Genomic DNA, 57,671 nt, shown 5'->3' on the forward strand with positions numbered 1-57,671 from the left:
GCAATGAAAGTAGATTGGCGGTAAGGTTTGGGCATCCCACGGTGGGTTTGACGAGGCCAGGCTATTCGGGCTCGTCCCCGCTTTGGGTTGCGATGGCTCATCAACGGTTTCATCCGTGGGCTGCCAACTAACCAGGTTAATATAATCCGCATCCACTTCAATACCCTGGGTAAGCCACTGCTCATACAGGTTTACTTTAGCGCGCGCTTCGCTCGAGTCGATGTCCACAAACCAGTTATTGTTAGTTTGTTTAGCAGTAATATCAACGTCTGTTAGCGTTTGCCCGGCAATAATCAGCTTATCAGTATTAACAAAGATACGCTCTGGCACGCTGAACAGCGCCGGTTGCCTGGGTTCAGTAATATGACGTTCGGTACTGGCTGGGGTATTGCTATCATCTGGCGCGCCCGTTCCATCAATAATTAACTGCACCGTTTGGTACCAGTCGGTCATCGATACCTGCGGCAGGTTTGCCGATACGCTAAATCCGACCCCAAGGCCGCTGAAATCACTGTCTCCCAAGGCCAGATGGGCCCGCGAAAATTGCATTTCTGAATGCGGCAAAATGCCGTCAAAAGCCACTTCCTGCCCAAGCACAGCACGGATAGTCGAGGCTTTCTGATTACCCTGGCTGGTAATAGCGAACCGCTCTATCTGGGTGGCAGACTTATTCAGCGGTGGCGGTAGCGATGAGGCAATGCCCGCCAACTGTGAGGTAATACTGGCACTGTAGCTAAATCCACTGGTAGGAAGTTGCAGCGCCACGTTGGCCTGCCACTCGCTATGGCCTTTAACATACTGGGTAAATTCAGGGTTAATCCGCGCTAACAGGGGGGCTATCGACCAGTTGCCCTGTAAACCAACATCTACTCTATATTCATCGTTGTGCTTACCGCCGGTGACATCAAGGTTAACTGGCTGGCCTAGCAGCTGGGCGGTAAAGTGGTCGGTATTAATATTTTCATTGATAAAACGTACCTCTCCGGCCGCCTCCTCCAGCGTCATTCCCAGGCTATTGATATAGACCTTATTACCCGTCAATAAGGCACTGCCAGAAGCCACTACGTCGGGACTATTTAAAGGAATATCCAGCTTCAACGAGGCTTGCAGGTCACCACTGATTTGGACCTGTTCATCCAGTACCATTCCCAGGGAATCGGCTAATGTGCTGTTTACCATTAAGTCGGTTAATTGCGCGGCGCTTCCCTGCCCATCGGCATGAATGATCAAATGCGCACTAGGCTCCAGCTGGGCAATGGTTGCGGTCAGGTTTTTAAAATTGACGCCATTTAATTTCGCCTGCGTTCCGGTAATCGTTAACCCCTTGTTTTCGAACAATAAGGCAAGGTCGGCCTGATCTAGCGCCGGCCAGCCCGAAGCGAATGAAAATTGGCTATCGGTGACCGACAGACCAGCCTGAAACACCCCTTGTTGGCGGGTAAACGGATAATCAGCAAGCTGGCCCTGCCACATTATTCGAGCGTGGCTAATCTGACCGTTCTGGCCTTCGGTGGATAATGCCCTGGTCAGATAGGCCGCGGTGTCTGCGCCCATTAAACTGCCCGGTAACAAAGAGGGAATAGTAGCCACAGGTAAGTCATCAATGGTGGTCATCAAAGACAGCTCTCGGTCAAACAGGTCGAACCGAAAACTTTGCTGCATACCAAACAAATTGGTTTGTAACTGAAGATTATCACTGGCAAGCATCATATGCGTACTGCCATCAGTTTGTTGCTGCGGGTACACAAAAAGCTTAGCGCGTAAGGTATCCAGGGCGAGGTTCTGCGAAAGCAGATTGTCGGCATGAATTTGCCCTTCCCTGGCCGCGATATTAATTACCCCGGCAGACTTTGACCAATTGATGCCGATATCCAGGGCATCAACGCCGGGTATATTACCGAATTGCTGCCAGCTCACATCCACCAGTTTAGCGCTTAACGCTACCCCTTTGGGTTTGATTTGTAATTGCAGTGTCGATAGCTCACCCTGGGGGTTAAGCTCCCGCACATCATCATCAGCGGTGTCGCTGGTGAATAGCGGTAACAACACCAAAAAGGGGTTTACCGGGGTAGGCTTCATTGTGTTAAGCACGATTTCACGACCCGGCTGCATCCGGCCAACTAAATCTGTGGTAAGGCTTTGGTCATTAGACTCAACCACCAGTTCATCAAGCCTGAATTGCCATTGCTGGCCTACGGGTAAGGCCTGTAAGGTACCGCTGCGGATGCTGGTACTAACGCTGACTTCGTCTTCTCCGCCCCATTCCAGATGGCTGTCATGTAGCTGGGTAAATAAAGCGCTGATAGTGCTGTTTTCCACCTCGGCCCAGAGTTCAAGGTTAGCCCGGCTTTCGTTTAAAGGCCGGCGGGTTTTAATCAGGCCGCTGACCCAGGGCGAGATATCCAGATCTTCCGCCTTGGCGTACAACACTCCATGCAGATTATCTTTGCCACCGTCTAAGTCAATAATGAAAGAGGCAGAGTTATTCGCCAGCTCGCGGACCTGAAACGCTCCCTGCCCCTGATGATGGCCGCGACTGTTTAACCAGCGTAGCGCACTGATATCAACTACCTGCGTTTGGCCTTCCTGGGTAATACTAAGGGTGCTGTCGGTTACCGAGAAGTTTTCCAGTTGCTCCAGAAACAAACTTTTCAGCGCGTCTAGTACGGGGAAATCGCTGTCAGCGCCCCCGGTAAGCCGGTCGGCATCCAGCGCTAACTGCAAACCTGATAATGTAAACTGGTTAGAGGAAAGCTGCCGGTGCGTTAGCGAGCGCCAAAAATCCAGTTCAATATCGATGGTTCTGATATCCAACCCCACAGGGGAGCTGGCGCTTTGTTTCAGGCTAACCTGCTTTAGGACCATGGCTGGTCCGGTTTTTTGCCAGTCTGCCTGCAAACTGCCAATAGTTAAAGCTACGCCATAACGCTCGCTAACATATTCTTCCAGCAGAGCTTTTTTTTGCTCAAGATGAGGCAGTGCATAGCGCATGGCGCTGAGCAGCACGGCAAACAGTACCAGCAGAACAGCCAGTACCAGCCAGAGTTTTTTTAATCCCCAGGCAAGAATAGTGGTTAGCTTTTTCACGCGAAGCCTATTACATCATGACGACGTCGTACTTATCCTGATTATACAAGGTCTCGGTTTGTACTTTGATTTGCTTGGAAACAAATACTTCCAGCTCTGCCAGCATATGTGATTCTTCACCCAGCAGCGCATCAGTAACGTTGGGTGAAGCATAAACAACAAACTTATCAGCGTCGTACGCGCGGTTTACCCGTACAATTTCGCGCATAATTTCAAAGCAAATGGTTTCGATAGTTTTAACCGTGCCTCGCCCCTTACATACCGGACAGTCGCCGCACAGTACGTGTTCCAGGCTTTCGCGGGTGCGCTTGCGGGTCATTTCAATTAACCCTAACGAGGTGAACCCATGAATATTAATTTTTGCCCGGTCTTTGGCGGTTGCTACTTCCAGACTATGTAAGACACGCCTTTTATGGTCCGGTTCAACCATATCGATAAAGTCGATGAGAATCATCCCGCCTAAATTACGTAACCGAAGCTGCCGGGCAATAGCTAAAGTGGCCTCGATATTCGTATTGAAAATAGTTTCTTCCAGGTTACGGTGGCCCACGAAAGCCCCGGTGTTAATATCTATCGTGGTCATCGCTTCTGTTTGGTCGATAATCAGATAGCCACCGGATTTCAGGTCTACCCTGCGCTCAAGGGCTCGCTGCACTTCGTTTTCCACATCGTACAAATCAAAGATAGGCCGTTCACCGCGGTAATAATCCAGCTTGTTATTTAACTCTGGTACATATTCTTTGGTGAACTCAATAAGCTCTTGGTAAGACAGCTTAGAATCAATACGAATACGGTCTAGTTCGGTACCCACAAAGTCACGCAAAACGCGACGGGCCAGGGGCAGATCTTCGTACAACACATTCGACTTTTTCTTTTTCATGCGTTGCTGAATTTTGTTCCACAACCGCCGTAAAAACGCAGCGTCCTGAGACAATTCAGTTTTGCTGACCCCTTCCGCTGCGGTGCGCAGAATAAAGCCACCTTCTTCATCGCAAAATTCCTGCACCAGCGTTTTCAAGCGTTCGCGCTCTGACTCATCTTCGATACGTTGGGACACGCCTACATGCGTAACACTTGGCATAAACACCAGATAGCGGGAGGGTATAGTGATATCCGTGGTGAGCCTGGCCCCTTTGGTACCGATGGGATCTTTCACTACCTGGACGACAATTTCCTGTCCTTCCCTAACCAATTCACGAATATCTTGTTTTTGCATCTGGCTGGCAGATACTTCTCCCACCAGTTCGTTATGCACCACAATATCAGAAGCGTGTAAAAAGGCCGCTTTCTCCAAGCCTATATCGACAAATGCGGCTTGCATGCCAGGTAGCACACGGCTTACCTTTCCTCGATACATATTGCCGACCAAACCTTTCTTGGTATGCCGCTCAACATGAATTTCCTGCAGAATGCCATTTTCTATCAGGGCGACGCGCGACTCTGATGGCGTTACATTGATTAGTAGTTCGGCACTCATTCCACCACCCCGAATTTGTGTAATAAACATTTGGTTTCGTATAAAGGTAGCCCAATAACAGCGCTGACACTGCCATTAACTGACCTCACAAACTGTCCGCCAATTCCTTGTATTGCATAGCTTCCCGCTTTATCGGCAGGCTCACCGGTAGCCCAGTAGCGCTCTATTTCGGCCCGCGTGACTGGGGCGAACTGTACCTCGGTGGTAATAATCTGGGTCTCGCTGTCTGCTGCATTCACTACACAGATAGCCGTAAGTACCTGATGCAGATTGTCAGATAACCGTAACAGGGTGGCGATACAATCTTCTTTATCGGCTGGTTTGCCCAGACTTTCACCTGCATAGGCAATCAGTGTGTCGCTGCCTAATACCACGGCGCTACGCTGTTCTGTTGGACCTAACCGGGCAAACGCAGCACGCGCTTTTTGTTCAGCTAAACGGGCGACCAGCGCGGCGGGGGGCTCGCCCGGTAAACCAGACTCATCAATATCCACCGGTAACTGTTGGTGGGCAAACCCCATCTGTTCAAGTAGCGCGGTACGACGCGCAGAGGCTGAAGCCAGAATCAGCGGTATGGTCATGATGTATCCTTGTGATTAATCAGGTAATACTGAGCTGCCGCCGTGCTTTTCTTAACAGCCAGAACATCCAGGGCCACAGTACCATTGAAGACACCACTGGCCAAAGGTAGGCAAACTGAAAGGGAATATCGGTCAGCAAATGCTGCAACCAGAATAACATCAGATGATACATAGAACTGAGCAAACCAATAATAATGGCCTGCTGCCATACCGAATAGTTGCGTAGCCGCTGATAATTAGCCGCCAGCACATACACCGCAGCGCTTAACGCAAAACTATGAATACCCAGGGCGGTCCCTAACAAAATATCCATCGCCAGCCCCGTCAAAAACGCCACGCCTACATTAACCCGATGCGGCAACGCCATGGTCCAGTAGGCCAATACAATTAATACCCAGTCAGGGCGGTACAGATCGGCCTGAATAGGCAGAGGCATAATTTGCAATACCAAAGATATCAAAATGGTAACAATCACCGCGTAATGGCGGGTTTTAATTAGCACAACCCATTACTCCTGCGGTGTTAAAGGTTTATTAGTGGTTTTATTAGCGGGCTGGCGCGGGGCATCGTCAGGCCATAACAGCAGCAAATATTTCAAGCGGTCCAACCGCGCCAGCGGACGCGCTTTCACTGTGGCGAAGGGCCGGCTTTCATCGCGTAGTACAGATTCGACACGCGCCACCGGGTAGCCTTCAGGGAATACATCACCCAAGCCAGAAGAAATCAGCATATCGCCTTTTTGAATATCCACACTGTGGGGAACGTGCTCTAAATACAATTCATCCAAAGCCCCGTTACCGCTGACAATATAGCGGATGTTATTGCGCACAGCGCGCACCGGTATTGCGTGGGTCACATCCGATATCAGCATAACCCGGCTATTGGTACTGCCTACTTCCATCACCTGCCCCACCACGCCCCGATCATCCAGAATAGACTGCGACAAATACACGCCGTCAATCGCCCCCTTGTTAATCACAATCTGCTGGCTAAACGGGTTGTTATCTACCGCCATCAATTCTGCCACCATTTTGTGTACTTTGGGTTCTACCGGTACATCGAGCAATTTACGCAACTGCGCATTTTCAGCCTGCAACACTTCAAATTGCTGTAGCCGTTCACTCATTTTCAGGTTTTGGTCTGTCAGCCTATTGTTTTCAGCCACCAGCGACTGATGTGAGGTGAACCGCTGAGCGCTGAAATTCAGCATCACACTGGGCAAATTGGCCAGGTATTGCAATGGGCTCATTATAGAGTTCAGGTACACACGAGTGGACTGAAAGGCATCTAATTTGTGGTCGGTAAAGATCAACAAAACCGACAGGGCTAACGCTAGCGCAAGTCGGTTGTTAAGAGACGGGCCACGAGAAAATATGGTATCCATTGAATTAAACAGGTCTCTGCCAGGTTAGCTGCCTGTTCATTATTCGTAGGTAAACAAGTCACCGCCGTGCAGGTCAATCATATCGAAGGCCTTACCACCGCCGCGAGCTACGCAGGTTAGAGGATCATCAGCTATAACGACCGGTATACCGGTTTCTTCCATTAACAGGCGATCTAAATCTTTTAATAATGCACCACCGCCAGTTAGTACCATGCCACGCTCAGAAATATCCGAGGCTAGTTCAGGTGGAGATTGTTCCAACGCTACCATCACAGCAGATACAATACCGGTTAATGGTTCCTGTAAGGCTTCAAGAATTTCATTTGAGTTCAGCGTAAAGCCCCGGGGTACACCTTCAGCAAGGTTACGGCCACGTACTTCGATTTCTCTGACTTCTTCGCCTGGATAAGCAGCACCAATTTCGTGCTTAATACGCTCTGCGGTAGCTTCACCAATCAATGAGCCGAAGTTACGGCGCACATAATTGATAATGGCTTCATCAAATTTATCACCACCAATACGTACCGACGAGGAATACACCACGCCGTTAAGTGAGATAATGGCGACCTCTGTGGTACCGCCACCGATATCTACCACCATGGAGCCGGTGGCCTCTGATACCGGTAAGCCAGCGCCAATAGCTGCGGCCATCGGCTCATCGATAAGGTACACCTCGCGGGCGCCGGCGCCTAGCGCAGACTCCCGAATAGCCCGGCGTTCTACCTGCGTAGAGCCACACGGCACGCACACCAGAACCCGGGGGCTGGGGCGTAGAAAGTTATTGTCGTGAACCTGTTTGATAAAGTGCTGCAGCATTTTTTCGGTGACAAAGAAGTCTGCAATCACGCCATCCTTCATAGGCCGTATGGCGCGGATATTACCCGGCGTACGGCCCAACATACGTTTGGCTTCGGCACCAACGGCTGCGACGCTTTTAGGGCCACCTGCACGTTCCTGACGAATTGCCACAACTGAAGGTTCATTAAGTACGATGCCCTGATCTTTCACATAGATCAGCGTGTTAGCTGTTCCGAGGTCGATGGACAGATCGTTGGAAAACATGCCTCGAAGCTTTTTAAACATGAAATGCTAATTCCTGTAACTGAATGCTGGGCACCTGATTCGGGTGAGGATTTTTAGCGCCAGCTAAGACGAAGATAACTATTCGCACACTTTAACAACGGGGGCAGGTTTGGGCAAGTGAACAGCACTGCTAAGCATGGCATTTGCCCGTGTTTTTTGCACAGTCAGACGTGAGTGAAAACTTACTCGCCCCAGTATGTACAAAAAACCAGCAACCCGTTATAAGATGCGTCATTCTGTAAATATCACTGTGCCACTGTTAATGGCGTAATCAAAATGGCTGCCACGGCTAACCCCAAACCGGCAAATAGGGCCGGTTTGGCTATCATGGTCAGCTATGGGTATATATTCTGCTGATACTTTGAACCCATCTAACTGCAAAGGTTCATTTACCAGTGATTGCCACAGTCGAGTGCACTGATCATCACCGGTCTCCACTTTCGGCAACCCATTGGTTGCCATTTTTACCGGTTTTCGGCCTGTTTCTTTGCTATGCGTATCATAATGTAACAGCATAATAGCGACCGGCCGCCCTTCTACCTGCCACTGATAACCGGCCCGGGTAGCATTTTCCTGCATTCGGTGAGAGAGTAATTTAAGCTGTTCACGCCGAATATCCGGCTCGGTGGTATTCAGGTAAAAAATCAGAGTAAGCAGAGTGCCTGCAAAAACCAGCACAATGGCACAGTTCAGCCACACCCTGGCACTTCCTGTTTGCTTTAACATCATTGTTATTATTCTCATTATCGCTACCGGTATTGTCCGGTTTGGCATACCCATTGGCGGGTAGTATTAAGTTACTTTTGCTGTTCACTGAACCTTGGCGGGAATACCCACCTTTACCACTTATTCAATATCCAGTTCACTATATTAGTGCCGATTTATTTTATAAAAGCAAATAATCCTTAACGATGCAGCCGAATTATGCCCCAGTAACGGTGGTCTTTTTCACTTATTGTCCATCCCTGCTGCTGTAAGTAGCGGGCAACGAACCGATTTGTCATGGCATGGGCGAACACACATACCTTTTCATGTTCAGCGGCTTTGCTGGTAAGCTCCTCTGTAGCCTGCCTGATACGGGCGCGAGCCTGACTAAATGACTCAAATGGACCTGTCTGTCCAAGCATCCATAACGCCCGGTTCAAATAAATCCAGTTCCAGGCGGCCAACTTAACCGGTAAACGGTAGCGCGGTATCTGCATTTCATTGAGCAGCGCACTTTCCTGCCTTACCGGATAGGATGTATAGCGCTGCGCTGACAGTTTGGCGCGGCGCAACTTGCTGCTCATAATATAGTAATCTTTCAGGTCCCGCTGACACCGGGGATGGCTTTGCGGATGCAATACGGCGCGGTTATAATCCCGCACCCAGCGGGAAAACCCGGCACTGGAAAGTCGACGATTGTGTTCTGAGGCGGGCCGACCATGCCGGATAAGCATAATTTCCATATTATCGGATACCGTTTTTAGTCCGTTTAAAAAAGTGATGTAAATGTATAACACTTCGCCAGCAATGCAAATACCGCCTTGTCAGCGTCGCCATGGCGATGTGGCTTACTATATTGAGTGGGCGAAGTCTTTTGATAGCCCTGGTGTAAGGCCAAGTCAGGTGTTCAATCAAGCAGCAACATCTACTCGCCCCAGTGCATTAAAGTCGCTATTCAGGCTGCCCCATCCATTATTTGTAGAGCCTGCTTTTTTTTGCCAAACCCCGGCCCGGGTGAGTTGGGGTGAAGGATGTTTCATTAACCACAACAATGTGTTGCTAGGAGACGCCCCTATAACAATAGGAAACGGGGTGTTTAGCGGCCCTAACTGCATTATATCCAGCGCCCAAATAGCGGGTTTTTGCCATCCTCCCGGGGCGGTATTTATCGAGGATAATGTGTGGTTGGGGGCGAATGTGCTGGTATTACCGGGCGTGACAATTGGCGCTGGCGCCATAGTCGGTGCTGGCAGTGTGGTGAGCACCGATATCGCGCCCCACACAACCTTTTACAATGCCCCGGTAAATACCTGAGGCTTGGGAGCCTGCGCTATTCCCAATACCCTCGCCTGACGGTTTTGTTAAGGGTGGGTAAAGGCTTGCTCTGGAAGCAACTTAATTAAGGTTCTGGCACCTTCCACTGAGGGGTGGTTATCGTCAAAATACAGTGACTTACCTTTCTCAATAGCGTTGCACTGACCGTTTTTACACAATGCCTCAGTCGGTTTGACAAAAACCACGTTAGGCGGATATCGGGTATCCTGTAAATGCGTCAATATGGCTTGGTTACGTTGCTTGTAATAATTCATAGTGGTGCCTTTCATCGGCGCATCAGGCGCTTCAAAGGCGAAATGCTGGGCGATAAGGGCGGTGGCCGGCCGACTGATTTCAGGTACCGGATACATCACGTAAACCGTTTTCTTGGCGTTGGCAAGTTTGTTAATCACGGTATCCAGCGCGGCAAATATACGGGCAGCGCGGGCCTCGTTTTCGACCGCAGGCGCATGGGGATAGTCTGGAGCATGATCGCCCGCCACCGCCCACGAATAACGATGATTAATCAATACCGTGGTAATTCGCTCATCATCAATAATGTCCTGTAGTGCTTCACTATACCAACGGGTGCAGCGGCTACTGCCATTTTGCTCTAGTAAGGAGGGTACGCAACCTGAAAAGCTATAATGCTTTAATCCTTGTTGGTGGGTTCGCAAGCGTTCGGCAAGAGCGTAAGCCAGCTCTACCGCATGGCTGTCGCCCAGAATTGCCCAGGTAACATCGTCTTCAAAGTATTCACAAGCCTCATTCGGCGGCTGATATTCGTTGAAATGACACTGGTCACGATAGGGACTGAATCGGGCCGACTCGATTAACGCCTGCATGTGCGCATCAAACCGCTGCGGATAACCTTGATAACTGACCGCGCTCCCCCCCATTACCATCACCAGCGCCGCCAGCCACAGCGGTTTAGCTTGCCAGCTTTGCTGAAGTGAATGAATTCGTCGCCATTTTATATTTTCGATATAGCGGTAACTCAAAAAACCCAGCAACACACACAACGCCATGCCGGGAATCCACCACCAATTTATGTCATAACGATAGCCAAAAACCACGACTGGCCAATGCCATAAGTAAATTGAATACGACCAGCGGCCTAATGGCTGAAAAACCGGGTTATTGGTTAATACACTGCCTTGCGTGGAGGCAATCAACACCAGATAGGTTCCGGCGACCGGTATCATAGCCATGTAGCCTGGCCAGGGTACACTTTCGTCAATCAGTACATAAGCGATAACAATCAGCGCGATACCAACAAGGTTGAAAAGACGGCTGCGCTGTTTAGCCGCTGGCAAGGGATATAAATACGCCAGACCGCCAAATAACAACTCCCAGGTGCGGGCTCCCAGCAAATAATAAGAGGCGCTGGGCCAGATAACAGATGTCAAAGCACTATATATAAAAGCTACGATAGTGAGCGCTAACACACCGCGTTTAATACCCGCGCTGCCGCCGAGCTTCGCCAAGGCGATAAGCACCAGTGGATAGAGCAGGTAAAACTGCCACTCGACCGCTAATGACCAGGTATGCAACAACCACTTCTCATGAGAAGCCGCATCGAAATATCCAGCTTCCTGCCAATACACGGTATTGGATAAAAAGCTGACGCTTCCTGCCACATGTTTTCCCAGGGCGGCGTATTCTTCCGGCAATAGCATGAGCCAGCCTAATACCAGCATCACCAGACACAGCAACGCTAGCGCGGGCACGATGCGATTGGCCCTGGCGATATAAAACTTCACCAGGTTGAACTCGCCGGTATCTATCCCCCGCACCACAATGCTGGTCATCAAGAACCCGGAAATAACAAAGAATACATCAACGCCGGCAAAGCCACCGGGTAGCCAATCAGCATTGAAATGAAACAGTACTACCGCGATGACCGCAATAGCACGCAAACCATTTATGTCGTAACGAAAATTCAAGACAAGGCGCGCCGTTGAGGATGGCAGTACAAATTGAGATATTTATACTGCGCTATGTTTTTATAGGTTACATCAGATACAGCGTAAACCTGAATGCGGTTCATCTGTAGGCTGTGGCAACCGCGTGTCACTTAGTTACCGGCCACTGGCGAGGTGGTATCAGGCAATTGTATATTGCGCCCTACTTTAAGGCCCAGCAAGGCCTGGCAAACACTGAATATGACACATACGATAAGCGCCAGTTGCCACTGCCCTACCCAGTCATACATAGCACCCAGTAAAAAAGGCCCGGAAGCGGCTACACAATATCCGGTGGTTTGAGCCGCACTGGATAACGAGGCAGCCTGGCCACCATTGCGGGTACGCAAACCGATAAACGACAATGCCAGAATAAAGTTTGCGCCTACTGCAAAGCCTAACAACGCAGCCCATACATAAGCCAGTTGAGGCAGCAGCATAATGCCGGCAAAGCCTAACAGGTTAACCGCAGTCATAAAGACAGACAATCCACGCTGGTCGTTCAATCGGGCCATGGCCGGCACAATAACCAGCCCGGGCAAGGCACTGGCAAATTGAAAAATACCATGGATAGTGCCAGCTTGAGCGTCGCTAAAGCCTGCTTCACCCACAATGGCCGGCAACCAGCTAACCACCGAATAATACAAAAATGCATTGCAACCGAAGAAGCCGCATATCTGCCAGGTCAGCCGGTGACTGAATATTGCTTTTGCTGAATGTTGTTCATGGGCTACCGGGGCCTGCTTCGCCTTACCTTTTAATTGGTTAAGCCACAACAACGCCGATAAAACCGGCAGCGCGACCATGGTGAGTAAGGCGAACTGCCACTGCGCGCCACCGTCGGCGAGCGGAATAATAATAGCCGACCATGCCGCGGCCATAATTCCCATAGCCAGCACGTACGAAGAGGTTAACAGGGCAATATGGTGCGGAAACCGCAGCTTCACCACCGACGGTAACATGACGTTGCCCGCGGCAATGCCCGCACCTATCAATAATGTCCCGGCAAATAGCCCGGTGAGCCCGCCTATTGAGCGTACCAGAATACCCACCGCAATCAGCACCAAAGATAAAAACAGGGTGCGCTCAATTCCAAACCGACGCGACACCGCCGGAACCAGGGGCGATACCAGCATGAACACCAGCAAAGGTAAGGTGATAAGTAAGCCAGCGGTAGATGAGTTAATACCCAGCGACTGTTGAATTGCGACCATCAATGGGGCCACACCGGTAAACGGCGCACGTAAATTGGTGGCCACCAGCATGACACCGGCAAACAACATAATCGGGAAGCCACCCGCTATCGTGGCAGAGCGCATATTCATAAGGTTTTAACGACACCAAAATTAATCAGGCGCGTATTGTACTTATCTCAACCGCGGGTGCATCTTTTTGTCGATAAGATTAACGCTAAAGACGGTGTGTACATTGAAAACACTAGGTTTTAATAGGTATAAAAAACCCCGACAGGGCCGGGGTTTTTGAGATTTTTCAGCTATATGTAGCGGTGGGTCAGTTTCGCGCCTGGCCTACTGCGGCCAGCCAATTAGTGTACGCACTCAGGTAAATCTTTTGCATTTGGTACCAGGCGAATATCAGATACTGTAAGTTGAGTATCTGCACCGGCCTTAAGTTCTAACACCGTAAAGACTTCGGCAAAGTTCATTCCCTTTTTGGAAAAGCATTGAGTGGGAATTGTCACCGTTTGCCACTGCGTCGAAGACTGCGCATAGTCTGCAAGTGGGATAGTCGCGCCACAATTGTCACCACAGGCCATTAGCAGACTTACCTGGCTTTCAGTCTGGGCGTATTTTACATCCATTATCAGTGCCGCATGATCGTTGTCGAAGTCGCGTAAATCTTCCGGAAAGTTGGCCCCAAAGCTAACGTTTGCAGTGTCGTGCCAATCAATCGCCAGCGCGTCTTCCTGTACGTTGCGATCGGTGGTGCGAATAGCAACTGCCTTGGCGTTTAATGTATTGCTGTTCATGGTTTGTTGGCCATCCTTATGCTCAACGACTATCTGCCAGGGTTTTTGGATACTACGGACAAAGACCGGATGCGTGGTAAGCACGTCGCCAGCGCTGGCCTGTTCAGATAGGGCCTCATCCATTGGGTCTTCTTCACCATAGCTTAACCCAAACCCATAAGGGAATAACGGCGTCTGGCCGTCGCCTTTGTTAACAGTTTGGGTGGGACTGGCCGGCCACGAAAACGAGAGCTTGCCGTGCATAGGATATTGCACCTCGCCATTGGCTTTAGTGAATAGCACATCGGCCACCCCCTGGCCTTCTGAGCCAGGCAGCCAAGCCACTACAAACGCATCACTGGCGTTAATCTCGGGGTTTACCCATAATGGGCGGCCGGTAATAAACACCGCGACCACTGGGATACCCTGCTCGCGTAACGAGCGTAATAAGGCCACATCCTGCTTGTCACCGCGCTGGTATTCCAGGTTAGAAATATCGCCGTTACCTTCGGCGTAAGGGTTTTCTCCAAACACCACAATGGCGACATCGGGGCGCTCACTAAATGTGCCGTCTACCGCCAGTTCGGTGCTTCCGCCATTGGCACTGACCACCCGCTCAATACCCTGATAAATAGAGGTACCGCCCGGGAAGTCGCTGTTTTGGTTGCCCGTGCCCTGCCAGGTGATACTCCAGCCACCTGCTTGCTTACCAATATTGTCGGCACCATCACCGGCCACTAACACGCGTTGATTGGGCGATAAAGGCAACAGGTTGTTTTGATTCTTTAACATTACCAGCGACTTGCGCACGGCCTCTCGCGCGATTTCACGGTGTTCTGGTGCCCCGATAAGATCGGCATTAGCAGACAAAGAACGGTTTGCCGGTGACGGTAAGTCGAATAAACCTACCCGTACTTTTACCCGAAGCACCCGGCGTACGGCATCGTTTAATCGCTCGGTACTGATTTCACCACTCTTTACCTGGGCAATGGTGTTTTCCAGCAAGGGTTTCCATGCTCCTGTGGGCACCATGTACACATCTAAGCCGGCGTTGAGCGCCTGCGGACAGCTTTCATTTGTACAACCTTCAATCTGGCCATGACCGTTCCAGTCCCCGACAACAAAGCCATCAAACCCCATTTTTTCTTTTAGAACATGGGTTAGCAGATATTTATTGCCATGAATTTTGTCGCCCTGCCAGCTGTTAAATGAAGCCATAACAGATTGCGAGCCCGCGTTAAGCCCCTGCACATAGCCTTGGCCATGAATCTTAAACAAGCTTTCTTCGTCAGCCAGGTTATTACCCTGATCGTCACCATTGTTGGTTCCACCATCGCCAATAAAGTGTTTTACAGTAGAAATAACATGCTCATCATCAATGTTACCGTCGCTGATATCCCCTTGTAATCCGCTTACGATAGCACGGGCATAGGTACCCACAATTTCCGGGTCCTCCGAATATGACTCGTAGGTACGCCCCCAGCGGTCATCGCGCGCGGTGGCAACCGTGGGGGCAAAAATCCAGTCAATCCCGGTGGCGCGAACCTCTTTGGCCGTTGCCGTTGCGATACGCTTAATCAACTCGGCATCGTTCATAGCCCCCAGTCCAATATTGTGCGGGAACAATGTGGCGCCAATCACATTATTATGGCCGTGAACAGCGTCGGTACCCCACATAGTAGGAATAGTCGTTCCATCAAGTGAATCATCAACCGAAGCTTCGTACATGCTTTGGGCTAAATCCACCCAGTCCTGCATAGAGGCCTGTTTGTCACCACCCGGAAATGAGCCGCCCCCATTAAGATAAGAACCAAAGCCATAGCGGCGCATATCTTCTACAGTGATATCGCGAATTTCCGGCTGCATGAGCTGTGCAACTTTCTGTTCAAGGGTCATGTCTTGCAACAATACATCTACGCGCTTTTCAACCTCTGCACGGTTGGCGGTATCAAAACTGATTTGTGGCCAGTAGTCAGGCACCGTAACATTATTGGTCTGTTGGCTGACCTGCGAGGCTGAGGTCTCGGCGGGTTGCTGACACCCAGCCAGGGCCAGTGCCAGAGTGGCGAAGCCAACAGCACGTGATAGCGGTTTTCTCATGAGGGGTTCTCCTTGCTGACAACCGGGTTGGAGCCTACCAAACCGTAGTAGGCAATATACAAATAACACAAAACAGGTAATAAAAATGAGACTTGCAGGCCAAAGCTGTCGGCCAGCGCGCCTTGCACCAGCGGTACAATAGCCCCACCAACAATTGCCAGACACAACATGCCAGACCCTTGAGCAGTTTGTTTTCCCAGCCCTTTGAGCGCCAGACTAAAAATAGTTGGAAACATAATGGAATTACATAGCCCCACAGCCAGAATAGACCACATAGCCAGGCCACCGGAGCTGCTGACAGATAGGATGATGAGGCTACAGGAGGCAACGCTATTTACGGCCAGCAATTTGCCAGGCGAAACTTTTTGCATAATTAATGCCCCGATAAAGCGGCCAATCATCGCCCCGCCCCAATAGTAAGCAATATAGGAGGAGGCCTGACTTTCGCTCATTCCCATGACGCTAGTCAGCCCCAGATAATTAACCAGAAAACTGCCAATAGCGACCTCGGCCCCCACATAAGCAAACAGGCCCAGTACCCCTAACGCCAGGTGGCGATGCTTTAGCACAGAGCTATCTGTAGAAGTGGCTAACTCAGTGTCATCTTCGCGCGGAGATGGCATGGCAATTTTTACCATTACTGCGGCTAAAAGCACCAATACAGCAGCCAATGTAAGATATGGCGCTACCACCAGGTCAGCTTGTCCCTGTGCATCGAGCTGCTCATTTGACGAAAATAGCAACATTCCCCCGATGATGGGGGCCACTGTAGTTCCAAGGGAATTAAACGCCTGCGTCATGGTGAGTCGACTGGATGCCGTATCTGGATCGCCCATTACCGTGACCAATGGGTTTGCCGCCACTTGTAAAACGGTAATGCCACTGGCCAATACAAACAAAGAGGTAAGAAACATCCAGTATTGCGCCAGATAAGCTGCAGGAATAAACATTACGCAACCCACCGCCGCGGTCATTAACCCGGCCGCGATACCCTTCTGATAGCCTATTTTTCCTACCAGCTTGCCAGCTGGTAAAGACACCAGAAAGTATGCGCCAAAGAAGCAAAACTGGACCAGCATAGCCTGGGTATAGCTAAGCGAAAATATCGACTTCAAATGAGGTATAAGGATATCGTTCATCGCGGTGATGAACCCCCACATGAAAAACAATGATGTCAGCGCCCATAGCGCAAAACGTGTTGTTGAGTGGGCTCCTGAAGGGGCTGACTGGGCGTGATTACTCATACAAAATTGGGGTCCGGAGTTAGAAAACAGACAGTTAACCGCGCGGATAAACAAAAGCTAAAACAGTTTCCGCAGCGCTACCTGTGTTAATAGTATGTTGGGCAGTATAGAGCGCCCCAAGCAAAATGCAAGCGCTTACATTTTACTTTCTTAACTGCTTAAAATTTGCTTGCTACATTTTTATAACCGGTATCTCTCCGTAAACTGCGCGCGCAAAGTTATTACATCCAGGTGATGACCCGGCGCTATACAGTTTACTTAAGATACTGATTTTGAGTATTTTTATAGCGTAGTAATAGATTTTTTTGGCGCCATAACTAACGCTTTTTACGGCCAATACCATCGCCATAGTGTAAATAAAGCGTGCCGACAGCGTTAATACTCTCGCCTTTAACAACTTAAAAACACTTGCATTACAAATAACATCTTCGTAAAGTATTATGAAAGCGCTTACAGCTTATTGTTAATATTTTATTGATAAACTTGTAAGCGCTTTCTTTTACCTGCATCTATGATTAACCGGTTAAAGGTGCTGTTTGTGTTGACCAGATTGTTGTCAGCAGAGCCAGCTAAGCGCCAGGGTCGCCAAATTCTGTAAGCGCTTACAGATTAAAGATGTTGTTTATAAGGCTGGGGAAACCAATGAAAACACACACATTCTCAAAAACACGTATTGCATCCTGCCTGTCGCTTGTAATGGGCGTTGCCTCTTACCCTGCACTAGCACAAGATGCTGAAGAAAAAGACATAACCGCCGGTAATTTCGAAGTTATTGAAGTAAGCGGTATTCGCGAAAGCTTAACTAAATCCATGCTTACCAAAAAAGCCGCTTCAGGTGTGGTGGACGCCATCTCCGCTGAAGATATCGGTAAGTTTCCCGATACTAACCTGGCAGAGTCACTGCAACGGATTACCGGGGTAGCCATTGACCGTAGTAATGGCGAAGGTAGCCGAATTACAGTGCGTGGTTTTGGTCCCGACTACAACCTGGTTACATTAAACGGCCGTCAGATGCCTGCTGCCAATGTAGAAGCCACCAGCGCGTCCTCTTCACGCTCATATGACTTTGCTAACCTGGCCTCAGAAGGCGTTTCGGCAGTAGAAGTCTACAAAACCAGCCTGGCCAATCAGCCTACCGGCGGTATCGGCTCTACCGTTAACCTGGTCACCGCCAAGCCTTTAAGCAACCCCGGGATTAAAGCCAGTGTGGGTGTCAAAGGCGTAATCGATAAGTCTACCGAAACAGGTGACAGCGTCACTCCCGAACTATCAGGCATTTACAGTCAGACCTTTGCTGATGATACCTTTGGTATCCAGCTAATCGGTTCTTATCAGGAACGCGATAGCGGCTCGGCCAGCGCCGAAACCGGTAGTGGCTGGTACACCATCAAAGGGGATGGCGGTGATTGGGGATCACTACCTCGGGACGGCAGTTTTACTGGCCTGCCTGGCGAAAACGATTTGTACGCAGTGCCTCGTAACCTGGCCTACAACTTTGATGAGGTACGACGTACCCGTACTAACGGTCAGCTAACCTTGCAGTACCGCCCCGTAGACGACATTACCGCTACGCTGGATTACACCTATTCTGAGCTGGAAACCCAAACCTTACGCCAGCAATTGTCAACCTGGTTCAACGGTAATCCTGCCTATGGGGAATATACCGAAGGTACTAATACCACTGGCTCTATTATCGGTCCGGTTATTTACGCTGACACCACCGGCGCGGTCGAGCCTGGCTCTGGCTTACAGGAAGGTGATATCGGCCTGGGCACTAGCGATTACACCGTAGAAAACGAAAATAAATCGCTGGGCTTGAACGTAGAATGGATAGCTAACGACAACCTGACGCTGGAAGTCGATTATCACCACTCTACTGCCGAAGCAGGACCGGCAAATGACTGGGGCAGCAACAATGTAATCAGTGCTGTGCAGTTTGATCGCGTACTCACCGAAGTTGACTATTCGCAAGACTTTCCGGTCATGACCATTGGCTATTCTGATGGCGTAGACGGTTTAGATGCAGCACGCATGAGTACCTCTGGCACCTCATTTCGTAACAGTTACATGAAATCTGAAATTGATCAGTTACAGTTTCGTGGTAACTATTATTTAGATGAAGGCATCATTACCAGCATCGACTTTGGGTTGTCTGGGATCGAGGTTAAAAACCGTTCAGCTTATTCAGTAGCCCAACGTGACACATGGGGAGGATACGGCTCACCAGAAGATTATCCTGATGATCTATTCCTGGCCGAGGATTTACCTGGCCGCTTTGATGATACCCTGGGCAGCAATGGCGGCGATCTTGAACCGTTCTACTATGCCTCTGACATGGGCGCGCTGATTAGCGCTATTTCCGATGTGGCGGTGGCGAATGGAGAAGAAATTAGCCCGTGCGGCACCATGTTGTGCATGGACCCCACGTTTGAAACAGACCGTCGGGTAACTGAAAAGCAATGGGCTGCGTATGCGCAAGCCAACATGCAGTTTGATATCGGCGATATGCCTGCATGGTTGACGGTAGGGTTCCGTTACGAAGATACCACGGTAGAATCCTCTGCCAAGGTACCAGAGATTGATTACTTACGCTGGGATGGCATTAACGAATTTGGCCTTGAGACCGGTAGTTCTCAGTTTACCTCACTGGAAGGGGGTTATGATCACTTCCTGCCGTCGGTAGACTTTAAGCTTGAGCTGATGGAAGACTGGTTTGTTCGGGCCTCTTACAGCAAAACGATTACTCGTCCTGGTTATGGCGATATACAAGGTGGTTTAACGGTTAATACGCTGGCCCGCTTTAATGGCGGTACCGGTAACGCAGGTAACCCAAATTTACAGCCATTTGAATCAACCAATATAGATGTGTCTACCGAGTATTACTATGGCGAAGGCAGCTACGTATCAATAGGTTATTTTGACAAGAAAGTAGATAATTTTATTGGTACCTCTACTTACACCGATACCCTGTTTGATATCGCCACACCTGTTGGCGGGCCACGTTATAACGAAGCCGTTGCGGCCGTGGGTGACGACCTGGCGGCTATCAGACAGTACTTTTTAGACCAGGGTTACGTAAATGCTGCGGGCGAAATAGTCGGTATAGACGGGGAAGATCCATTATTACCGATCACTATCAACCAGCCCGTTAACTCAGATGACAGCCGTTCTGTAGACGGGATGGAGTTTGCCGTACAACATCTGTTCGGTGACAGCGGGTTTGGTATTGTGGTTAACTACACCATGGTAGATGGCGATGTGGAATATGACAACTACAGCACCGATACCCAGTTTGTGTTGCTTGGCCTAAGTGACACTGCCAACGTGGTATTGTTTTACGAAATGGATGGCTGGGAAGTTCGCGCGGCGTGGAACTGGCGTGACGAGTTCTTGTCTGCCACCGTGGACGGTAATGGTAATCAGAATCCAACTTACGTAGAAGCTTACGACCAACTTGATGTGAATGTACGTTATCAGGTTAACGAGCAGCTTGAAGTGTTTGTGGAAGGCATTAACATTACGGGCGAATATCAGCGCGCTCATGCTCGCCACCAGAATATGGTAGTGAACATCGCTGATCAGGAACCGCGTTACAATGTAGGCCTGCGCTACGCATTCTAACCCTGTATAACCATGTTAAGATGGCGCTGAAGCAACTGCTTTAGCGCCATTCAAACTATTCTGCATACACCCGCCCAAGGGTGTATGCAGAATAGTTTGATCAGCACCCAGTAAGACGCTCCATAAGATCACTCAGAGGCCTTCCGTTGCAGCAAACAAATACACCACTACATTCGGTTGTTATTATGGGCGGCGGCGCGGCAGGATGGTTAACGGCCGGGATTATGGCTGCGGCCAGCACCGCCAGACGACCGTTACACATTACGGTTGTTGAATCGCCCGACGTTGGTATTTTAGGAGTGGGGGAAGGTACCTGGCCGACGATGCGCGATACGCTGCGTAAAATGGGCATTGATGAAGCCACGTTGTTACGTGAATGCGATGCTTCGTTTAAACAGGGCACCTGTTTTCGTCAATGGTATAACGGCCAATCAGATGATGTGTATTTTCACCCCTTTGATTTACCGGCCGGCATGTTTGAAACCGACATCCTGGGTTGGTGGGCTAATGGCCAGCAGCATGTACCTTATGCCCAGTTGTTTAGTGCAACGCCACAGCTGTGTAAGGCCAACAAAGCCCCAAAACAGGCACAAACTCCCCCCTATGCTGCGGTAGCCAATTATGGTTATCATCTTGATGCCAACAAATTTGCCGCTCTGCTAAAACGCCACTGTATGCATCACCTTGGGGTTAAACACGTAGAGTTGCATGTATCTAAAGTTGAGGCAGATGATCACGGCTATCTTACCGCGTTAGGCGACGGCCAGGTGCAGGTTACCGGTGATTTTTTTGTGGACTGTTCCGGTTTTGCCGCGTCGCTGATTGGGCAGCACTTTGGTGTGAAATTACAAGACCAGAGCGCTATTTTACACAATAACAGTGCCCTGGCTGTGCAGGCAACCTATCGGCAAGATACTCCCCCTATTGCCTGCACCACCCACTCTACGGCCCACCCGAATGGCTGGATTTGGGATATCGCCCTACCCCATCGCAAAGGGGTGGGATGTGTTTACAGCAGCGCGTTTTGTGATGAGGACTATGCACGCAAAACGTTACTGGACTACCTGAATCGTGATACCGCAATAGAGCCGGTTTCCGAACATCAAGTACGTAAATTATCGTTTACCCCCGGCTACCGCGAGACCCCGTGGGTTAAAAACTGTGTCGCTATTGGCGCGGCAGCGGGGTTTTTAGAACCTTTGGAAGCCTCCGCCCTGGTGATGACAGAGCTAGCCGCTAACCATGTAGCGGCGCAGCTACCGTATACCCGAGAGCACTGCGCGCCAGCCGCGCGGCAATTTAACACGGCGATGCAAAACAAATGGTCGCGTATCATCGATTTTTTAAAATTGCACTATGTGCTTAGCACACGGGACGATAGCCTATATTGGCGAAGTATGAAAAACCCTTCCGGGGCCTCGGTGCAACTAAACGACTGGTTAGCGATGTGGCATCACCGGTCGCCCAATATCCATGATTTTCAGTTTCAGGATGAGCTATTCCCACTTGCCAGTTATTTATACATACTAAGCGGTATGGGCTATGCGCCAGTGGGAGCTTCCCCCCACCAGATTGGGACCAAAGCAGAACAGTTTGTCCGGCAAAATTATCAGCGCAGCAGGCAGCTACTGGCCGCCCTGCCGGATAACCGCATTCTGATTGAACAAATTAGACAAGGCTGACAACGTTCAGCATGAAGGAGTAAACATGGCGAAGCATGTGCTACTAAATAATCTTGACCATCAACACCTGCATGTAGAACCTTCTGCAGCAACTTACGACTATCAGCGTGCCATGTGCGTGCCGCTTTACCCGGCAGAGGCACGCTTAGCTCAGGCGCAATACCCGTTGCTGTTTGCCAAAGACGCCCAGGGGGCTTTTCAGCTAGTGGCACTAACCGGGTTGCAGGAAGGCGAAAACGTGTTTGTCAGTCAAGGCACATGGCAGGCCAATTATACCCCACTGGTAGCAGCAAAAGGGCCGTTTGTTATTGGCCGTAGCCAACCTGATAGTGAGCAACTGTCAATCCATATTGATCTGGACCACCCCAGTGTTAGCGAGCAGTCAGGCGAGCCAATATTTCTGCCCCACGGCGGCAATACCGACTACATCGACCATATTGCCAACCTGTTAAGCACGTTACACGAAAGCCTGCCCCAGCATGCTGCCCTGATTAGCGCGTGTGAACAGCTCAATCTGATTGAATCATTTGTGCTCGATATTGAATTGCCGTCTAGCGGCACGCACCGTCTATCCGGATTTTATACCGTCAATGAGCCGGCTTTACAGGCGCTAAGTGCCCAGCAGCTAAAAGATTTACAGCAGCAGGGCCATCTTGAAACCTTGTATATGGTGTTAGCCTCGCAGTCACAAATAAATACACTCGTGCAACGCCGTCAGGCCGCCCCCGGGCATTGATATGACTCAGCACGTCACCCCTGCCACTGTAAATGACCCTGCCTACCTGCTAGACAGTCTGCGCGGGTGGAACAGCCCCAGAGTGTTAGCCGGGCTGGTCAATCACTGGCCTGTAGTACAGGCGGCAAATGCTGGCAACGCTGCCCTGGTCACTTATCTAAAACAGTTCGACCGGCAAATGCAGGTTGATTGTATGCATGTGCCATATGCCGAGCAGGGCCGCCTGTTCTACAACGCTGAGATGACCGGATTTAACTTTTCGCGGCAGCGTCAGCAATTTAGTCATGCGTTGGATATGCTCCTGGAACGGGAACATCAATGCCAAGCCGACTCGCTGTATGTCGGCTCAACCAGTATTGCCAGTTGCCTGCCAGGTTTCTTAGAGCACAATAACCTGCCGTTAGACGAAGCGAATGCACTGGCTACCTTGTGGATTGGCAATAAAAGCCGAATTGCAGCCCATTATGATGTGCCGGATAATATTATCTGTGTAACCGCGGGGCGCCGTCGGGTCACGCTGTTCGCGCCCGATCAGGTAGCCAATCTTTATGTGGGGCCATTGCACCTGACTCCGGCAGGCCAGGCGATTAGCATGGTCGATTTTGCCAAACCAGATTTCACCCGTTTTCCCCGCTTTCGTACTGCGCTGGATAATGCGCTTACAGTAGAGCTTAACCCCGGCGATGCGTTATATATTCCATCCATGTGGTGGCATCATATTGAGGGCACTGAACCGCTCAATATGCTGGTTAATTTTTGGTGGCGTGATGTGCCAGCCTATCTGGGCCGTAGCGAGAATACCCTGTACCATGCGCTGTTAACGCTGGCTCAACTGCCAGCGAATGAGCGGCGGGCCTGGCAGGCCATGTTTAATCATTATGTTTTTGAACTCAAGCCTGGACAATACGATCATATCGCTCCTCACGCCAGAGGCCCGCTAGGCGAACTGGATGAAGCCACCCTACGCCAATTTAAGGCGTGGTTGGTAAACCATTTAAAGCAGTAAAGGCAGAAGGCTCCTATGCAACAATCTCATATTCCTCATATTGTTATCGCCGGTGGCGGCACTGCTGGCTGGATGGCTGCTGCAGCGCTCACCCGGGTGCTTGGAAAACAGGTCAAGGTAACCTTGGTGGAAAGTTCCCAGATTGGCACGGTGGGAGTGGGTGAAGCCACTATCCCCACCCTGGTGTTCTTTCATAAACTGCTGAAAGTGAGCGAGCAGGAGTTTATGGCTGCCACGCATGCTACCTTCAAACTGGGCATCAATTTCGAACACTGGAAAAATACCGACCATAGCTATTTGCATGCGTTTGGGGTTACCGGCAAAGACTGCTGGGCAGCCGGTTTTCAGCATTTCTGGCTACGCGGGCTGGCAGAGGGGTTAAGCACTGATTTTGGGGACTACTGCTTGGAACGTCAGGCAGCCGCAGCAGGCCGCTTTGCCCATTTACCTAATAATGGGCTGAACTATGCCTATCATATAGATGCAGCTCGCTACGCGCAGTTTTTACGTGAGTTGGCCGAACGAGAAGGCCTGACCCGGATAGATGCCAAAATACAGCAGGTAAACTTACGTGACCATGACGGCCATATCAGTAGTCTGACCCTGGATAATGGGCAAACGGTGGAGGGCGATTTTTTTATTGACTGTACAGGGTTTCAGGGCTTGTTAATTGAACAGGCAATGCACACCGGCTATGAAGATTGGTCGCACTGGCTGCCTTGCGACAGCGCTGTGGCCGTACAAACTGAGGCGAGCGGCGCCCCCTTGCCGTATACCCGTTGTATAGCTCATGAAGCTGGTTGGCAATGGCGTATACCGTTACAGCACAGGGTGGGCAATGGAATGGTCTTTTGCAGCCATTATGCCAGTGACAGCCAGATTAAAGAAAAGCTATTGAACAACATTGAAGGCGCGCCACTAAACGAACCAAAAATCATCCATTTTCGCACCGGCCGACGCCGCAAACAGTGGAACCGCAACTGCCTGGCGTTAGGCCTGGCCAGTGGCTTTTTAGAACCCCTGGAGTCCACCAGTATTCATCTTATTCAACAAGGCATTGTGCGCTTTTTGCGAATGTTTCCCACCAATGGCGAGGTGATTGAGCAGGATATTGCAGAATTTAACCGCCAGGCAGACTTTGATATTGAGCACATCCGGGATTTTATTATTCTGCATTATCATGTTACTGAGCGTAACGATACCGCGTTTTGGCGTCACTGCGCACAGATGGATGTACCGGAAAGCCTGCGTCACCGCATTGATCTGTTTCGTCGCACCGGCCGGGTTTTTCGCGAAGGTAATGAGCTGTTTGATGATTCCTGGCAGCAGGTAATGATAGGCCAGGGCTTGATGCCGCAACGCTACCACCCGCTGGTAGACACTATGAGCAAAGCCGAGCTGGAAACCTTGTTAACCCAGACCAAACAACACATTAAACGCACAGTTGATAAGTTGCCGGCACACCAGCAATATCTAAAACAATATTGTGGCTAGCCGTATCAGCATATTTTTAAGCGCTATTCATTACTGAATAATTCTATTACAGTACAGGTTTATAGCCCCCGGCGGCCTTTTATTGCGCCCCGAGTGGCGCCAAGATCATAAGCAAACCGGTCTATAAGGAAGTATCTGTGGCGTAATCACTACCCACAGCGCATAAACAATGGTAACAATAAAACAGGTAAGTGAACGTGCTGGCGTATCGTCAGCAACCGTGTCCCGGGTCATTAACAACACTGACACCGTGAAAGAAAAAACCCGCAAACTGGTGTTGAACGCCATGGCAGAGCTGGGTTATCGGCACAATACTATCGCCGCTTCGCTGGCCTCCAATAAAACCAACACCATCGGGCTGGTAGTGCCGGAACTGCACGGTTCATTTTTTGGTGCCATGATGAGCGGCTCTGAACAAGTACTGCGTAAAGCCAACAAGCATATGTTTGTAGTAGCCGGACACAGTGATGATGCGATGGAGCGTCAGGAGATAGACGCGCTTTTAAGCCGCCGTTGCGACGCGCTAATTTTGCATGTTGAGGCAATCAGTAACGAATACTTAATCAAACTCGCCAGCCAGAATGTGCCCCTTGTCGTAGTGAACCGCTACATTGAAGAAATCAGTGAGCAATGCACCAGCTTGGACAATGTTCGCGGTGGTTATATGGCTACCCGGCATCTCCTGGATTTAGGCCATACCCATATTGCCTACGCTGCAGGCGCCCTGTTTAAAGCTGATGGTGTGCACCGTTTGCAAGGCCATAAACAGGCACTACACGATGCGGGCATTGAAGCCGATGACCAGTTAATCGAAGAAGGCGATTTTCAGGCCCACTCCGGAGAGGCCTGTATCGATCGCCTGTTAGACCGCCAGCAGCAGTTTACCGCTATAGCCTGCGGTAACGATGAAATGGCGACAGGAGCAATTAATGCCCTACGCCGACGCGGTTTGCGGGTACCCGAGGATGTTTCAGTTATTGGTTATGATAATATTGATTATGCCAGTTACCTGACGCCCAAACTTACCACAATAGATTATCCGGTACGGGAAATTGGGGAAATGGCCGCGCGCTGGATTTTAAATCAGGCTTACGGGGATGCGCGCCAGTCGCTGACCCACATTCTGACACCTGAACTTATCGTACGTGGCACCACGCGGGCAATCTGACATTATGACTGCGCCGGACCTCAAGTGAGCGCGCAGTTTTATTGTATGGCCAGGCACTTCCCTTAAAATGTTCGTGTTAAAACGCTCCCTTTTGGTACTTAATGCGTAGGTAACTGGGTTTACTACTTTGCGGGTGGTTACGCCCGCTACAATACGCAGATGAAACAAAGGCTCATTGCTGCCTTTTACCGTCGTTAAATCAATAACAACAACCTACTCAGATTTCAGGCATCTTAACTTAATATATACGGGGTCCGTATGCAGGAAGAAAAACCGCAAGGAAAACTCAACCCGCCGGTGTTTTACACCGCCACTGCCATTATTGCAGTACTGGTTCTTTTTACATCGATACTGCCGAAGCAAGCTGAGAGCGCATTTAATGTCCTTCAGGAAGTCATTGTAACCAACGGCAGCTGGTTCTACGTACTAACCGTGGCCATTATTCTTATTACAGTGGTTTACCTGGGCCTGTCGCGCTTAGGTGAAATAAAACTGGGACCAGATCACTCTACGCCGGATTATAGTTACATTACCTGGTTTGCCATGTTGTTTTCAGCCGGTATGGGGATTGGCTTAATGTTTTTCGGGGTGGCTGAACCTGTGATGCACTTCATGAGCCCGCCGGTGGGTGAAGGTGAAACGATCGGTGCGGCCCGCGAAGCTATGAAGTTAACCTTCTTCCACTGGGGTTTGCATGCCTGGGCGATATACGCCATTGTGGCGCTCATTTTAGCCTTCTTTAGCTATCGGCACGGGCTTCCCCTCACCTTACGCTCTGCCCTCTACCCGTTAATTGGTGAAAAAATTTATGGTCCTATAGGCCATGCGGTGGATATCTTTGCGGTGATTGGTACGGTCTTCGGGGTAGCAACCTCGCTAGGCTATGGGGTTATGCAGGTTAATTCAGGATTGAATTATCTGTTTGATGTGCCGGTCGGTATCATGACCCAGGTAATCTTGATTGTGTTTGTTACCTTACTGGCAATTGTCTCTGTTACTACCGGGCTGGACAAAGGAATCCGCCGTTTGTCAGAGCTGAATATGGGCCTGGCGGTTTTACTGCTGATTGTTATTTTAGTCCTGGGCCCAACGGTGTACCTGCTTCAGGCGTTTGTTCAAAACACTGGCGCGTATGTATCTGACCTGGTTAGAAATACCTTCAACCTGTTTGCTTATGAAAAGACCGACTGGTTAGGCGGCTGGACAATTCTGTACTGGGGTTGGTGGATGTCGTGGGCACCGTTTGTAGGGTTGTTTATAGCCCGTGTATCACGGGGCCGAACCATTCGCGAATTCGCTATGGGCGTGCTATTTATTCCCAGCGGTTTTACCCTGATGTGGATGACCGTGTTTGGTAATTCTGCTATCGATCTTATTATGAACCAAGGCCAGACCGTGCTTGCGCAGACGGTCTCCGAAGATGTGGCTATATCGCTGTTTGCCTTTTTAGAAAACTTCCCGTTTGCTGGCGTACTGTCGTTTATTGCTACGATTATGGTTATTGTGTTCTTTGTCACCTCGTCTGACTCCGGCTCGATGGTTGTAGATATGCTGTGTTCAAACGGTAATGATAATACCCCCTTGTGGCAGCGTATCTTCTGGGCCGCGGCGGAGGGCGTAGTAGCGGCAGTGTTGTTGATAGCCGGTGGCCTGGGCGCTCTGCAAACTATGACAATTGTCAGTGCCCTGCCATTTGCGGTGGTGTTGTTGATTGCCACCTACGGGCTGCTTAAAGCGTTGCGGGTGGATATCGTTAAGCGCGAAAGCTTACAGTTAAACGTTAGCCCGGTGGTTATTGGGCAAAATTCGGGAGCCACCTGGGAGCATCGCCTGGCCAGTATTCTGGATTATCCCAATAAAAAGAATGTGAACAACTTCATCAACTCTGTGGTTAAAACAGCAATGGAGCGCGTGGTAAAACAGCTTAAACAACACGATGTGGAGGCTAGAATTGACGAAGTGAAGTCAGGCCGGGTGGTTTTTACCATTGAGTTTGAAGATGCGTTTGATTTCCATTACGAGGTTCGTCGCTATTCTTATGATCGCCCCAACCATGTATTGGAAGATGATGACGAGGCAGATGAATTGTATTATCGCGCCGAGGTCCACCTACGCGAAGGTGGGCAGGATTACGATATTATGGGTTGGCCGGAAGAAGCAGTGATCAATGACATCGTAGAGCATTATCAAAAGCATTTACACTTCCTGCATTCTCTGCGGTAAAACCGATTTAACGAAAGCGCTAAAGTAAATGCCCGGTGGTTATAGCCACCGGGCATTTTTTATGTCCGGTTCAGGCTGGCAGTCATGCGGGCGGTAAGTTCAGCAAACAAGGTTAGCTCCTGCTCAGTAAAATCCTCCCGCAAACGAGTATAAATCTGTTCATCCAACGCCATAATTTGGGCGTAAATCCGAGCCCCTTCAGCGGTTAACTGTAATAAATGGCTGCGCTTATCTTGCGGATTGTCTTGCTTAACAATAAGCGACTCTTTGAGTAGCGCATTCAACAACCGGGTTACCTGCGCCTTATCTTTGTGCAGCCGAAAACTAATTGCCTGGGCGGTGGTGTCCGATCCCCCTTCACCAATGACTTTGACTACCTGCATGTGTAACGGCGATAGCGTGCTATTGACGTTGTCTAACACGCTATACATGTGTTTGCGCAGTGCATGTACAAGTTCAAATAGCGTATTCACCGGCTTATTGTTCATTTTCCTTCCTTAATAGTAGACATTGTCTACTAAAAACTTTATAGTTGACTTTATCAACCTAATAGTGAGCAATGATAGCTTAATGCAAACCATCATGCACCCTTCTACGCGTACCCCGTTAATTTATAAAATAGGGGTCGTAAGTACATTAATATCGCTTATGGCTGGCGCATTGACCGGATTAATGACATACGTAACCGTAGGTTACACCGATGCATTTGGCCGCCACTGGCTGGCGTCATTTGGTTTAGCAATAGGTGTTATGGTGCCTTTGGGGGTGTTTACTATGGCCGCCCTTAGCCGGTTATTGGCTAAAGTCATGCATCGTCATACCCCCACCCGACAAAATATAGTTAGCGGTGCGTTGATGGCATTGATTATGGAGTCTTTACTCGCCGCCAGCACTGCCTGGCGTACCACCGGACTGGCTAATATTTCCGAGTACGGACAGGCGTGGTTTACCGGCTTTATTTCTGCACTCCCTGTGGGCTTATGTTTAAGCATTACAATGGCGCTCTGGGCCAAACCGCGTTTACAGCGGTTTATGGCCAGTTAGCCAGCACGCAGAATGAAGTGAGCCCATGCAGGTTCATTGCCCGGCACTCTTTTAATACTTCCTAACAAAAAGCCCCGTGTATACGGGGCTTTTTTATATCGTCTTGTTAGCCGTAAAGCATATCTTCACCGGCTAAAAGCCATGCTTATAAGGTTTAGAACGGTATATCGTCATCAAAGTCAAAATCAGGCTCTGCCATAGGAGGCTTAGGCTGACCACCGCCTTGATTACCTTGCGCCGGGCCATTTTGCGGACGGCTTTGGCCACCGCCCTGATTGTTGTAACCCTGGTTTTGCTGAGGCTGCTGCTGATAGCCGCCTTGATTACCCTGGTTGCCTTGCGGACGCTGTTGATAACCGCCACCGCCGGTGTTACCACCTTCAGATTTGCCACCGAGCATTTGCATCTGGTCCACAATAATCTCTGTGGTATAACGGTCCTGCCCCTGCTGGTCCTGCCATTTACGTGTTTGAAGTTTACCTTCTACATAAATTTGCGAGCCTTTCTTCAGGTATTCTCCGGCTACTTCTGCCAGCCGACGGTACATAGTTAACCGATGCCATTCAGTGCGCTCCTGCACCTGTCCCTGCTGATCTTTCCAGCTTTCACTGGTGGCCAGGCTAAGGTTTGCTACCGCATTACCGTTAGGCATGTATCTAACTTCAGGATCAGTTCCAAGGTTTCCTACCAGGATTACCTTGTTCACGCCTCTACTTGCCATCGATATCTCCTGTTATGGTCTTTTATACTGCATCGGTCAGGTGTATAACCAGTACCGGCGCACCCTCTGATTAAGGGCATCAGTTGCAGTTCAGATTATTTGAAACGCCTCATTATAACGAAAAAAACATCCCGATAGGTGAAAATTCTCACGCAGATTGTCAGCTTACTGATTTTCAAGCTTAATAAAAACGTTGATTAAATACCGCTGGGCATAAGATCAGAATTTGTCAGCGCTCTTTCCCGACAGCCTGCTTGCCGTAGCTGACAGCAGGCTGTCGCAGGGCTCTATCAATACTGATATTGTACGCTCAGGCGCGCATTTAACGGTTCCCCTGTGGCAATGTTGTTGGCATTGTGGGCAGAGGGGTAATAGTCTTCATCAAAGATATTATCAATGTTTAGCTGAAACTTGAGCTTATCGCTGTGGTGATAATATAGCGCCGTATCCACCCGCCAGAAATCCGGTAGCTCAACGGCGTTATTTAATGTAGCGAACTGTTCAGACTGGTACATTACCCCCACCCCCAGCCGCCATTGGGCGTTAAAAGTATACTGATTCCATACAGAAAACATATGTTCAGGTAGTTGCGCCAAAGAGCGATTGGCTAACAGTCCTTCGCTTACCCGGCCTAACTCATGACCGTCAAGGTTGCTATAGCCGGCGTTGATATTCCACGCCGGGGTTAACTGGCCTACCAGTTGCAGCTCTACGCCCGAGGTTTTGGTACCGGTTAGTAGCGTACGCTCCGGATTATTAGGATCTTGTGTGGTGCCGTTTTCCCGCTCTACCTCAAATAATGCCGCGTTAACGGTGAGCGTTTCTGACAGGTTCCACTTTATACCCAGCTCACGGTTTTCAAATTCTTCGGCATCCAGTGCCTGTGATGTTAGGGAAAGCGTTAAAAACTGGTCACCTGAGCGTGGCAGAAAAGATTTGCTGTAACTTGCGTACATAGATACCGATTCCAGGGGCTTATAAATTAGCCCAACTCTTGGCGATACCTTTGTATCGGTACTGGTTAGCTGGCCGTTATTGCCGTCCTCTGCGCCATTTTCAACTTCTATCTGGTCGGCAACATCAATATCAAAGTTGTCGTACCGTAACCCGGCAACCAGTATCCAGTGCTCACTCAGCGATATCTCATCCTGCAAAAATACCGAAGCAAAATTAACGTTGGAAGCTCGGTCGCGGACCGGCTCAGTCAATGACATATCAGGCACTATCAGCGGGTTACTAAAAGCAAACGTAATCTGGTCATCTTCGGTCTGCGCAAAGAACGCATCACGACGGTCGTTATGGGTATCCTGGTCGCCGTATTCCACCCCAGCTAATAGCGTATGAGGCAGGCCAAATCCCTCAATCTGCCCTACCAGATTAATCTGCAGTAAAGTGTTTTGGCGCGTGGTGGTGTCTTTATACCCATCTAATGTCACTGTACCGGCGGCCGCGTCGAAGTTGACCGGATAGAGATTTTGGTAAAGTTTGTCGTAATCAGCGTACTGCAACGTAGCGTTAGCAGACCAATCGTTACTTAGCCGGTGCGCTACCCGCACCTTTGCAATGTGCGCCTGTAAGGTTGTATTGTTAAAACCAGGCTTGCCGAAAAAAGTTTCCTGCATGTTATCCAAGGGCGCGCCATCAGAAGAGGGAATCCCCCGATCGACCACTCTATCATCGTCAACATATTCATAGGATAGCCGCATCAAGGTATCGTCGTTCACTTGCCAGCTGTAAGTAGGGTTTAGCGCAAACCGCTCCCCATCCTTAAAGTCGCGATGGTTGTCGATAGCATCAAAAACACCGTTAAATCTAAAAGCCTGGTCTTTGTCTATCACCTGGTTGGTATCCACACTTACTGACCCGGCCCCAAAGGTATCGATACCTGCGTTAAACGCCGTGAAGCTGGCATCGGTATCGGCCACTTTAGTAACCCGGTTAATCACGCCACCGCCGCCTCCACGACCAAATAATAACGCGTTTGCCCCCCGTAACACTTCCACCCGTTGCAGATTATACAATGGCCGGAAATACTGCACGTCATCGCGTAGCCCATCCACAAAGAAGTCGGCGGTGGTGTTTTGACCGCGGATGGTGACCTGGTCTCGGTGGTCTTCGCCCAGGCCGATACTTACGCCCGGCGTATATTGCATTACATCGGCCACGCTAAACAGTGCCTGCTCACTGATTTGCTGCGCACTGATAATGGATACCGACTGTGGCACATTAATTAACAACGTGGGGGTTTTCACGGCATCTGCAACGTGTTGTCCGAAGAAGGCGCCCCGCACCGTGATGTGTTCCAAATCAGCCTCGGCGACATTGTCAGTCGCCTGCGCACAAATAGTATGGGTGGCCAGTAGGGCCAGACTTACCGCGTTAAATAAAGGTTTTTTGCTCACAGTGAAGTATCTCTCTAATATTTACATGAGAATGATAAGAATTATTATTCACCGAAGAATAACCACTTTAAAGGTTAATTAAAAGCAGTATTAATTTTTTGTAAATACTGATAGTCACAGTGTTTGCCTGCGAAATAAGCAGGTTACCTGGGCGCTGGAGGAGCCTTCGCATTAGCGCCGTTATAGCAAGCGCCAGTGTTGTAGAGCGCTTTTCTATGAACCTGAGTGACAGAGACAAAAAAGCGCCGCAGAGGCGACGCTTTTTATTAGCTGAGTAACCAGTATGCGGTTACCTTTGACGCGGTGGATTTACCACCACGTGGTATAGAACGCAATCAGAATCGCAACAACCGCCAGGGAAGACAAATTGAAGCTGGTTTTAGTGGCAAACCCCACTTCGCCCACATTAATTGCGCGTGGGTTATCTTCTTTGCTTTGCATCAGCGATACCGCAATGGCTAAGCCAGCACACAGTAAAAATACAATGCCGACGCGGTCAATAAACGGAATTTCTGGCAGGAACAACCAGAAGACAAGGCTGAATACGAATGACCCTAATGCCGCTACCAGGCCGCCATCAGCCGTCGTTCTCTTCCAGAACATACCCAGCATGAACAAGGCAACAATACCAGGGGTAAAGAAACCGGTGAATTCCTGAATATACTGAAAAGCCTGGTCAAAGTTACCCAATAGTGGCTTAGCTACCACCATGGCGATAATCAATGAAACAAAGCTGACAATACGTCCGACCATCACATAGTGTTGCTGGCTTTCGTCAGGTTTACGGTCACGGTAAATATCCATAGTGAAAATTGTCGAAACACTGTTGGTCATCGAGGCCAGAGAAGACACAATAGCCGCTACCAGAGCCGCAAATATCAAGCCTTTAAGGCCCACCGGCATCAACGTCATCATAGACGGGTAAGCTTGGTCAGCTTTGTCCAGGTCAGGCGACAAGATAACTGCAGCAATACCCGGTAAAACCACAATCAGCGGCATCATCAGTTTAAGGAAAGCTGCGAACACAATGCCTTTTTGCGCTTCAGCAATATTCTTTGCTGCCAAGGTGCGCTGGATGATGTACTGATTGAACCCCCAATACGACAGGTTCATTATCCACATACCGCCAATCAGTACTGAAATACCCGGTAAGTCAGCATAATGCGGACTATCTTCTGACAATATCATATCGAATTTTTCGGGCAATCGGTTAGTCAAATCAACAAAACCCTGCCAGGCGCCATTACCATCACTGATCAAATTCAGCGTAGTGTAAGACAGAAACAGACCGCCAATAACCAGTAACACCACCTGAATGATGTCGGTCATTGCGACTGCTTTAAGCCCCCCATATAAGGAGTACGCCAGCGAGAAAGCGCCCAGGAATATCATCCCCCAAACCAGGTCGACCCCGGCAATCGTATTGATGGCCAAAGCCCCGAGCCACAATACCGCGGTAAGGTTAACGAAGATGTACACGGCTAGCCAGAAAATTGCCATGACCTTACGAACACGGTGGTCATAGCGCTGTTCTAAGAACTGCGGCATGGTGTAAATTTTATGCTTAAGAAAAATCGGCAAAAAGAATTTACCGACAATAATCAGGGTCAGGGCCGCCATCCATTCGTAAGAGGCGATAGCTAAACCAATCTGATAGCCCGAACCCGACATACCGATAATTTGTTCAGCTGAGATGTTCGCTGCAATTAATGATGCCCCGATTGCCCACCAGGGCAAGCTTGAGCCCGCCAGAAAGTAGTCGTTTGTGTCTTTCTTTTGCCCGGGTTTTTCTCGCGAAACCCACCCGGCAATACCTATTAATGCGACAACGTATATAACGAATACCGCAAGATCCAACGTCTCGATGTTCATAGTGTACCCAACAAATTTTTATTTTATTTTTTCAGCGCCACCACGAGCGATCAGGCAAAAGCCCCCTGCTCTGCTGAGCACACGTAAATAGATTGTGTCAGCCCGGTCTTGTCATGATAAAAGTTATTCACTGTGTCCGACACCTTTTCCACCAGATTTTTTGGTACTAGCGCAACCACGCAACCACCAAAGCCTCCACCGGTCATTCGGACACCACCTTTACTACCGACGACTTGGGAGACAATTTCCACCAGAAAATCTATTTCGGGGACGGTAATTTCGAAGTCATCGCGCATAGAGGCGTGCGATTGTGCCATGTCCTGGCTAACCTGTTCAATATCCCCACGCTGAAGAGCATGGAACATTGAAACGGTACGTTGGTTTTCTGTGATGATGTGCCGGGCGCGCCGAAATACCGCATCATCCATGGTGGCTTGCTGAGCCGCCAACATTGGTAGATCAGCCTGGCGCAAACTTGGCACCTGCAATATAGCCGCTGCCGCTTCACACTGTTGCCGACGGGTATTGTATTCACTATCCACCAGGCCGCGTTTTACATTCGAGTTAATAATCACAATCGCTAGATCGTCGGGCAATGCAGTGTGTTCAAAGGTTAACGCTTCACAGTCCAGTAGCATGGCCTGGCCTTTACCGCCCAGTGCCGAAACCAGCTGGTCCATGATACCGCAGGAACAACCGACAAAATCATTTTCTGCCTTTTGCCCCAGTAGCGCAGCCTGCACCCCCTCAAGGGACAAACCAAACAATTGTTTGAAGGTCTTCAGCAACGCAATTTCAAACGAGGCGGATGAACTAAGCCCGGCGCCTTGCGGCACATTACCGGTTATCATCAAATTTACACCGCTAATTTGCGGATAATCCTGTTGGAGCATTTTAATGACGCCACGAACATAATTGGCCCAGCTTTGCTGATGGTCAAACTCAATATTGTCCAGCGCAAAGGTATTTTCCTGTTCAGCAAGATCTACCGCCACCGCATGCACCTGCCTGTCATCACGGGCAGAGGCTGCTATCCAGGTGCCAAAATTAATTGCCGCGGGGAAAACAAAACCGCCGTTGTAGTCGGTATGCTCCCCAATTAAGTTGACACGCCCGGGGGCATGGCAAAGCTGGCTTGGCTGATGGCCAAAATGGGCGGTAAATGTGTCGTGCAGTGAAGTCTGATCAAGCATGGTCTGCAGAATCCTTGTAATGAATTGTAGGGAGGGCTTGCAGGCGTTCAGCGGCCTGTTCAGGCGTCAGGTCGCGCTGGGCTTCGGCCATCATTTCATAGCCCACCATGAATTTTTTAACCGACGAAGACCGCAGCAGTGGTGGAAAAAAGTGCGCGTGGAGTCCCCATTCAGGGTGTACCTGACCATCGCTCGGGGCACTGTGCCAGCCCATAGAGTACGGGAAGGATGTAGCAAACAGGTTATCGTAACAGATGGTAATCTGGCCGATGATGTCGGCCAGAGCCTCCTGCGCCGTAGCATCAAGTTGGGCCAGTGACTGCACCTCAAAACGGGGTAACAAAATAATTTCAAACGGCCAGGCTGCCCAGTAGGGTACAATGGCTGCCCATAATTGGTTACTGCGCACCACCCGTTCACCTGCAGCCATCTCCCGCTCGACATAATCAAGTAACAAAGCGCGCTGATGTTGCTGATAATAGCGGCTGAAGTTATCGTATTTTTTCTGGGCCTGGGTAGGCAAATGCGCTTGTGCCCATACCTGCCCGTGGGGATGCGGATTTGAGCAACCCATCATGGCACCTTTGTTTTCAAATACCTGTACCCAGCGATAGGTACGCGACAATTCGCGGGTCTGCGCTATCCAGGTTTTAACTACCTGCAAACGCTGTTGATGGGTTAGCTCCGGCAATGATTTGCTGTGGTCGGGAGAAAAGCAAATCACCCGACTGCGGCCCTGTTCCGACTCCATCGTAAACAAAGGATCAGCACTTTTCGCCGCGGGGGTATCTTCGCGCAGCGCAGCAAAGTCATTTTCAAATACAAAGGTTCCGGTGTAGACAGGGTTTTGCTCGCCATTTATCCGAGTGTTACCCGGGCAAAGATAGCAACTAGGGTCATAGTCAGGGCGTACCTCATCTGAAGGCGCTTCTGACTGTCCTTGCCACGGACGCTTCGCCCGGTGAGGCGATACCAGTACCCATTCTCCAAGCAGGGGATTGTACCGCCGATGCGGGTGATCAGCAGGGTCAAATGTAGTGTTCTCAGACGATGATTTCATTTAACGGGTTACTCCCCTTTTTGATTTTGGAACCACAAACGCATAATACTCGCATAGGGTAAACGCTTTACCTGATAAATCAATTTAATCCCTGCATGTTGGCAAAATTTAATGCAGGGAGGCGGTGTTTATACCGTGGAAAATCGCCATATCATCTGGCATTCGTAGGTGTCACCTGGTTGCAGTATAGCGCTGGGAAATGCAGGTTGATTAGGTGCATCGGGAAAGTTTTGCGGCTCCAGTGCAAAAGCCTCACGATCCTGGTAATCGATCCCGGCTTTGCCGGGCCCGGTGCCGGTTAAAAAGTTACCTGAATAAAATTGCACACCGGGGCTGTCTGTAAATAACTCCATGACTCTGCCACTCATTGGCTCTACTACGCGGGCAAACGGCGAGCTAAGGGTCATACAATGTTGCGGCACCACATAATTATGATCATACCCACTGCCTATAGTTAGCTGCTCATCCGGCTGGTTAATATCTTGTCCAATGGCTTTCGTCTGGCGAAAATCAAAGGGGGTGCCGAAGACCGATTGCATACTTCCTTTAGGAATTAACTGCGGGTTCACCGGTAAAATAGCATCGGCCTGCAAAGTGAGCTGATGATCCAGCACACTGCCCTGGCCGGCCAGGTTGAAATAACTATGGCTAGTCAGGCTGATGGGGGTCGCTTTATCAGTGATGGCACAGAAGGTTAACGCCAGTTCATTGTGGTTATTTAGCGTATAGGTGGCCGTTATCTGTACGTTACCCGGGAATCCGCCTTCCCCGTCACTACACAGCACGCTTAACGTTATTCCGCATTTATCCGACTGACAAAACGGTTCCGTCTGCCATAATTTTTTGTTGATTCCAGCGGCGGCACTATGCAACGTATTGTCACCTTCGTTCGTCATTAATGGGTAAAACACCTCATCCAGGGTAAATCCCTGATTGCCAATCCGGTTGGCATACGGCCCCACCAGCGCTCCGATATAAGCGCCATCGTCAATATACTGCTGAAGGTTATCAAAGCCGATGACCACATCTGCTGGTACACCGTTTTTATCCGGAACCACCAGCGAGGTTACAATACCGCCAAAATTAGTAATACTTACCGACATACCCCGGCTGTTTCGTAATGTGAATAAGCTAACCGCTTCACTGCCGGCATAGCCAAAGGCATCGGTATCTACAGCGCAGTGCTGAGTGTCCGGGGCGCCGGAAGTATTACGGCTATTAGGTTGCCTCATAAATAAATTTCCCTGATCTGAATAATATGTGCTGGCGACCCCTGCTGCACAGCACCAAACATCATGTTAACATTATAGCAACAAGGGTATACGTTTTCCCTTGTTTTAAAAGCGTATCCCTGATTTTCTTTTTATGAAATCCGGCAATCAAGGAAAATTTTTCCTTTAGCTTTTCCGATATTGCGTTAGCCATGCTAATCTGCGTGCGCAAGTGCCGCATTGCCTGACAATTGACCAATAAGGACAACAGTAACTTACATGGCTACCATAAAAGATATTGCCAATGCCGCCGGCGTTTCACTGGCAACCGTTTCCCGCGTAATCAACAATGGTCCCAAAGTTGGCGACAAAACCCGGGAAAGGGTTAAAAAAATTATGGTAGAAATGGGTTACCGCCCCAATGCCAATGCCCGCGCCCTGGTAACTCAGAAAAGCGCGTCGCTGGGCGTCGTGCTGGCCGAACTGTTAGATCCCTTCTTTGCTACTCTGGCCCACGGTATCGAAACAGTGACCCGGCGCCATAATGTACAAATATTGATGAGCGCAGGCTCTATTGAAAAGAAAACCGAGCTTAAAGCGATTGAAACACTACTGGAACACCGGGTTGAGGCAATGGTGGTTCATAGTAAGGCATTAGATGACGACACCCTGATAGAATTTGCCCGTCAGGTGCCCGGATTTGTGCTTATCAACCGCTACATTCCTGAAATCAGTAATCGCTGTGTGTGGTTGGATAATGTCGCTGGCGGCCGATTAATGGCGGAACATATGATTCGCAGTGGCCACAAAAATATTGCGGTAATTAGTAGCCGTTATCAAATTGTGGACCCCATCCAGCGGATCGATGGGATTCGGCAGGCTTTTGAAGAAGCGGGCCTGAGCTTACCTGAAAGCAGTATAGAATATGCGACCCCTGATCAGGAAGGTGGCGAAAAGGCGATTCAAAACCTGCTGGCGAAAAGTATCCCGTTCACCGGTGTGCTGGCGTACAACGATGCAATGGCATCCGGCGCTATGTCGATGTTGCAGGATCACCATATAGATATTCCCGGTAAAGTGTCAATTATTGGTTATGATGATGTGCTGCTTGCCAAATACTGTCGCCCCAAATTAACTACCCTGCGCTACCCGGTAGAAATGATGGCGGCAAAAGCGGCTGAACTGGCCCTGCAGTATGCTAGCGGTCAGCCTCCTGAGGATGGTGTCACCTTTAAATACACGCCCACCATCGTCAAACGTGAATCGGTATTAACTATTTAGTATTAAGATATTGGCAAAGGGTTTTGTTGGCTACCCGCTATAGGTACACTGATAGCTCAATGGCGCTTGCAAAGGGAACCACGTGAACGAGCCTAATTATGATAATTACACCGTCGATGAGCTACGCTCTGCTCTGGCTAGCATAGACAGACAAGCTTACCCCGAACGGGCGGAAGAACTTGAACAACGGCTTTTTGTGGCCGACAAGCTTGAGTTAGATGAAATCAATGATATCCCCCATTTCACGTTAGCCCGCCGCCGCGAACGCTTTGCCGCAGTGCTGATCGATTCACTGATTGGTTTGTTTTCATCCATTCCTTTATGGCTGTACTTCGGTTTGGAGCGGCTTAAAGCGCCCGATGCCACCGTTATCCTTAGTGCTATTGTATATAACCTCGTAGTTTATTTTGTTATTCATGGCTATTACATGGCCACCCAGGCGCAAACTGTAGGTAAACACTTTTTGCATATCAGGGTGGAAGATTTGCACGGCAACCAGGCATCTTTCAGCCGCTACTATTTTCGCCGCTATATGCCGATGGTAATAGCCTATTCCATTCCTGTGGCCGGGCCATTGATTGCGTTCATCGACCCTTTATTCATTTTTGGTAAGGCCCGCCGCTGCCTGCATGACTATGTGGCGCAAACGCAAGTAGGGTATGCCCCCCAAACGACAGAATCTGCGCCCCGATAACGAAATACACCCGCCGAGCTCGGCGCGCCTAAATGAATAAGTCCCGAATTTTTATCGTATTATCGCAAATTCATATTGTTAGCCTGCAATGCAGGCCACAATAGCAACTATAAAAACAAGTAACAGGAAGCTTCATGTCCCGCTTTATCGTAGGTAAACATTTTACCGGTATACTTTTACTGATTGCTACATTAGGTGCCACCCAGGCGGTGGCAGCTGACTCACAAGCCACCCTAGAGTCGTTGAAAAATAAGGCGCTGAATGATGATTTGTCGTATCAGATTGTCGAGTCGTTAACCACTGAAGTCGGGGCCCGCCTGGTAGGCACGCCAGCTGAGAAACGCTCAGTTGAATGGGCCGTAAACAAAATGAAAAGCCTTGGCTTTGATAAGGTATGGGTAGAAGAAAGCGAGGCACAGCTTTGGCAGCGCGGCGATCTTAGTGCCAGTATTGCTAGCCCGTTCGCCCACCCGGTGGCGGCCCTGGCCTTGGGTAATAGTGTTGGCACACAAGGTAAAACCCTAACCGCCGAGGTGGTGGAATTTGCTGATTTAGCGGCGTTGCAAGCGGCTCCGGAAGGCTCACTGGAAGGAAAAATTGCTTTTGTAGCCTACAAAATGGCACGCCATAAAGATGGGCACGGCTATGGCGAAGCGGTAGGGGCCAGGGTTGTTGGGGCTTCTGAAGCAGCCAAAAAAGGCGCGGTAGCCTTTATTATGCGTTCAGTAGGAACAGATACAAACCGCTTCGCCCATACCGGTGTTTCACGCTATGCCGATGGGGTGAAAAAGATTCCGGCGGTAGCGATTTCCAACCCTGATGCTGATTTGTTGCAAAATACACTAAAGCGTGGCAAGCCGGTCTCATTTTCGCTGACCATGAGTGCCAGCGGCCCCACCGGCAAAACCACCACTATCGCCAACGTTATTGGTGAAGTTACCGGTGCCAGCAAAGCCGCTGAACTGGTAACACTAGGTGCCCATTTGGATAGCTGGGATGTGGGAACCGGGGCGATAGATGACGGGATTGGTGTAGGTATCACTCTGGCAGCGGGGCATTATATCAGTCAGCTGCAACCTCGCCCTGCCCGTACGTTACGGGTTATCTTATTTGCGGCCGAAGAAATCGGCTTGTATGGCGCAAAAGATTATGTGCAAAAACATCAAGATGAAATGTCTCAGCATGTTATTGGTGCTGAGTGGGATTTTGGCAACGGCGCTATTTATGAACTGGAACCGGGCATTAATGAAGCAGCATTACCGGCCATGCGCGAATTTGCCGAGTCATTAGCGCCGTTAGGGGTCTCGATGGCAAACTCTAATACGGCCAAAGGGCAGTCCGACATGAGTGCCTTAGGTGAGGCTGGACAGCCGGCAGTGAACTTCAACCCAGATGGCAGTGACTATTTTGATTATCACCATACCCGCAATGACACGTTGGATAAGGTAGATAAGCAAGCCCTTAAAACCAATACGGCAATTTATACCATGTTTGGTTTCTTTGCGACCTCCACGAGTACCGACTTCCGGCCCCGTCCCGCCAGCTAACCAACGCGCAACATTCTGCCGCAAGCCACTGGTGGCGGAATGTTGCTAATACCCCGGATACTGTTCAAACGAGTTGATGAAATCGCGGTAGCGGGGAATCACTTTATCATTTTCCATGTTTTCGGCATGTCGTGCGCCCGGTACAACCAGAATCTCTTTATTGAAACTGGGCGACACATCGTACAGCTCACGGCCAAAAGCCGCGGGGGTTAGTTCGTCTTCGCGCCCGGCTAAAATAAGCAGAGGGCCCTGATAGTTGCGGATATAGTCTGCGTTATCCACCATGGCCAAGTCTGCCGATACACTAAGATAGGTAAAATACCGGGTCCATTCCGGTACCATATTTTGCGCTACATCAGTAATACGATTAACGGCCCCATCTAATACCAGTCCATCCACTTCGCGCACCGTTGCGACATAGCTTGCCACAATACTGCCCATTGATAAGCCATGTACCACCGTTGGTAAGGTTGAAGGGAATACGCTTTTGCCATAATCGTATACCTGCAAAGCATCGGCTTTGATATTGGCCATGCGCATACTGCTGGTTTTCTGGCTTGCGCCCATACCTTGATAATCAACCCATAGTACATTGGCAGGAATCTTTCCGAACCGGTGCATCAGCCCCGATGATTTAGAAATGGTCATACCATTACCGCCGAAGAACACAATATTGACTACCGGCTCGGGGTACGACACAGCAATCCCTTTTAGGGCTACGCCCTGGGCATTGGTGAGCTCAACTGTAGTAATAGAGACTTCGGCTTCATCTTCGTTGACCCGCTGGTGTAGCTGTGTGGTGTCGATGGGTGTGATGGTAGTGTCTTGATGAACAAAACTAGAAGTACTTACATCAATGGCACAACCACTGATAAACAGTGCTGATAATAGCGCGCAGAATCCCCGGCGGAACATCGTTTTAACCTTGCTTGATTTTGTTATCGTAAGGCCGCGGCAAACGGGCCTGGCATAGTGCCAAAAAGCATTACACCCTACCCGTTGATGGCCAGTGCCGGGCCAGTATAGCCCACAAAATCATTGCTGCCTACGCATCTGCCCGGGTTAACCGGTTGGCAGCTGAATCTTCCCGGCGCGCACCAGAATACAGTCCATGCCTGCGCGCTGCGCAGCCTGTAAACCAATCTCGGTGTCTTCGAACACCACACACTTGTTGGCCGGAACGCCGATTTTTTCAGCTACCGTTAAAAAGGTTTCAGGGTGCGGTTTACCGTCAGTAACGTCACTGGAGGTAACCAGCGCGTCAATACGTTCAAGTAAGCCGTGCTGGCCTAACAGTTTTTCCGCCTGGCTACGATCAGCCCCGGTACCTACCCCAATTTTCATAGAGGGTCGGTAATGGTTAAACACCGCAATAGTGTCTTCAATTAGCGTGGGGCTGTGATCAAGTTCCCACCAGACATCCCGTTTATGGGCAGCCACTTCATCGGGATCATGATCCCGTTGGTGCTTGTCATTTAAAATACGTGCAGTGCCTGCGCTAGGCACACCACCAAGCTCATACATAAAGGTAAGGTCAAACGGATAGCCATAAGCTTCACAAGTTTTTTCCCAGGCCTGCATATGCGAACCCATCGAGTCTATTAATGTGCCATCCATATCAAATACAATGCCTTCATAGGCACTTAAATCTACCTTCATATTCATGTTCCTGCTGTATTACCTGATAGCCTTTTTATTGGGCTGTTTTGCGGGCAGACAAGCGGTATGTTTACCCGCGCTCACCGTTTTTTACGAATTGCAGGCCCATAGGGTGCACTTTGGGTAAGGCTGTTTCAGCTTTCAAAGGTACGTAGCGTGACCGCCGCTTCGTTATAATCGAATGCTGCGGTAACTTTCAAATACACTACCCCTTCGGTGGCCGAAATATTACTTTCTTCCACGCCATCAAGGGCGGCCAGCGCCTCTTTTAGGGCGTCTTCGCGTGGTTGATTCACTGAAGTGTACAAGGTGACCCGACGTATCCGGCTAACCTCACGCAGCCCCTGTAACACCAGCAGCCATAAAGTGGCAGCAATGGCGCCTACCAGGTATGCCGTTTCTGCACTCCAGTGATCGCTTACCAGCCCGGCCGTGGCGCCTCCCATAAACGCACCGAAAAACTGAAAACTGGCATAGATACCCATGGCCGTACCTTTGTTACCGGCTGGCGCAATACTGGATACTAACGCCGGGAAGCTTGCTTCAAGGTAATTAAAGCCAGTAAAAAACAGCACCACCGCGGCAACCACCAACCACTGATTATGGTCTGCATAGGCCAGCATGCCGAAGGCGCTAGCCATAAATACTGCTGCGGCCAACACTAAAGAGCGCGGCATCCGTCCGCGGGCCATCCCCATCATTACAATAAGCCCCAGCACTGAGGCGCCGAGCACCGGTAGATATAACTCCCAGTGGCTCTCCAGGGTCATATTAAAGTGCAGCAAGGTAACGGGTAATTGCACAAACAGCAGGGTAATCATCATGTGCAAGAACATCACACTGATATTAAGCCGCCATAACTGAGAAGAAAAAACCAGCCGCTTAAGCTGGCCGGCCTGGGGCAGAACATCCCCACTGCTAAGTTTGGCCGTAGTGGGAACCACCCATTGGATAAGCGGCATACAGCAAATAGCCAATGTGCCAGTAAGCAGGAAGATGCCACTTAGGCCCCATTGTTTTGCAATAATAGGACCCACCAATACCGCCAGGTAAAATGAAAAACCAATAGCAATACCAATAATTGCCATGACTTTAGCGCGCTGGGTTTCGCGGCTGACATCTGTGGCCAGCGCCATAATAGCCCCGGCAATGGCACCAGCCCCCTGCAAAACCCGGCCTACAATCATCATTGTCAGGCTCTCAGCCCCGGCAGCCACAAAACTGCCCAAGGCGAACATGCACAATCCGAATAAAATAACTGGTTTGCGGCCCCAGCGATCAGACAGCATGCCCATAGGAATCTGTAACGCAGCCTGCGTCAGACCATAGCCGCCAATTGCCAAGCCCACCAGTACCGAAGAATAATCAGGGTATTCCATAGCAGCGACTGCCAATACTGGCATTACCATGAAAAGGCCCATCATTCTTAGCACATAAACTAATGCCAGAGTCAGGGACGCACGTACCTCTATCGCGTTCAAAACCTTACATTTCCTCTGCGTTAATCAGGCCGCGAAGTGTAGCACAAAATCTCGTCCCGCCCATTAGTGGTTTAGTCTGACAAGGTGATCTGCCTTGTGCATGCGGCGTAACTAATGATTATTTTTCAAAGTCCAGTATGGCATACTGGATCTTTTGGCAATTGATGGATTTCAATGGATAAAATCGAAATACGTGGTGCCCGCACCCACAATCTGAAGAACGTCGATTTGACAATCCCCAGAGACAAGCTGGTGGTAATAACCGGTTTGTCCGGCTCAGGAAAATCCTCGCTGGCCTTCGACACCCTCTATGCAGAAGGCCAACGACGCTATGTTGAGTCGCTGTCGGCGTATGCGCGACAGTTTTTGTCAATGATGGAAAAACCGGATGTTGACCATATCGAGGGCTTGTCACCGGCCATTTCTATTGAACAAAAATCCACCTCACATAACCCCCGTTCCACCGTGGGTACAATTACCGAAATTTACGATTACCTGCGTTTGATGTTTGCCCGTGTCGGCACCCCGCGTTGTCCTGATCACGATGTTACGCTTGATGCGCAAACTGTGAGTCAGATGGTAGATAAAGTGTTGGCAATGCCTGAAGGCGCAAAGCTTATGTTGCTGGCTCCGGTGGTTCAGGACCGTAAAGGTGAGCACGTCAAAATGCTGCAGAATCTGGCAGCGCAAGGATACATTCGGGCGCGTATCGACGGCGAAGTGTGTGATTTGTCCGACCCACCAGAGCTGGACTTACACAAAAAGCACACTATTGAAGTGGTGGTTGACCGGTTTAAAGTCCGTGATGACTTACAGCTGCGCTTAGCGGAATCTTTTGAAACTGCCCTGGAGTTATCTGGTGGTAATGCAAAAATTGCAGATATGGACGATGCCAGTATCCCGGAAATCGTGTTTTCCGCCAATTTTGCCTGCCCCCACTGCGGCTACAGCCTTAGTGAGTTAGAGCCCCGGTTATTTTCCTTTAACAACCCGGCTGGCGCATGCCCAACTTGTGATGGCCTGGGGACCCGGCAGTTTTTTGACCCCAGCAGAATTTTGACCAATGACGAGCTAAGTCTGTCTGGCGGGGCCATTCGTGGCTGGGATAAACGCAGCTATTACTACTTTCAAATGCTTCAGGCGGTCGCCGACCACTATGAATTTGACCTGACAAAACCTTTTGGTGAGCTGGCGAAAAAGGACCAGGACATCGTTTTATACGGGTCTAAGGGCAAGTCGTTAAAGTTTAAATATATTAACGACCGCGGCGATATCATGGAGCGTAAGCATCCGTTTGAAGGAGTTATCCCTAATATGGAGCGCCGCTATCGGGAAACCGAGTCTAACGCGGTGCGGGAAGAACTGGCTAAGTACCTTAGTCAACAGCCTTGCACTACCTGCGGTGGGTCGCGGTTACGGGAAGAGGCCCGCAATGTTTTTATTCAGGAAACCAACCTGCCCAAAATAGCAGATATGTCTATCGCCGGTGCCTTTGAGTTTTTTGAGTCGTTGGACTTGGTGGGCCAAAAAGCCCAAATAGCCGAAAAAATTCTAAAAGAAATTCAGGACCGCTTGAGCTTTTTGATCAATGTGGGGCTGAATTATTTGAGTTTATCGCGCAGTGCCGACACGCTCTCGGGCGGGGAGGCGCAGCGAATTCGGCTAGCCAGCCAAATTGGCGCAGGCCTGGTGGGTGTAATGTATGTACTGGATGAGCCATCTATCGGGCTGCATCAGCGTGACAACGAACGGCTGCTGAAAACCCTCACCCGCTTACGGGATCTGGGCAATACGGTATTGGTGGTAGAACACGATGAAGATGCTATTCGCGAAGCAGACTTTGTTATCGATATCGGCCCCGGGGCCGGGGTTCATGGCGGTGAAGTTATTGCCGCAGGATCACTTGATGATATTTTAAATTGTGAAGACTCACTTACCGGCAAATATCTGTCGGGCCGTGAACGTATTGAAATTCCCGCCGAACGTACACCGACTGATAAAGATAAATGGTTGGTGCTGGAAGGGGCGACCGGAAACAATCTGCAATCAGTGTCGCTGAATATTCCGGTGGGGCTAATGACCTGCGTAACCGGCGTGTCAGGGTCGGGTAAATCTACCTTGATTAATGATACCTTTTATCGGATTGCTCAGCGCGAGCTAAATAATGCCACCGCCAATGAGCCCGCTCCCCATACTGCGATGAGTGGTCTGGAACACCTGGATAAAGTAGTCGATATTGACCAAAGCCCTATAGGCCGTACACCACGGTCTAACCCGGCCACCTATGCAGGCATTTTTACGCCCATTCGCGAGCTGTTTGCCGGTACCCAGGAAGCCCGCTCCCGCGGTTACAAGCCTGGCCGGTTTAGCTTTAATGTGAAGGGCGGGCGCTGTGAAGCCTGTCAGGGCGATGGCGTAATTAAGGTCGAGATGCACTTTTTACCTGATGTCTATGTTCCTTGCGATGTATGTAAAGGTAAACGCTACAATCGTGAAACATTAGAAATTCAGTATAAAGGCCAGAATATTAATGAAGTATTGAGCATGACTGTGGAAGAGGCGCGGGAATTCTTTGACCCGATACCGTCCATTGCCCGCAAGCTACAAACCTTAATGGATGTCGGCTTGGCCTATATTAAATTAGGCCAGTCGGCCACGACACTTTCAGGCGGTGAAGCCCAGCGGGTGAAATTGGCTAAAGAGCTGTCTAAACGGGATACCGGCCAAACCCTGTATATACTGGATGAACCGACTACCGGTTTGCACTTCCATGATATACGGCAGTTGTTGGCAGTGTTGCACCGTCTACGGGATCACGGCAATACCGTCGTCGTCATTGAACACAATCTGGATGTGGTGAAAACCGCTGACTGGGTAGTGGACCTTGGCCCTGAAGGAGGCTCAGGTGGTGGCCTTATCATCGCTGAAGGTACACCGGAAACGGTGTCAGAAACCAGCGGTTCCCACACCGGGCGCTTCTTAAAACCCCTGTTAGATCAACAGCGTTAACTTTTCCCCCTGTGCCCACCATGCTATGGTGGGCAGTACGCTACCCTATCAAAACAAGACAATTAATGAGCAACAATACTCCGTTTGAAGTTACCTTTGATGTGCGCTTTTGCGAAACTGATGCACTAGGGCATGTTGGCAACACGGTACTCGTACAATGGTTTGAAGCTGGCCGTGATCCGCTGTTTCGGTTGTTTACCCCCGACCTTGACCTAAAAAACTGGCCATTAATTCTTGCCAGCTACCACGTGGATTTTCATCAACAGCTGTTTTTTGGCCAGCCGGTCACGGTTAAGACCTATGTTAGTCGTATTGGCAACAGCTCATTTGAGGTACTTCAGGAAGCCTGGCAGAGCGAGGTTAAGTGCGCCACCGGCACCACCACCCTGGTACATTTTGATTTTGCTACCCAGCGCTCGGCCGCGATACCCGATATGGTGAAGGCAATGCTAGGCGAGCACTTAAAGGAGAGCTAACCATGTTTAGTGAGCCTACCGACTTTATCGAGGTCGTTGATGACGTTCTACCGGTGACATTGTGTAACGAAATAATTGCCCAATTTGACCGAAGCCCGAACCTATCCACTGGGCAAACCGGTGGCGGCGTTGATTTAGATAAAAAGCGCAGTGTGGATGTCTCATTTAGTGAAAGCTCGGAGTTTTCCTCGTTCTTTCAGCCTGTGATGGAAAAAACCGGACAGGCCTTATTACGCTATATTGAAAAGTATTATTTTTCGATAGTCGGCCCCATCGGGTTAACTGTGCGCCACCCACAAACCGGTGAACCCGTGAAACTAACCGGGGAAAATTTTGCCGAGATAGGCAAGCCTAACCTGCCTAATCTACTCAATTACCTGTTCCGGGTAGGTGATATTAATGCCCAGCGTTATACCGCCAATGAAGGGGGCTATCCTTATTGGCATTCAGAAGTTTTCCCGCAGTTACCCCACAATGAGGCATTGCACAGGGTGCTGTTGTTTATGTTTTATTTAAATGATGTGGAGGAAGGGGGAGAAACCGATTTTTATTATCAGAATCGGTCAATACAACCGAAAGCCGGCAGAATGGTTATTGCTCCGGCCTATTTTACCCATACCCATCGTGGCCAAATACCAATAAGCAACGATAAATATATCCTTACATCGTGGTTACTCTTCAGTCGCGCAGAACATATTTATACCGCAGCAAAATAACCTGCGGTTGTATTTCAGGCCGCTGCCAGACGGTGTTCACGTAGCATTTTAAGCGCAGCAATTTTGCCATACTTGTACCCCCGATCGAGTTTTTTACGATCCATGGTAAGACGTTTGACATTAAAACCAGCCGGTGGCGCCACAATATTAAGGGTAAGATCCGCGGGCGGATGCTTTAAAAATTCCAGCGTTTCATTATATACCTCAGCGCGGCCAAGGAGGGTGGCAAGCAACGCGGGCTGGTGGCCATACAGCTTTTCCAACAACCAGCTCGATTTAACCGTAGGTTTCGAAAAGCCCAGCGGCTGAGACAGCACCACGGTAATCTCGCGGGCGCCCATTTCATAAGCTTTGCGAACCGGGATAGAATCGCCTACCCCGCCGTCTACGTAGCGGTGCTGGCCAATTTTAGGTTGCTCGCGATAGGCTACCGGTATTGAGCAAGAGGCGACCATCAAATCATCGATATTGTCTTGGTCGGCTCTGATGTAGTCGCACTGCCCGGTATCCACATTGGTTACACCTACATACAAAGGGGTGGTAGAAGGAGCGTAGGGACGACGGCTATCAAGCTGTGCGCGGGCCTGATGCCACAACCAGTGAACATCAGTCATATGGCCGCCACGGATAAAGCGCAACGGGCTGAAGAACTCACGGCGGGTAGCGTATTCGGTTATCAGGGTACGGCTAAGGCCAGGAATGCGGGAAACAAAAGTGGACAGATTGGTCGCTCCGGCCGACACCCCAATAGCAAAATCAAATTGCTGCTCTTTCGCCAAAAACACATCCAGCACACCAGCGGCGAAGACCCCGCGCATTGCGCCCCCTTCTACAACCAGTGCCTTTTTCATAACTCTTCCTCATGCAACCCGCTCTATGTAGCATTTACACTACATGGCAAAAATGGATATGTCAGACGAGAAAAAACGATACATATAATCACTTTTTCTCGTCCTTTAGGATGAGTTATTCAAAATGCTTGCCAAAGCGGGACGACAAGGTTCGCACCCGGCTGGGATAAATGATTAAAACGGCCCTACTGATTCGCCGGTCAAGCTGTAACCTACAGAAGCAATATCGCCTTTCCAACCTGCGGTAGATAATGTTCCGGTTACCCAAATGGCATCATACAAATCATCAATCGCGATGCCTTTTTCGAACTTCACATGCACAATTTGATTAGATGATGGAGGCGGAACATGAATACAGGCGCCAAAATAAGGCACCAACAAAAACTCAGTGGTGAGTTCTGCGGTTCCTTCAAGCGGTACCACAAAGCCTGGAATTTTTACACGCTTGCCATCGTATTTTTCGACAACGGGCGCATCCGGCTGTAACTGAGTCATTGTTCCATCATGATTCACTGCTGGCGCGGCCAGTTCATTAAAACCTTCTGGCACCAAGTCTTCCCAGTATACTTCTTCTGCTTCGTTGGCGCTTACCACAAAACATACCGTGGTCAGTACCACCAGCAACAATGATTTCGCAAATGACATAATGTTCCTTAGCAAATTATTTACCCGCGTATTATTTCATGTATTAACGCTGTTGGTCATTGAATTACTCGTATTGGCTGGACCGTTGGCCTGTTATCGACCATAAAAAAAAGAGCCCGCTGGGCTCTTTTTGATGTTGCTATACCATAACCTGAATTATTAGGCTGACTGGTCGTAGCGTTTAATGCTACCTAAAATTTCTTCTTTGGCTGCCGCGGCGTCTGCCCAACCGTCAATTTTCACCCACTTGCCAGGCTCAAGGTCTTTATAGTGGCTAAAGAAATGCTCGATTTGCTGTTTAGTTAACTCAGGCACGTCGCTGATTTCTTTCACATCCCGATAAATAGTCGACAGCTTATCAATTGGTACTGCCAGTACTTTTGCATCAACACCTGACTCATCAGTCATGTTAAGTACACCTACTGGGCGGCAACGGATAACTGAACCGCTATGAATAGGGAACGGTGTCATAACCAATACGTCTACCGGGTCACCGTCTTCAGACAATGTATTGTTCACATAACCGTAGTTAACCGGATAATGCATACAGGTGGCCATGAAGCGGTCGACGAACATTGCACCGCTGTCTTTATCTACTTCGTATTTAACCGGGCTGGCATGGGCCGGGATTTCGATGATGACATTAATTTCATCAGGTACATTTTTACCTGCAGATACAGAGTTCAGACTCATGAATCGTTCCTTTGTGTTAAACCAATAATAAGTGACATTTCCTCAGGCAAACCTGCAATGCTTAGCACAGCCTTGCCTGAACAAACGGGTAAAGTATACGGTTAGCGCGGCAAAATAAAAACAAACAATGTACACCTTAAGTGTTAGCTGCCTATTTGCCGCGCAATTTTTTACGTGTAAGGTTATTGTTGGTAATAACTCATACAGGTTTCTACTTCTTCTTTGGACCCCAGCAAGACCGGTACCCGCTGGTGTATTTCATTAGGCATTACTTCCATAATGCGGCCCTGGCCGGTATTTGCCAGTCCTCCAGCCTGCTCCATCAAAAATGCCATCGGATTGGCTTCATAGAGCAACCGCAGCTTGCCCGGTTTTGATGGGTTACGCTTATCAAACGGATACATGAAAATACCCCCCCGGCATAATACCCGGTGAATATCGCCAACCATGGCTGCTACCCAGCGCATATTATAATCTTTCTTGCGCGGTCCTTCCTGGCCCGCCAGCAAGTCGTCAATATAGGCCTTAACCGGGGCCTCCCAATGGCGCTGGTTAGATGCGTTAATGGCAAATTCGCTGGTTTGTTCCGGCACCTGAATATTCGGGTGAGTAAGGAGAAAGCCGCCGTGGGTTTTATCCAGGGTATAAATATGTGTCCCGCGACCGGTCGTCATCGCCAGCATAGTAGAGGGCCCATACAGTACGTAACCCGCAGCAACCATCTGCGTGCCGGGCTGCAGGAAAGCCGAAGGATCGTCGGCGTCCATCCATTGCGGCGCGTGGGTAATCGAGAAAATAGTGCCGATCAGGCTGTTGATCTCAGTGTTTGAAGAGCCATCCAGAGGATCAAAGCTCACCAAATAATTACCTTCGGGGTTACACGGTACCACTGTGTCTTCTTCTTCAGACGATATCGCTTTCACATAGCCTGAATCACGTAGGGTATCTTTAAGAATCTGGTTTGATATAACGTCCAGTTTCTTTTGAGTTTCACCCTGTACGTTTTCACTTAGGGTCGAGCCCAACACGCCCGCTAAGGCTCCTTGACTCACCCGAAAGGAAATTTCCTTACAGCCTGCTAATAATGTTCTGATAAGCAGAATGAGTTCGAGTGGCGCACCATCGTGCTGAAGTTGAGAATTTAAACGTTTCATGCGTGCGATTGCCTTGTTTTTGTAGGGTTTTAAAACATCGTTTTTACACAATAACCTGGTGTATAACCATCGGTTACCGGACGCCAGATTAACGATTTTGTTGCCTGCGGGGCGCATTACCCAAAGACACTGCAAAAACTGGCCCAGACTGCGGCACTGACCTTGCAGGCTATCGTTTCTTTTTTAACCGGCGTTTAAGATTGTACCTTTGAACGCGACTCAGGGGAAATGAGATATTCGCTCCTTTTGTTGCTTCTGGTAGAGTAGCCAACCTTAATAGCAAGGCTGAGTGTTTATGCACGTACATATTCTGGGCATTTGCGGCAGTTTTATGGGAGGAATTGCCGCCATCGCCAAAACCCTGGGCCATACGGTCACCGGGTCCGATAACAATGTTTATCCTCCTATGAGTACCCAGCTTGAGGCTTTGGGCATCAGCTTAACCCAAGGCTATGATCCCGCCCAGTTCGAGCCGGCCCCGGATATGGTGATTATTGGCAATGCCCTATCGCGGGGTAATCCAGCGGTGGAATACGTTTTAAACCGCAACCTGCCTTATACCAGTGGTCCTCAATGGTTATTGGAAAACCTGCTCAATGAACGCTGGGTAATTGGGGTGTCCGGCACTCACGGTAAAACAACTACCAGCAGTATGGTTGCCTGGATTTTAGAATACGCCGGCCTCAAACCGGGTTTTTTAATTGGGGGGGTACCGGAAAACTTCGGCATTTCAGCCCGTACCGGCGAAAGTCCGTTTTTTGTTATCGAAGCCGATGAATATGACAGCGCCTTTTTCGATAAACGTTCCAAATTTGTTCACTATCGGCCGAAAACACTGGTTATCAATAACATGGAATTTGACCATGCCGATATTTTTGCTGACCTGGCCGCTATTCAAACCCAGTTTCATCATTTGGTGCGCATGGTGCCCCAAAATGGCCTTATCTTATCCCCGGCCGCGGTACCGGCTATCCGCGAAACGCTGAACAAAGGATGCTGGAGCGAGCAGCAGCTGCTGGGTAAAGACTGGCAGGCCCAGCTGCTGAATGCTGATGGCAGTGCCTTTACCGTCTCTCATCAGGGACGTGAAGTGGGTACGGTGCGCTGGTCTTTGCTAGGCCAACACAATGTCGACAATGCGCTAATGGCTGTGGCCGCCGCCCATCACGCTGGGGTGCAAATTACCGACGCTCTGGCGGCGCTGGCTCATTTCGAGAACGTGAAGCGGCGCATGGAATGCAAAGGTACCGTGAACGGCGTAACGGTGTACGATGATTTTGCCCATCATCCAACGGCGATTGCGACTACCTTGGATGGTTTGCGCAAAAAAGTAGGTAACCACCGTATTATTGCGATTTTGGAACCCCGTTCAAATACCATGAAAATGGGTATTCATAAGACCACCCTGGCGGCCTCCTGGCAGTTGGCCGATAGCGTGTTATTATTTGAACCGGCTGGTATGGACTGGTCATTAGCTGACGCCGCCCAGCATAGTCAAACGCCAGCCGCCTGTTATGCCAGTGTGCAGGATATTGTTAATACGGTAACTGCAAATGCCCAACCAGGTGACCATATACTGGTAATGAGTAACGGCGGGTTTGAAGGTATTCATCAGCGCTTGTTAACTGCCCTGGCTGAACACGGAGAACACCATGACGGATAAACGTATTACGCTGGCAATAACCGGCGCCTCCGGGGCGCCCTATGCATTACGCCTGCTGGAAATGTTGGTGGCAGCGGAATATCAGGTGTATGTTCTGATATCTTCGGCGGCCAAAGTGGTATTTACCGCCGAAGAGGATATGAAAATTCCCGCTCGGCCTGATGCTGCGGCTGCATTTTTTACCCAACATTTTAACGCCCGTGAAGGACAAATCACCGTATGCGGTAAGGAAGAGTGGTTTTCGCCGGTAGCCTCGGGCTCGGCGGCGCCTAAACAAATGGTAGTATGCCCTTGCTCTACCGGTACCTTATCCGCCATTGCCTGTGGCGCCAGCGATAATCTGATTGAACGGGCCGCCGATGTGGTTATGAAAGAACGCGGGCAACTGATATTGGTGCCTCGGGAAATGCCCCTTTCCAGCCTTCATCTTGAAAATATGCTCAGGTTGTCACAAATGGGTGTCACTATAATGCCTGCTGCGCCCGGGTTTTATCATCAACCCAAAACCATTGCCGACTTGGTGGATTTTGTGGTGGCGCGGATCCTTGACCATCTTGGTCTTGACCAACAACTGATGGCCCGCTGGGGTTATCAGGCACATTCAATACAATCAAAGGAATAATGCACATGCATGTGTCTGCAAAAAATTCAATCAAACTGGCTGCCTGCCTGCTCACCGGTATGCTAACCAGCCTGCCTGCTTTGGGTTGGGGACAGACCGGCCACCGTGTAACCGGTGCGATTGCCCAGCGCTATTTAAGCCCGAATGCCGCGTCGGCTATTGCAGAATTATTGCCGAACGAAACCCTGGCTGAAGCCTCGACCTATGCCGATGAAATGCGCTCTAATCCAGCGCCCTACTGGCAAAAGACCAGCCCGCCCTTTCATTATGTCACGGTACCTAAAGGTAAACATTATCATCAGGTAGGCGCGCCGGAAGAAGGTGACGCGGTAACCGCATTGGCGGCGTTTACTGACACCCTCAAAAGCCCGCAGGCCAGCCGCCAGGACAAACAGCTTGCGCTACGTTTTGTGGTCCACATTATAGGCGATTTGCATCAGCCGCTGCATGCCGGTAACGGTACCGATCGTGGCGGTAACGACTTGAAAGTACGTTTTTTCTGGGAAGATTCAAACCTGCACCGGGTATGGGATAGCCAGATGCTGGCGCAACGTGAATTGTCGTTTACAGAATGGACTGACTGGCTAGACGCCAAAATAACCGCCGACCAAATCAGTCAGTGGAGTAGTACTGATCCGCAGACCTGGATAGCCGAAAGCACTAAGTTGCGAGATAAAGTCTACCCCGAAGATGCTAACGATATGTCTTACGATTATTTGTACGCGCACCTGCCACAGGCAAAAACCCGCTTACAACAGGCAGGTATCAGACTGGCGCAATACCTAAATAGTGTATTCGCGCCAGCTCAGGTAACGCCGCAACCGGCGCAGGCAACACCGCAAAAAGTGCCGCCGAAAAATAAGAAGCCCGCAAAGCAGCCGAAAGAAACAAAATCGGCTACCGCTTTGCCAGACCCCCAGTCTTAGTCAAGATCCAGAGGTTCGGGCGATAATATTACGCCGGTGCTGTCGGCATACAGGTGATCTTCTGGCAGGAAGGTCACCCCGGCAAAGTTCACCGGTACATCCACATCGCCAATACTCTCACTGTCAGCATTTACCGGAATGGTTGCCACCGCCATAATACCAAGGTCAAAATCACTTAACGTGTCGACATCCCGCACGCTGCCGTAACACACAATGCCTTCCCAATCGTTATCGATAGCCAGCTGTGCTGACGTTGCATCGATTAACGCGCGACGTGACGAGCCGCCGCCATCAATTAATAGCACTTTGCCGCTACCCGGCTGTGCCAGCACCCGGTCAATCAGACCTCTGTCCTCATAGCACTTCACCGTGGTAATAGCGCCACCAAAAGAATAGCGACCACCGTAGCTGGCAAAAATAGGATCGACAACGTCGACGCTGTCGGCAAATAAATCGCAGAGTTCAGAGGTGTTATAGTCCATCGTAAAGCCTTCTCATGGTTGACTCGAAATTGTCCGGGATGTCGAACTCGGTAATAACCCATCCATGACGGATTACACGCGCGACTAGCATAGCATTATTTAGCGCAATTCAAACGGGGCTTTTAACGCAATTTTCTGCTGTCCACGATTGATTTTTCCGGTTAATTCGCCGGGCCTTGTCATAAAGATTTCTTTTTTCTGTCACCCCAGGGTCATAGAGGTTTCGTAGCCTTACAATTACTCAACCGCCGGGGGGCAAGGCTATGCTTTTCAAATCCTTGACCAAGTACGACACCGATTTGTTTTACTTGTTGCACCGTAAGACACTCAAGCGCGACTGCCGCAGTATTATCTGGCTTTCAAAAACCGGCGACGGTTATCTGTATTTTGTTATTGGCATGTTGCTGTGGGGCTTTGAACAGGAACATGGAGAATTATTTTTGTATACCGCCCTTATGGCGTACGCATTAGAACTGCCTGTTTACGTCATCTTGAAAAAAATGGTCAAACGGCCCCGCCCCTGCGATTTACCCGGGCAAATGACAGCCCATGTTACCCCTTCTGATAAGTTCAGCTTACCGTCCGGCCATACTGCCGCAGCGTGTCTTATGGCCAGTATTGTGGCGCACTTTTACCCCACCTTCGCCATTGCGGCTTATAGCTGGGCTGCGCTTATTGGGTTGTCACGGGTCCTGTTGGGGGTGCACTACCCTACCGATGTGCTGGCCGGTGCACTTTTGGGTATTACCATTGCTTCACTGAGTTTATCTCTATTAGGATAATATGAAAATATTGTACGGTGTTCAGGGCACCGGAAATGGGCATATAGCCCGCGCCCGCATTATGGCTGCCGCCTTAAAAAATCGTAGTGACATAGACGTGGATTTTATATTTAGCGGCCGGGAGGCAGATAAATATTTTGATATGGAAGTGTTCGGTGAATATCAAACCCGTAAAGGCCTTACCTTTACCACCCGGCATGGCAGAGTCGACAAATGGGCCACGCTACGACAAAACCATATTCCGCAGTTTCTAGCGGATGTAAAACACCTCGATACTGCCGGTTATGACCTGCTTATAAACGATTTTGAGCCGGTCACCGCCTGGGCCGCCAAGCGTGCCGGATTACCTTCTATTTCTATTTCCCACCAGGCTGCTTTTGGCTTTGCTGTACCTAAAACCGGCGATAACATTATGGACCGGATGTTATTACGCTATTTTGCCCCTACCGATGTACAGCTTGGAGTGCACTGGTTCCACTTTAATCAGCCGATTGTGCCGCCCTTTGTCTGCGAAAAACCGCTCAGATCCCCCGGCAAGAACCATGTGCTGGTGTATTTACCCTTTGAAGAAATCAATGATATACAGCAATTGTTAGAACCATTAAGTGAGCAACAATTTGTGTGCTATCACCCGGCTATTTCCGCGCCG

Annotated in this window: 47 protein-coding genes (2 of these 47 only partly in view); 20 read left to right on the forward strand and 27 right to left on the reverse strand. The window is 49.7% G+C overall.

All coding sequences use genetic code 11. The features are described 5' to 3' along the window. From D0Y50_RS18165 to D0Y50_RS18200, 8 genes are all read right to left on the reverse strand, one after another. A protein-coding gene (locus tag D0Y50_RS18165) for a YhdP family protein (protein ID WP_117318338.1) crosses the window boundary here: on the reverse strand, positions 1 to 3,087 show its 5' portion. It extends 906 nt beyond the left edge of the window; only the first 3,087 of its 3,993 coding nucleotides appear in the window; its start codon is at positions 3,085 to 3,087; its stop codon lies beyond the left edge, outside the window. A gap of 10 nt (positions 3,088 to 3,097) precedes the next feature. Then, complete coding sequence (gene rng, locus D0Y50_RS18170; protein ID WP_108566711.1) at positions 3,098 to 4,564, reverse strand: ribonuclease G; 1,467 nt, start codon at positions 4,562 to 4,564, stop codon at positions 3,098 to 3,100. Beyond that, complete coding sequence (locus D0Y50_RS18175; protein ID WP_108566710.1) at positions 4,561 to 5,145, reverse strand: Maf family protein; 585 nt, start codon at positions 5,143 to 5,145, stop codon at positions 4,561 to 4,563. The genes rng and D0Y50_RS18175 overlap by 4 nt, the downstream gene beginning before the upstream one ends. 19 nt (positions 5,146 to 5,164) lie before the next feature. Continuing rightward, a complete protein-coding gene (mreD, locus tag D0Y50_RS18180; protein WP_408640707.1) occupies positions 5,165 to 5,581 on the reverse strand; it encodes a rod shape-determining protein MreD in 417 nt (138 codons plus the stop codon). Between the two features lie 72 nt (positions 5,582 to 5,653). Continuing rightward, the gene (mreC, locus tag D0Y50_RS18185) at positions 5,654 to 6,529 is read right to left on the reverse strand and encodes a rod shape-determining protein MreC (protein ID WP_108566709.1); all 876 of its coding nucleotides are present in this window, start codon (positions 6,527 to 6,529) and stop codon (positions 5,654 to 5,656) included. Positions 6,530 to 6,568: 39 nt separating this feature from the next. After that, on the reverse strand, positions 6,569 to 7,612 hold the full coding sequence (locus tag D0Y50_RS18190) for a rod shape-determining protein (protein ID WP_018984381.1): 1,044 nt from the start codon (positions 7,610 to 7,612) through the stop codon (positions 6,569 to 6,571). A gap of 231 nt (positions 7,613 to 7,843) precedes the next feature. Then, positions 7,844 to 8,356, reverse strand: a complete 513-nt coding sequence (locus D0Y50_RS18195) for a hypothetical protein (RefSeq protein WP_133175113.1) — start codon at positions 8,354 to 8,356, stop codon at positions 7,844 to 7,846. 161 nt (positions 8,357 to 8,517) lie between these two features. Further along, positions 8,518 to 9,060, reverse strand: a complete 543-nt coding sequence (locus D0Y50_RS18200; RefSeq protein WP_108566707.1) for a histidine phosphatase family protein — start codon at positions 9,058 to 9,060, stop codon at positions 8,518 to 8,520. A gap of 43 nt (positions 9,061 to 9,103) precedes the next feature. Between D0Y50_RS18200 and D0Y50_RS18205 the strand changes: the two genes are divergently transcribed. Next, entirely contained in the window at positions 9,104 to 9,631 is a 528-nt protein-coding gene (locus D0Y50_RS18205; protein WP_108566706.1) for a DapH/DapD/GlmU-related protein, read from the forward strand. A 47-nt stretch (positions 9,632 to 9,678) separates the two neighbouring features. Here the strand turns inward: D0Y50_RS18205 and D0Y50_RS18210 are convergent, their stop codons facing one another. From D0Y50_RS18210 to D0Y50_RS18225, 4 genes are all read right to left on the reverse strand, one after another. Beyond that, positions 9,679 to 11,577, reverse strand: coding sequence for an acyltransferase family protein (locus D0Y50_RS18210; protein ID WP_170145549.1), 1,899 nt, complete (start codon positions 11,575 to 11,577; stop codon positions 9,679 to 9,681). Between the two features lie 131 nt (positions 11,578 to 11,708). Next, on the reverse strand, positions 11,709 to 12,920 hold the full coding sequence (locus tag D0Y50_RS18215) for an MFS transporter (RefSeq protein ID WP_147318262.1): 1,212 nt from the start codon (positions 12,918 to 12,920) through the stop codon (positions 11,709 to 11,711). 221 nt (positions 12,921 to 13,141) lie between these two features. Continuing rightward, on the reverse strand, positions 13,142 to 15,664 hold the full coding sequence (locus tag D0Y50_RS18220) for a glycoside hydrolase family 3 protein (RefSeq protein ID WP_117318344.1): 2,523 nt from the start codon (positions 15,662 to 15,664) through the stop codon (positions 13,142 to 13,144). Next, the gene (locus D0Y50_RS18225; RefSeq protein ID WP_117318346.1) at positions 15,661 to 16,908 is read right to left on the reverse strand and encodes a sugar MFS transporter; all 1,248 of its coding nucleotides are present in this window, start codon (positions 16,906 to 16,908) and stop codon (positions 15,661 to 15,663) included. Before D0Y50_RS18225 ends, D0Y50_RS18220 begins: the two co-directional genes overlap by 4 nt. Positions 16,909 to 17,550: 642 nt before the next feature. Between D0Y50_RS18225 and D0Y50_RS18230 the strand changes: the two genes are divergently transcribed. From D0Y50_RS18230 to D0Y50_RS18260, 7 genes are all read left to right on the forward strand, one after another. After that, positions 17,551 to 20,529 (forward strand): TonB-dependent receptor, encoded by a 2,979-nt coding sequence (locus D0Y50_RS18230; RefSeq protein ID WP_117318348.1) that lies wholly within the window; start codon positions 17,551 to 17,553, stop codon positions 20,527 to 20,529. A 146-nt stretch (positions 20,530 to 20,675) separates the two neighbouring features. After that, positions 20,676 to 22,211, forward strand: coding sequence for a tryptophan halogenase family protein (locus tag D0Y50_RS18235; protein ID WP_117318350.1), 1,536 nt, complete (start codon positions 20,676 to 20,678; stop codon positions 22,209 to 22,211). Between the two features lie 25 nt (positions 22,212 to 22,236). Next, positions 22,237 to 22,947 carry a SapC family protein gene (locus D0Y50_RS18240; protein ID WP_117318352.1) on the forward strand — a complete coding sequence of 237 codons (711 nt, stop codon included), beginning with the start codon at positions 22,237 to 22,239 and terminating at the stop codon, positions 22,945 to 22,947. A gap of 1 nt (position 22,948) precedes the next feature. Further along, a complete protein-coding gene (locus tag D0Y50_RS18245) occupies positions 22,949 to 23,953 on the forward strand; it encodes a cupin-like domain-containing protein (protein ID WP_117318354.1) in 1,005 nt (334 codons plus the stop codon). A gap of 15 nt (positions 23,954 to 23,968) precedes the next feature. Next, positions 23,969 to 25,447, forward strand: coding sequence for a tryptophan halogenase family protein (locus tag D0Y50_RS18250; RefSeq protein WP_117318356.1), 1,479 nt, complete (start codon positions 23,969 to 23,971; stop codon positions 25,445 to 25,447). 169 nt (positions 25,448 to 25,616) lie between these two features. Then, positions 25,617 to 26,615, forward strand: a complete 999-nt coding sequence (locus D0Y50_RS18255) for a LacI family DNA-binding transcriptional regulator (protein WP_108566697.1) — start codon at positions 25,617 to 25,619, stop codon at positions 26,613 to 26,615. Positions 26,616 to 26,873: 258 nt separating this feature from the next. Then, positions 26,874 to 28,838 carry a BCCT family transporter gene (locus D0Y50_RS18260; protein ID WP_108566696.1) on the forward strand — a complete coding sequence of 655 codons (1,965 nt, stop codon included), beginning with the start codon at positions 26,874 to 26,876 and terminating at the stop codon, positions 28,836 to 28,838. Between the two features lie 59 nt (positions 28,839 to 28,897). Here D0Y50_RS18260 and D0Y50_RS18265 read toward each other — a convergent pair whose 3' ends face one another. Next, the gene (locus D0Y50_RS18265; RefSeq protein ID WP_108566695.1) at positions 28,898 to 29,326 is read right to left on the reverse strand and encodes a MarR family winged helix-turn-helix transcriptional regulator; all 429 of its coding nucleotides are present in this window, start codon (positions 29,324 to 29,326) and stop codon (positions 28,898 to 28,900) included. Between the two features lie 82 nt (positions 29,327 to 29,408). On the opposite strand from D0Y50_RS18265, the gene D0Y50_RS18270 reads away from it, so the two are divergent. Continuing rightward, a complete protein-coding gene (locus D0Y50_RS18270; protein WP_108566694.1) occupies positions 29,409 to 29,882 on the forward strand; it encodes a DUF2798 domain-containing protein in 474 nt (157 codons plus the stop codon). 154 nt (positions 29,883 to 30,036) lie between these two features. Here the strand turns inward: D0Y50_RS18270 and D0Y50_RS18275 are convergent, their stop codons facing one another. From D0Y50_RS18275 to D0Y50_RS18300, 6 genes are all read right to left on the reverse strand, one after another. Continuing rightward, a complete protein-coding gene (locus D0Y50_RS18275; protein WP_108566693.1) occupies positions 30,037 to 30,603 on the reverse strand; it encodes a single-stranded DNA-binding protein in 567 nt (188 codons plus the stop codon). Positions 30,604 to 30,893: 290 nt separating this feature from the next. Further along, the gene (locus D0Y50_RS18280; RefSeq protein ID WP_108566692.1) at positions 30,894 to 33,005 is read right to left on the reverse strand and encodes a TonB-dependent receptor; all 2,112 of its coding nucleotides are present in this window, start codon (positions 33,003 to 33,005) and stop codon (positions 30,894 to 30,896) included. Between the two features lie 309 nt (positions 33,006 to 33,314). Continuing rightward, on the reverse strand, positions 33,315 to 34,877 hold the full coding sequence (locus tag D0Y50_RS18285) for a sodium/sugar symporter (protein ID WP_108566691.1): 1,563 nt from the start codon (positions 34,875 to 34,877) through the stop codon (positions 33,315 to 33,317). 50 nt (positions 34,878 to 34,927) lie between these two features. Continuing rightward, positions 34,928 to 36,070, reverse strand: a complete 1,143-nt coding sequence (gene galK, locus D0Y50_RS18290; RefSeq protein ID WP_108566690.1) for a galactokinase — start codon at positions 36,068 to 36,070, stop codon at positions 34,928 to 34,930. Continuing rightward, entirely contained in the window at positions 36,063 to 37,130 is a 1,068-nt protein-coding gene (locus D0Y50_RS18295; protein WP_117318358.1) for a UDP-glucose--hexose-1-phosphate uridylyltransferase, read from the reverse strand. The genes galK and D0Y50_RS18295 overlap by 8 nt, the downstream gene beginning before the upstream one ends. Positions 37,131 to 37,258: 128 nt before the next feature. Further along, on the reverse strand, positions 37,259 to 38,362 hold the full coding sequence (locus D0Y50_RS18300; protein ID WP_117318360.1) for an aldose epimerase family protein: 1,104 nt from the start codon (positions 38,360 to 38,362) through the stop codon (positions 37,259 to 37,261). Positions 38,363 to 38,620: 258 nt separating this feature from the next. Here D0Y50_RS18300 and D0Y50_RS18305 point away from each other — a divergent pair, with 258 nt between their 5' ends. From D0Y50_RS18305 to D0Y50_RS18315, 3 genes are all read left to right on the forward strand, one after another. Beyond that, complete coding sequence (locus tag D0Y50_RS18305; protein WP_117318362.1) at positions 38,621 to 39,622, forward strand: LacI family DNA-binding transcriptional regulator; 1,002 nt, start codon at positions 38,621 to 38,623, stop codon at positions 39,620 to 39,622. Between the two features lie 82 nt (positions 39,623 to 39,704). Beyond that, positions 39,705 to 40,316 (forward strand): RDD family protein, encoded by a 612-nt coding sequence (locus D0Y50_RS18310; protein ID WP_117318364.1) that lies wholly within the window; start codon positions 39,705 to 39,707, stop codon positions 40,314 to 40,316. Positions 40,317 to 40,450: 134 nt separating this feature from the next. Continuing rightward, entirely contained in the window at positions 40,451 to 41,863 is a 1,413-nt protein-coding gene (locus D0Y50_RS18315) for a M20/M25/M40 family metallo-hydrolase (RefSeq protein WP_117318366.1), read from the forward strand. 45 nt (positions 41,864 to 41,908) lie between these two features. Here the strand turns inward: D0Y50_RS18315 and D0Y50_RS18320 are convergent, their stop codons facing one another. The 3 genes from D0Y50_RS18320 to D0Y50_RS18330 all read right to left on the reverse strand — a co-directional run bounded on the left by D0Y50_RS18320 (position 41,909) and on the right by D0Y50_RS18330 (position 45,003). Continuing rightward, positions 41,909 to 42,778, reverse strand: a complete 870-nt coding sequence (locus D0Y50_RS18320) for an alpha/beta hydrolase (protein ID WP_108566683.1) — start codon at positions 42,776 to 42,778, stop codon at positions 41,909 to 41,911. A 147-nt stretch (positions 42,779 to 42,925) separates the two neighbouring features. Beyond that, entirely contained in the window at positions 42,926 to 43,522 is a 597-nt protein-coding gene (locus D0Y50_RS18325; protein ID WP_108566682.1) for an HAD family hydrolase, read from the reverse strand. Between the two features lie 134 nt (positions 43,523 to 43,656). Continuing rightward, on the reverse strand, positions 43,657 to 45,003 hold the full coding sequence (locus D0Y50_RS18330) for an MFS transporter (RefSeq protein ID WP_117318368.1): 1,347 nt from the start codon (positions 45,001 to 45,003) through the stop codon (positions 43,657 to 43,659). Between the two features lie 174 nt (positions 45,004 to 45,177). Between D0Y50_RS18330 and uvrA the strand changes: the two genes are divergently transcribed. From uvrA to D0Y50_RS18345, 3 genes are all read left to right on the forward strand, one after another. Next, on the forward strand, positions 45,178 to 48,012 hold the full coding sequence (uvrA, locus tag D0Y50_RS18335) for an excinuclease ABC subunit UvrA (protein WP_108566680.1): 2,835 nt from the start codon (positions 45,178 to 45,180) through the stop codon (positions 48,010 to 48,012). A 65-nt stretch (positions 48,013 to 48,077) separates the two neighbouring features. Then, the gene (locus tag D0Y50_RS18340) at positions 48,078 to 48,488 is read left to right on the forward strand and encodes an acyl-CoA thioesterase (protein WP_117318370.1); all 411 of its coding nucleotides are present in this window, start codon (positions 48,078 to 48,080) and stop codon (positions 48,486 to 48,488) included. 2 nt (positions 48,489 to 48,490) lie between these two features. Then, positions 48,491 to 49,204 carry a 2OG-Fe(II) oxygenase gene (locus tag D0Y50_RS18345; protein WP_108566678.1) on the forward strand — a complete coding sequence of 238 codons (714 nt, stop codon included), beginning with the start codon at positions 48,491 to 48,493 and terminating at the stop codon, positions 49,202 to 49,204. A gap of 14 nt (positions 49,205 to 49,218) precedes the next feature. Here the strand turns inward: D0Y50_RS18345 and D0Y50_RS18350 are convergent, their stop codons facing one another. From D0Y50_RS18350 to D0Y50_RS18365, 4 genes are all read right to left on the reverse strand, one after another. After that, positions 49,219 to 50,055 (reverse strand): patatin-like phospholipase family protein, encoded by an 837-nt coding sequence (locus D0Y50_RS18350; RefSeq protein ID WP_117318372.1) that lies wholly within the window; start codon positions 50,053 to 50,055, stop codon positions 49,219 to 49,221. Positions 50,056 to 50,229: 174 nt separating this feature from the next. Further along, positions 50,230 to 50,700 (reverse strand): DUF3299 domain-containing protein, encoded by a 471-nt coding sequence (locus D0Y50_RS18355; protein WP_117318374.1) that lies wholly within the window; start codon positions 50,698 to 50,700, stop codon positions 50,230 to 50,232. Between the two features lie 159 nt (positions 50,701 to 50,859). After that, positions 50,860 to 51,393, reverse strand: a complete 534-nt coding sequence (ppa, locus tag D0Y50_RS18360) for an inorganic diphosphatase (RefSeq protein WP_108566675.1) — start codon at positions 51,391 to 51,393, stop codon at positions 50,860 to 50,862. A gap of 182 nt (positions 51,394 to 51,575) precedes the next feature. Next, positions 51,576 to 52,547, reverse strand: a complete 972-nt coding sequence (locus tag D0Y50_RS18365) for a class 1 fructose-bisphosphatase (RefSeq protein ID WP_108566838.1) — start codon at positions 52,545 to 52,547, stop codon at positions 51,576 to 51,578. Between the two features lie 295 nt (positions 52,548 to 52,842). Between D0Y50_RS18365 and mpl the strand changes: the two genes are divergently transcribed. From mpl to D0Y50_RS18380, 3 genes are read left to right on the forward strand one after another with little or no spacing between them, the layout of a single operon-like run. Continuing rightward, complete coding sequence (gene mpl, locus D0Y50_RS18370; protein ID WP_117318376.1) at positions 52,843 to 54,210, forward strand: UDP-N-acetylmuramate:L-alanyl-gamma-D-glutamyl-meso-diaminopimelate ligase; 1,368 nt, start codon at positions 52,843 to 52,845, stop codon at positions 54,208 to 54,210. Further along, positions 54,200 to 54,832: a flavin prenyltransferase UbiX gene (locus D0Y50_RS18375; RefSeq protein WP_108566673.1), complete on the forward strand. Its 633-nt coding sequence runs from the start codon at positions 54,200 to 54,202 to the stop codon at positions 54,830 to 54,832. Before mpl ends, D0Y50_RS18375 begins: the two co-directional genes overlap by 11 nt. A 59-nt stretch (positions 54,833 to 54,891) precedes the next feature. Further along, positions 54,892 to 55,758: a S1/P1 nuclease gene (locus D0Y50_RS18380; protein WP_170145567.1), complete on the forward strand. Its 867-nt coding sequence runs from the start codon at positions 54,892 to 54,894 to the stop codon at positions 55,756 to 55,758. Here the strand turns inward: D0Y50_RS18380 and rraA are convergent. Further along, positions 55,755 to 56,240 carry a ribonuclease E activity regulator RraA gene (gene rraA / locus D0Y50_RS18385; RefSeq protein ID WP_108566671.1) on the reverse strand — a complete coding sequence of 162 codons (486 nt, stop codon included), beginning with the start codon at positions 56,238 to 56,240 and terminating at the stop codon, positions 55,755 to 55,757. The two genes, D0Y50_RS18380 and rraA, sit on opposite strands and share 4 nt — an antisense overlap. A gap of 263 nt (positions 56,241 to 56,503) precedes the next feature. Here rraA and D0Y50_RS18390 point away from each other — a divergent pair, with 263 nt between their 5' ends. Further along, complete coding sequence (locus D0Y50_RS18390; RefSeq protein WP_117318380.1) at positions 56,504 to 57,022, forward strand: phosphatase PAP2 family protein; 519 nt, start codon at positions 56,504 to 56,506, stop codon at positions 57,020 to 57,022. Between the two features lies 1 nt (position 57,023). Next, on the forward strand, positions 57,024 to 57,671 hold the 5' portion of the coding sequence (locus D0Y50_RS18395; RefSeq protein ID WP_117318382.1) for an MJ1255/VC2487 family glycosyltransferase. Its footprint extends 420 nt past the window's final position; only the first 648 of its 1,068 coding nucleotides appear in the window; its start codon is at positions 57,024 to 57,026; its stop codon lies off the right edge, out of view.

The organism is Salinimonas sediminis, assembly GCF_003429285.1.
Classification (GTDB): Bacteria; Pseudomonadota; Gammaproteobacteria; order Enterobacterales; family Alteromonadaceae; genus Alteromonas; species Alteromonas indica.

Bases quoted from the DNA above. Each gene is read 5' to 3' on its own strand.
- rng (WP_108566711.1), bottom strand. From the start codon at position 4,564: ATGAGTGCCGAACTACTAATCAATGTAACGCCATCAGAGTCGCGCGTC.
- D0Y50_RS18175 (WP_108566710.1), bottom strand. From the start codon at position 5,145: ATGACCATACCGCTGATTCTGGCTTCAGCCTCTGCGCGTCGTACCGCG.
- mreD (WP_408640707.1), bottom strand. From the start codon at position 5,581: ATGCCTCTGCCTATTCAGGCCGATCTGTACCGCCCTGACTGGGTATTA.
- mreC (WP_108566709.1), bottom strand. From the start codon at position 6,529: ATGGATACCATATTTTCTCGTGGCCCGTCTCTTAACAACCGACTTGCG.
- D0Y50_RS18190 (WP_018984381.1), bottom strand. From the start codon at position 7,612: ATGTTTAAAAAGCTTCGAGGCATGTTTTCCAACGATCTGTCCATCGAC.
- D0Y50_RS18195 (WP_133175113.1), bottom strand. From the start codon at position 8,356: ATGAGAATAATAACAATGATGTTAAAGCAAACAGGAAGTGCCAGGGTG.
- D0Y50_RS18200 (WP_108566707.1), bottom strand. From the start codon at position 9,060: ATGGAAATTATGCTTATCCGGCATGGTCGGCCCGCCTCAGAACACAAT.
- D0Y50_RS18205 (WP_108566706.1), top strand. From the start codon at position 9,104: ATGTATAACACTTCGCCAGCAATGCAAATACCGCCTTGTCAGCGTCGC.
- D0Y50_RS18215 (WP_147318262.1), bottom strand. From the start codon at position 12,920: ATGAATATGCGCTCTGCCACGATAGCGGGTGGCTTCCCGATTATGTTG.
- D0Y50_RS18220 (WP_117318344.1), bottom strand. From the start codon at position 15,664: ATGAGAAAACCGCTATCACGTGCTGTTGGCTTCGCCACTCTGGCACTG.
- D0Y50_RS18225 (WP_117318346.1), bottom strand. From the start codon at position 16,908: ATGAGTAATCACGCCCAGTCAGCCCCTTCAGGAGCCCACTCAACAACA.
- D0Y50_RS18230 (WP_117318348.1), top strand. From the start codon at position 17,551: ATGAAAACACACACATTCTCAAAAACACGTATTGCATCCTGCCTGTCG.
- D0Y50_RS18240 (WP_117318352.1), top strand. From the start codon at position 22,237: ATGGCGAAGCATGTGCTACTAAATAATCTTGACCATCAACACCTGCAT.
- D0Y50_RS18245 (WP_117318354.1), top strand. From the start codon at position 22,949: ATGACTCAGCACGTCACCCCTGCCACTGTAAATGACCCTGCCTACCTG.
- D0Y50_RS18250 (WP_117318356.1), top strand. From the start codon at position 23,969: ATGCAACAATCTCATATTCCTCATATTGTTATCGCCGGTGGCGGCACT.
- D0Y50_RS18255 (WP_108566697.1), top strand. From the start codon at position 25,617: ATGGTAACAATAAAACAGGTAAGTGAACGTGCTGGCGTATCGTCAGCA.
- D0Y50_RS18260 (WP_108566696.1), top strand. From the start codon at position 26,874: ATGCAGGAAGAAAAACCGCAAGGAAAACTCAACCCGCCGGTGTTTTAC.
- D0Y50_RS18265 (WP_108566695.1), bottom strand. From the start codon at position 29,326: ATGAACAATAAGCCGGTGAATACGCTATTTGAACTTGTACATGCACTG.
- D0Y50_RS18270 (WP_108566694.1), top strand. From the start codon at position 29,409: ATGCAAACCATCATGCACCCTTCTACGCGTACCCCGTTAATTTATAAA.
- D0Y50_RS18275 (WP_108566693.1), bottom strand. From the start codon at position 30,603: ATGGCAAGTAGAGGCGTGAACAAGGTAATCCTGGTAGGAAACCTTGGA.
- D0Y50_RS18285 (WP_108566691.1), bottom strand. From the start codon at position 34,877: ATGAACATCGAGACGTTGGATCTTGCGGTATTCGTTATATACGTTGTC.
- galK (WP_108566690.1), bottom strand. From the start codon at position 36,070: ATGCTTGATCAGACTTCACTGCACGACACATTTACCGCCCATTTTGGC.
- D0Y50_RS18295 (WP_117318358.1), bottom strand. From the start codon at position 37,130: ATGAAATCATCGTCTGAGAACACTACATTTGACCCTGCTGATCACCCG.
- D0Y50_RS18300 (WP_117318360.1), bottom strand. From the start codon at position 38,362: ATGAGGCAACCTAATAGCCGTAATACTTCCGGCGCCCCGGACACTCAG.
- D0Y50_RS18305 (WP_117318362.1), top strand. From the start codon at position 38,621: ATGGCTACCATAAAAGATATTGCCAATGCCGCCGGCGTTTCACTGGCA.
- D0Y50_RS18315 (WP_117318366.1), top strand. From the start codon at position 40,451: ATGTCCCGCTTTATCGTAGGTAAACATTTTACCGGTATACTTTTACTG.
- D0Y50_RS18320 (WP_108566683.1), bottom strand. From the start codon at position 42,778: ATGTTCCGCCGGGGATTCTGCGCGCTATTATCAGCACTGTTTATCAGT.
- D0Y50_RS18325 (WP_108566682.1), bottom strand. From the start codon at position 43,522: ATGAAGGTAGATTTAAGTGCCTATGAAGGCATTGTATTTGATATGGAT.
- uvrA (WP_108566680.1), top strand. From the start codon at position 45,178: ATGGATAAAATCGAAATACGTGGTGCCCGCACCCACAATCTGAAGAAC.
- D0Y50_RS18340 (WP_117318370.1), top strand. From the start codon at position 48,078: ATGAGCAACAATACTCCGTTTGAAGTTACCTTTGATGTGCGCTTTTGC.
- D0Y50_RS18345 (WP_108566678.1), top strand. From the start codon at position 48,491: ATGTTTAGTGAGCCTACCGACTTTATCGAGGTCGTTGATGACGTTCTA.
- D0Y50_RS18350 (WP_117318372.1), bottom strand. From the start codon at position 50,055: ATGAAAAAGGCACTGGTTGTAGAAGGGGGCGCAATGCGCGGGGTCTTC.
- D0Y50_RS18355 (WP_117318374.1), bottom strand. From the start codon at position 50,700: ATGTCATTTGCGAAATCATTGTTGCTGGTGGTACTGACCACGGTATGT.
- ppa (WP_108566675.1), bottom strand. From the start codon at position 51,393: ATGAGTCTGAACTCTGTATCTGCAGGTAAAAATGTACCTGATGAAATT.
- D0Y50_RS18365 (WP_108566838.1), bottom strand. From the start codon at position 52,547: ATGAAACGTTTAAATTCTCAACTTCAGCACGATGGTGCGCCACTCGAA.
- mpl (WP_117318376.1), top strand. From the start codon at position 52,843: ATGCACGTACATATTCTGGGCATTTGCGGCAGTTTTATGGGAGGAATT.
- D0Y50_RS18375 (WP_108566673.1), top strand. From the start codon at position 54,200: ATGACGGATAAACGTATTACGCTGGCAATAACCGGCGCCTCCGGGGCG.
- D0Y50_RS18380 (WP_170145567.1), top strand. From the start codon at position 54,892: ATGCTAACCAGCCTGCCTGCTTTGGGTTGGGGACAGACCGGCCACCGT.
- rraA (WP_108566671.1), bottom strand. From the start codon at position 56,240: ATGGACTATAACACCTCTGAACTCTGCGATTTATTTGCCGACAGCGTC.
- D0Y50_RS18390 (WP_117318380.1), top strand. From the start codon at position 56,504: ATGCTTTTCAAATCCTTGACCAAGTACGACACCGATTTGTTTTACTTG.